The organism is Streptomyces sp. NPDC005576 (assembly GCF_042871745.1).
Taxonomy (GTDB): Bacteria; Actinomycetota; Actinomycetes; order Streptomycetales; family Streptomycetaceae; genus Streptomyces.
Genome location: NZ_JBIAJC010000018.1, coordinates 1 through 51,620, shown reverse-complemented (window position 1 = coordinate 51,620; position 51,620 = coordinate 1). Strand labels below are relative to the sequence as shown.

At 71.5% G+C, this 51,620-nt stretch carries 45 protein-coding genes; 19 read left to right on the top strand and 26 right to left on the bottom strand.

From position 1 onward, the window contains the following. Positions 1–117 precede the first annotated feature (117 nt). From ACFYPN_RS28115 to ACFYPN_RS28070, 10 genes are all read right to left on the bottom strand, one after another. Positions 118–1,155, bottom strand: a complete 1,038-nt coding sequence (locus tag ACFYPN_RS28115; RefSeq protein WP_389302033.1) for a YihY/virulence factor BrkB family protein — start codon at positions 1,153–1,155, stop codon at positions 118–120. A gap of 127 nt (positions 1,156–1,282) precedes the next feature. Beyond that, a complete protein-coding gene (locus tag ACFYPN_RS28110) occupies positions 1,283–1,966 on the bottom strand; it encodes a DUF3618 domain-containing protein (RefSeq protein ID WP_358760537.1) in 684 nt (227 codons plus the stop codon). Next, entirely contained in the window at positions 1,942–2,394 is a 453-nt protein-coding gene (locus tag ACFYPN_RS28105) for a phage holin family protein (RefSeq protein WP_389302030.1), read from the bottom strand. The genes ACFYPN_RS28110 and ACFYPN_RS28105 overlap by 25 nt, the downstream gene beginning before the upstream one ends. An 11-nt stretch (positions 2,395–2,405) precedes the next feature. After that, on the bottom strand, positions 2,406–3,143 hold the full coding sequence (locus ACFYPN_RS28100; RefSeq protein ID WP_389302027.1) for a hypothetical protein: 738 nt from the start codon (positions 3,141–3,143) through the stop codon (positions 2,406–2,408). 447 nt (positions 3,144–3,590) lie between these two features. Next, a complete protein-coding gene (locus ACFYPN_RS28095) occupies positions 3,591–4,619 on the bottom strand; it encodes a LacI family DNA-binding transcriptional regulator (protein WP_389302025.1) in 1,029 nt (342 codons plus the stop codon). A 54-nt stretch (positions 4,620–4,673) separates the two neighbouring features. Beyond that, complete coding sequence (locus ACFYPN_RS28090; protein WP_389302022.1) at positions 4,674–4,994, bottom strand: L-rhamnose mutarotase; 321 nt, start codon at positions 4,992–4,994, stop codon at positions 4,674–4,676. 67 nt (positions 4,995–5,061) lie between these two features. Then, positions 5,062–6,150 carry a rhamnose ABC transporter substrate-binding protein gene (rhaS, locus tag ACFYPN_RS28085; protein WP_389302019.1) on the bottom strand — a complete coding sequence of 363 codons (1,089 nt, stop codon included), beginning with the start codon at positions 6,148–6,150 and terminating at the stop codon, positions 5,062–5,064. Positions 6,151–6,319: 169 nt separating this feature from the next. Beyond that, complete coding sequence (locus ACFYPN_RS28080) at positions 6,320–7,387, bottom strand: ABC transporter permease (RefSeq protein ID WP_389302016.1); 1,068 nt, start codon at positions 7,385–7,387, stop codon at positions 6,320–6,322. After that, complete coding sequence (locus ACFYPN_RS28075) at positions 7,380–8,435, bottom strand: ABC transporter permease (RefSeq protein WP_389302013.1); 1,056 nt, start codon at positions 8,433–8,435, stop codon at positions 7,380–7,382. Before ACFYPN_RS28075 ends, ACFYPN_RS28080 begins: the two co-directional genes overlap by 8 nt. Then, positions 8,432–9,961 (bottom strand): sugar ABC transporter ATP-binding protein, encoded by a 1,530-nt coding sequence (locus tag ACFYPN_RS28070; RefSeq protein ID WP_389302011.1) that lies wholly within the window; start codon positions 9,959–9,961, stop codon positions 8,432–8,434. The genes ACFYPN_RS28075 and ACFYPN_RS28070 overlap by 4 nt, the downstream gene beginning before the upstream one ends. Positions 9,962–10,312: 351 nt before the next feature. Here ACFYPN_RS28070 and rhaI point away from each other — a divergent pair, with 351 nt between their 5' ends. From rhaI to ACFYPN_RS28055, 3 genes are all read left to right on the top strand, one after another. Then, a complete protein-coding gene (gene rhaI, locus ACFYPN_RS28065) occupies positions 10,313–11,479 on the top strand; it encodes an L-rhamnose isomerase (RefSeq protein ID WP_389302009.1) in 1,167 nt (388 codons plus the stop codon). Between the two features lie 85 nt (positions 11,480–11,564). After that, positions 11,565–13,610, top strand: coding sequence for a bifunctional aldolase/short-chain dehydrogenase (locus tag ACFYPN_RS28060; protein WP_389302007.1), 2,046 nt, complete (start codon positions 11,565–11,567; stop codon positions 13,608–13,610). 108 nt (positions 13,611–13,718) lie between these two features. Beyond that, positions 13,719–15,215: a rhamnulokinase family protein gene (locus ACFYPN_RS28055; RefSeq protein WP_389302005.1), complete on the top strand. Its 1,497-nt coding sequence runs from the start codon at positions 13,719–13,721 to the stop codon at positions 15,213–15,215. Between the two features lie 52 nt (positions 15,216–15,267). Here ACFYPN_RS28055 and ACFYPN_RS28050 read toward each other — a convergent pair whose 3' ends face one another. The 7 genes from ACFYPN_RS28050 to ACFYPN_RS28020 all read right to left on the bottom strand — a co-directional run bounded on the left by ACFYPN_RS28050 (position 15,268) and on the right by ACFYPN_RS28020 (position 22,279). Beyond that, complete coding sequence (locus ACFYPN_RS28050; RefSeq protein ID WP_389302002.1) at positions 15,268–15,696, bottom strand: hypothetical protein; 429 nt, start codon at positions 15,694–15,696, stop codon at positions 15,268–15,270. 264 nt (positions 15,697–15,960) lie between these two features. Continuing rightward, positions 15,961–17,628 (bottom strand): fused response regulator/phosphatase, encoded by a 1,668-nt coding sequence (locus ACFYPN_RS28045; RefSeq protein ID WP_358760550.1) that lies wholly within the window; start codon positions 17,626–17,628, stop codon positions 15,961–15,963. Next, a complete protein-coding gene (locus tag ACFYPN_RS28040; protein WP_358760551.1) occupies positions 17,625–19,439 on the bottom strand; it encodes an ATP-binding protein in 1,815 nt (604 codons plus the stop codon). The genes ACFYPN_RS28045 and ACFYPN_RS28040 overlap by 4 nt, the downstream gene beginning before the upstream one ends. Continuing rightward, positions 19,436–20,650, bottom strand: coding sequence for an ATP-binding SpoIIE family protein phosphatase (locus ACFYPN_RS28035; protein ID WP_358760552.1), 1,215 nt, complete (start codon positions 20,648–20,650; stop codon positions 19,436–19,438). Before ACFYPN_RS28035 ends, ACFYPN_RS28040 begins: the two co-directional genes overlap by 4 nt. Then, a complete protein-coding gene (locus tag ACFYPN_RS28030) occupies positions 20,638–21,063 on the bottom strand; it encodes an ATP-binding protein (protein ID WP_358760553.1) in 426 nt (141 codons plus the stop codon). Before ACFYPN_RS28030 ends, ACFYPN_RS28035 begins: the two co-directional genes overlap by 13 nt. Beyond that, positions 21,060–21,437 (bottom strand): STAS domain-containing protein, encoded by a 378-nt coding sequence (locus ACFYPN_RS28025; RefSeq protein WP_358760554.1) that lies wholly within the window; start codon positions 21,435–21,437, stop codon positions 21,060–21,062. The genes ACFYPN_RS28030 and ACFYPN_RS28025 overlap by 4 nt, the downstream gene beginning before the upstream one ends. Next, positions 21,434–22,279, bottom strand: coding sequence for an STAS domain-containing protein (locus ACFYPN_RS28020; protein ID WP_358760604.1), 846 nt, complete (start codon positions 22,277–22,279; stop codon positions 21,434–21,436). Before ACFYPN_RS28020 ends, ACFYPN_RS28025 begins: the two co-directional genes overlap by 4 nt. Before the next feature lie 831 nt (positions 22,280–23,110). Between ACFYPN_RS28020 and ACFYPN_RS28015 the strand changes: the two genes are divergently transcribed. From ACFYPN_RS28015 to ACFYPN_RS28005, 3 genes are all read left to right on the top strand, one after another. Next, positions 23,111–23,308, top strand: a complete 198-nt coding sequence (locus ACFYPN_RS28015; RefSeq protein ID WP_358760555.1) for a DUF4236 domain-containing protein — start codon at positions 23,111–23,113, stop codon at positions 23,306–23,308. A gap of 245 nt (positions 23,309–23,553) precedes the next feature. Next, positions 23,554–24,030: an NUDIX domain-containing protein gene (locus tag ACFYPN_RS28010; protein ID WP_358760556.1), complete on the top strand. Its 477-nt coding sequence runs from the start codon at positions 23,554–23,556 to the stop codon at positions 24,028–24,030. Between the two features lie 455 nt (positions 24,031–24,485). Continuing rightward, positions 24,486–28,331, top strand: coding sequence for a GH92 family glycosyl hydrolase (locus ACFYPN_RS28005; RefSeq protein ID WP_358760557.1), 3,846 nt, complete (start codon positions 24,486–24,488; stop codon positions 28,329–28,331). A 226-nt stretch (positions 28,332–28,557) separates the two neighbouring features. Here the strand turns inward: ACFYPN_RS28005 and ACFYPN_RS28000 are convergent, their stop codons facing one another. After that, positions 28,558–30,084: an FG-GAP-like repeat-containing protein gene (locus tag ACFYPN_RS28000; RefSeq protein WP_358760558.1), complete on the bottom strand. Its 1,527-nt coding sequence runs from the start codon at positions 30,082–30,084 to the stop codon at positions 28,558–28,560. A gap of 253 nt (positions 30,085–30,337) precedes the next feature. Further along, complete coding sequence (locus tag ACFYPN_RS27995; RefSeq protein ID WP_389301996.1) at positions 30,338–30,841, bottom strand: hypothetical protein; 504 nt, start codon at positions 30,839–30,841, stop codon at positions 30,338–30,340. A 716-nt stretch (positions 30,842–31,557) separates the two neighbouring features. Here ACFYPN_RS27995 and ACFYPN_RS27990 point away from each other — a divergent pair. From ACFYPN_RS27990 to ACFYPN_RS27980, 3 genes are all read left to right on the top strand, one after another. Continuing rightward, positions 31,558–33,867, top strand: coding sequence for a beta-L-arabinofuranosidase domain-containing protein (locus ACFYPN_RS27990; protein ID WP_389301993.1), 2,310 nt, complete (start codon positions 31,558–31,560; stop codon positions 33,865–33,867). An 82-nt stretch (positions 33,868–33,949) separates the two neighbouring features. Further along, complete coding sequence (locus tag ACFYPN_RS27985; RefSeq protein WP_389301990.1) at positions 33,950–36,301, top strand: AbfB domain-containing protein; 2,352 nt, start codon at positions 33,950–33,952, stop codon at positions 36,299–36,301. Positions 36,302–36,423: 122 nt separating this feature from the next. Beyond that, the gene (locus ACFYPN_RS27980; protein ID WP_358760561.1) at positions 36,424–36,786 is read left to right on the top strand and encodes an STAS domain-containing protein; all 363 of its coding nucleotides are present in this window, start codon (positions 36,424–36,426) and stop codon (positions 36,784–36,786) included. Between the two features lie 39 nt (positions 36,787–36,825). Here the strand turns inward: ACFYPN_RS27980 and ACFYPN_RS27975 are convergent, their stop codons facing one another. The 4 genes from ACFYPN_RS27975 to ACFYPN_RS27960 are packed head-to-tail and all read right to left on the bottom strand — an operon-like array spanning position 36,826 to position 40,609. Beyond that, positions 36,826–37,335 (bottom strand): MarR family transcriptional regulator, encoded by a 510-nt coding sequence (locus ACFYPN_RS27975; RefSeq protein ID WP_358760562.1) that lies wholly within the window; start codon positions 37,333–37,335, stop codon positions 36,826–36,828. A 54-nt stretch (positions 37,336–37,389) separates the two neighbouring features. After that, the gene (locus ACFYPN_RS27970) at positions 37,390–37,881 is read right to left on the bottom strand and encodes an STAS domain-containing protein (RefSeq protein WP_389301986.1); all 492 of its coding nucleotides are present in this window, start codon (positions 37,879–37,881) and stop codon (positions 37,390–37,392) included. Further along, the gene (locus ACFYPN_RS27965; protein WP_389301983.1) at positions 37,878–38,990 is read right to left on the bottom strand and encodes a B12-binding domain-containing protein; all 1,113 of its coding nucleotides are present in this window, start codon (positions 38,988–38,990) and stop codon (positions 37,878–37,880) included. Before ACFYPN_RS27965 ends, ACFYPN_RS27970 begins: the two co-directional genes overlap by 4 nt. Next, on the bottom strand, positions 38,987–40,609 hold the full coding sequence (locus ACFYPN_RS27960) for a PP2C family protein-serine/threonine phosphatase (protein ID WP_389301980.1): 1,623 nt from the start codon (positions 40,607–40,609) through the stop codon (positions 38,987–38,989). The genes ACFYPN_RS27965 and ACFYPN_RS27960 overlap by 4 nt, the downstream gene beginning before the upstream one ends. Positions 40,610–40,872: 263 nt before the next feature. On the opposite strand from ACFYPN_RS27960, the gene ACFYPN_RS27955 reads away from it, so the two are divergent. From ACFYPN_RS27955 to ACFYPN_RS27945, 3 genes are all read left to right on the top strand, one after another. Next, on the top strand, positions 40,873–41,223 hold the full coding sequence (locus ACFYPN_RS27955; RefSeq protein ID WP_389301978.1) for a PRC-barrel domain containing protein: 351 nt from the start codon (positions 40,873–40,875) through the stop codon (positions 41,221–41,223). A 108-nt stretch (positions 41,224–41,331) separates the two neighbouring features. Then, the gene (locus ACFYPN_RS27950) at positions 41,332–41,694 is read left to right on the top strand and encodes an STAS domain-containing protein (RefSeq protein ID WP_389301976.1); all 363 of its coding nucleotides are present in this window, start codon (positions 41,332–41,334) and stop codon (positions 41,692–41,694) included. A gap of 64 nt (positions 41,695–41,758) precedes the next feature. Beyond that, entirely contained in the window at positions 41,759–42,190 is a 432-nt protein-coding gene (locus ACFYPN_RS27945) for an ATP-binding protein (RefSeq protein ID WP_358760567.1), read from the top strand. 57 nt (positions 42,191–42,247) lie between these two features. Here the strand turns inward: ACFYPN_RS27945 and ACFYPN_RS27940 are convergent, their stop codons facing one another. After that, the gene (locus ACFYPN_RS27940) at positions 42,248–42,889 is read right to left on the bottom strand and encodes a helix-turn-helix domain-containing protein (protein ID WP_358760568.1); all 642 of its coding nucleotides are present in this window, start codon (positions 42,887–42,889) and stop codon (positions 42,248–42,250) included. Between the two features lie 127 nt (positions 42,890–43,016). Between ACFYPN_RS27940 and ACFYPN_RS27935 the strand changes: the two genes are divergently transcribed. Together ACFYPN_RS27935 and ACFYPN_RS27930 are read left to right on the top strand one after the other, a co-directional pair. Beyond that, complete coding sequence (locus ACFYPN_RS27935) at positions 43,017–43,583, top strand: NADPH-dependent FMN reductase (RefSeq protein WP_358760569.1); 567 nt, start codon at positions 43,017–43,019, stop codon at positions 43,581–43,583. A 243-nt stretch (positions 43,584–43,826) separates the two neighbouring features. Next, on the top strand, positions 43,827–44,471 hold the full coding sequence (locus tag ACFYPN_RS27930; RefSeq protein WP_358760570.1) for a dihydrofolate reductase family protein: 645 nt from the start codon (positions 43,827–43,829) through the stop codon (positions 44,469–44,471). 179 nt (positions 44,472–44,650) lie between these two features. Here ACFYPN_RS27930 and ACFYPN_RS27925 read toward each other — a convergent pair whose 3' ends face one another. Both ACFYPN_RS27925 and ACFYPN_RS27920 read right to left on the bottom strand, forming a co-directional pair. Next, entirely contained in the window at positions 44,651–45,097 is a 447-nt protein-coding gene (locus ACFYPN_RS27925) for a nitroreductase family deazaflavin-dependent oxidoreductase (protein ID WP_389301972.1), read from the bottom strand. 135 nt (positions 45,098–45,232) lie between these two features. Next, complete coding sequence (locus tag ACFYPN_RS27920) at positions 45,233–46,282, bottom strand: B12-binding domain-containing protein (RefSeq protein WP_389301969.1); 1,050 nt, start codon at positions 46,280–46,282, stop codon at positions 45,233–45,235. 188 nt (positions 46,283–46,470) lie between these two features. Here ACFYPN_RS27920 and ACFYPN_RS27915 point away from each other — a divergent pair, with 188 nt between their 5' ends. The 5 genes from ACFYPN_RS27915 to ACFYPN_RS27895 all read left to right on the top strand — a co-directional run bounded on the left by ACFYPN_RS27915 (position 46,471) and on the right by ACFYPN_RS27895 (position 51,316). Continuing rightward, on the top strand, positions 46,471–47,106 hold the full coding sequence (locus tag ACFYPN_RS27915) for a sigma-70 family RNA polymerase sigma factor (protein WP_389301967.1): 636 nt from the start codon (positions 46,471–46,473) through the stop codon (positions 47,104–47,106). 151 nt (positions 47,107–47,257) lie between these two features. After that, a complete protein-coding gene (locus tag ACFYPN_RS27910) occupies positions 47,258–47,485 on the top strand; it encodes a hypothetical protein (protein WP_358760574.1) in 228 nt (75 codons plus the stop codon). A 258-nt stretch (positions 47,486–47,743) separates the two neighbouring features. Continuing rightward, a complete protein-coding gene (locus tag ACFYPN_RS27905; protein WP_389301964.1) occupies positions 47,744–48,991 on the top strand; it encodes a lycopene cyclase family protein in 1,248 nt (415 codons plus the stop codon). Positions 48,992–48,998: 7 nt separating this feature from the next. Next, a complete protein-coding gene (locus ACFYPN_RS27900) occupies positions 48,999–49,757 on the top strand; it encodes a methyltransferase (protein WP_389301961.1) in 759 nt (252 codons plus the stop codon). Continuing rightward, positions 49,754–51,316: an FAD-dependent oxidoreductase gene (locus ACFYPN_RS27895; protein WP_389301959.1), complete on the top strand. Its 1,563-nt coding sequence runs from the start codon at positions 49,754–49,756 to the stop codon at positions 51,314–51,316. Before ACFYPN_RS27900 ends, ACFYPN_RS27895 begins: the two co-directional genes overlap by 4 nt. Positions 51,317–51,620: the final 304 nt, after the last annotated feature.

The following is a 51,620-nucleotide window of genomic DNA, read 5'->3' as shown; positions in this document are numbered from 1 at the left end:
CGCGGGTTGGGGGGCCGGGGGGGGGGCGGGGGGGGGGGGGGGGGGGGGGGGCCCCCCCCGGGGGGGGGGGGCGGGCCCCCCCGACCCTCAGGATCTCTCCTCCGGGCCCGCCGACCCTCAGGATCTCTCCTCCGGGCCGCCGCCGCGCCGCTCCTCCTCGTCACCGCGTCTGTCGGCGAGGTGGTCGTCCCGCGCCGCGGCCCGGTGGTCCTCGTCGGTCCATTTCCGGGTGTCGCGCGGTTCCACGTACGGTTCGTTCTCCGCAGGGTGGCCGCTGACGGCAGCCCGTTCGCGGGCCATCTCGGCGTCGAACTCGAGGCCGAGGAGAATCGCCAGGTTGGTGATCCACAGCCACACCAGGAAGATGATGACGCCGGCGAGCGCACCGTACGTCTTGTTGTACGAGCCGAAGTTGGCCACGTAGAAGGCGAAGGCCGCCGACGCGACCAGCCAGATCACCAGGGCCAGCAGACTGCCCAGGGTGATGAACTTGAAGCCGCGGCCCTTGGCGTTCGGCGCGGCCCAGTACAGGACCGCCAGCATGATCGCCACCAGCACGACGAGAAGGGGCCACTTGGCGATGGACCAGACGGTCATCGCCGTGTCACCCACGCCCAACGCCGTGCCGACCTGCCGGGCTATCCCTCCGGAGAGCACCACGATCAGGGCACTGGCACACGCGAGGATCATCAGCAGGAGGGTCAGCCCCACGCGCACCGGAAGAACCTTCCAGACCGGGCGGCCCTCCGGAACGTCGTAGACGACGTTGGACGCGCGGATGAAGGCGGCGATGTAGCCGGAGGCGGCCCACAGGGCTCCGAGCAGTCCGACGATCGCCAGTACCGTGCTGGTTCCTCCGCTGGACTGGAGCTGGGTCACCGCGTTGGTGATCACGTCCCTGGCCGCGCCGGGCGCGAGCTTCTGGATGTTGTCCAGGACCGTCCGGGTGGCGGAGTCCCCGGCTATGCCGAGCAGGGCGACCAGCACCAGCAGGGCGGGGAACAGGGCCAGGATGCCGTAGTAGGTCAGTCCGGCTGCCCGGTCGGTCAATTCGTCCCGCTTGAACTCCTTGACCGTGCGCTTCAGGATGCGTCCCCACGAGCCCTTGCTGACCTTGGTCGGTGAGTCGGGAGGCTTGCCTTCTCGAGTCGTCATGAGCGTCTACCCCACAGGTGCGACGAGCGTGCCGTGGCGGCCCTTCCCGCAGGCCGGTCGGGGCGGTGGTGTACGGGCGGTGTGGCGGGCAGGCCGCCCCGGACCCCCGCCCCGATGCACGGACGGGTCAGCCCTGTCCGCCGTCCGTCCGGTCCCTGGCCCCCTGGACGGTGTTCCGGCCCACCTCGCGCAGGCGGGACGCGGCCTCCTGTCCGGAGTCCTGGGCCTGTTGCTTGGTGGCCCCGGCGGCGTCGCGGGCGGTGCCCTTGACCGACTCCACCGCCTCCGTGGCGGGCCCGCGCATGCCCTCGCCGATCTCCTGGGCCGCTCCCTGCGCGGTCTCCTTGGCGGGCTGGAGCAGTTCGTCGGAGTGCTCGCGGAGCCGGGAACCGAGCCTCTCCTCCGCCTCCGAGGCGGGGAGGAGCGCCGCGGCGAGCATGCCCGCGCCGAACGCGATGACCCCGGCGGCCAGGGGGCTGCCCTGCGTCTGCCTGGTCACTCGGTCCGGGGCCGCGCGTACGGTCTGTCCGACCTGGTCGGCGGTGCGCCGGACGGCGTCGCCGGCGTCCGAGACGCTGCCTTCCGCGCTCTCCGCGAGGCCGCGGGCCTTCTGTCCGGTCTGCTCGCCCGCCGTGCCCGCCACACCCATCACCCGTTCCCTGACGCCGGCCAGCCGGTGCTGTGCGGCATCGGCCTTGCGCCGCGCGATCTTCTTCGGTGTCGCCCGGTCCGCGAGACGGTCGACGTTGCGTGCCAGCCGCGCCCGGGTGTCATCCACTTCGTTCTTCAGTTCGTCCGGTTCCGTGCCCATTGGGCATCCTCCTTGAGCGCTTCCGTGGTCCGTTCCGGCTTGACCTGGACCGTACGCATCCGTTTGCGTCCGTTCACCAGGAGTACGGCGGCCACCACGGCCCATATCGCGGCCACGATGAGAGCGGCCCAGGCGAGGTCGACGAGGTGCGCGAGCCCGAAGATCGCCGCGAGGCTGCCCAGGAGCAGCACCAGATGTCCGGCGTAGCCGGACCCGGCGAGCATGCCCGCCGCCTTGCCCGCTCTCGTCGCTTCCTGCTTGATCTCTGCCTTCGCGAGTTCGATCTCGCTACGGACGAGCCGGGTGAGGTCCTCGCTGATCTCGCCGACGAGTTCGCCGATGGACGGGTCCGCCGAGGGTGCCCGGGTGGCGCCGGTCAAGCCGGCGTCGTGCGGGGCGTCGGTGTTCCCGGGAGAGGAGATGGCCACGATCAACCCCCTTACGGCTGTTGCGGGTCAGGGTCGGGGTACGGGTCCGTGCCCGGGAGAGGCCCCGGGGGCGCCACCGGTCCGCCGTAGGACGGCGTGAGCCCCGGTTGCCCGTAGGAGTCCGGGGACTCCGGCGCGTCGTACGGTGAGGCGGCCGGGGCCGCCTCGGGCTCTCCCGTACGGCGCTCGTCGCCGCCCCGGGACGAACCCGTCGGCGCCCCGTGGGCGTGCGCCGTGGCGCTCGCGGACTTGACGCCCTTGCCGAGCCGGGCGGTCGCGAAGCCCGCCAGCGCGGCGCCCGCCAGAAACATGCCGGGACGGCGCCGGGCGAAGTCCTGAAGGTCATTCAGGAGTCCTTGCGGTCCCCGGTCCTCCAGTCTGGCCGCCACTCCCCGGCCATGATCCGCGACCTGCCGCACCGCATGGGTGGCCGGCGAGCCCTCCTTGCCGTCCTTTCCCATGTCACCCAGATCGTCGGCCAGTTGGCGGACCGCGTGCGCCAGACGCTCCGTCTGGGACTGTGCCTGGTCCCGTAGTTGGTCACGCAGCTCGCCCGCCACGTCCCGGGCCCGTGCGGACGCCTCGCCCGCCACGTCACCCGCGCGTTCTTTCGCGGTGCCCGCGACATCGGCCGCCTTCTCGCTCACCAGCCCTATGCCTTCACCGGCTCCCTCCTGCGCGGCCTGCTTCACGGCCGCCGCCTTGCCGTCGTCTTCCGGACCGTTCGCGCCGTCGAAGTGACTCAACATTCCTCCTCGGTCGTCCTGTGCGGGGGCGGGTCGTCCTGCGGATCCGGGCCGGCGCCGTCGTCCTCGGAAACCGGTGCGCCGCCTCGCCCGGCACGAGGGCTCCGGGCGCCGGCCGCGCTCACGAGTCGGCGCCGCACTGCGGACAAGGCCGCACCGCCTGACGCCGAACACGGTCCGCCGGCCACCCCGTGGTGTACAGGCACTCGTCCGTTGGTCCGACAGGCACCACTTCCATCATGACAACCGATGAGAAATGTGCCACATGACCGGATTCCTCCTCGCGGCCGTCCGACACCACCGCCGCCGTCCCGGAGCTCTGGATCGTTTCAGGCCGCCGGTCCCTCACGCCGGGCCGGGGCGGCACGGGTGATCAGCGGTTGACCGGCCGGTGATCGGCGAGGCACCGGCGGAGGCCGGCGGAAGACCGGCGGGGGCCCGGCCGATGGATCAGCGCGGAATGAGAGTCGACTGGCGCACGACCAGCTCCGGCTGGAGGACCACGTCTTCGTGCCGGTGGGCGAACGCCTCCTCGGCCGACTCCCGGAGCAGCAGCTCGGTGGCTCGCGCTCCGATGGTGAGTGCGGGCTGACGCACCGAGGTGAGGGGGACGGTCGCCGCGGCGGCGAACTCGATGTCGTCGTACCCGACGATGGCCATGTCTTCGGGGACCCGGACCCCGGCCGCGTACAGGGCCTGCAGCACCCCGAGCGCCAGCAGGTCGTTGGCGCAGAAGACGCCGGTGGGGCGCTGGGCCAGGCCGAGCAACCGGGCTCCGGCGTCCCGCCCCGCGGCGACGTCGAGGCGCGCGGCGGGGACCTCGCGCAGGGCCTCGGGAGGGAGGCCGGCAGCGGCGAGCGCGGTGAGGGCGCCGGCACGCCGGTCCCGCACCTGGTTCAGGTGGTCCGGCCCGCTGACGTAGGCGAGGGACCGGTGTCCGGCGGCCGTCAGGTGACGGATCGCCAGAGCGCCGCCCGCGACGTCGTCGACGGAGACGGAGCAGCCGTCGTCGTCCCCCGCCACGCGGTCGACGAGGACGAAGGGGATGCCGTGGCGGCGGAATGCGCGGAGGTTGCTTCCGTCGGAGTCGGCCGGGGTCACCAGCACTCCGCGGACGCGCTGCTCGGCGAAGAGGCCGAGGTACTCCGCCTCGTCCTGCGGGTTCTGGTCACTGTTGCAGACCATGACCCCCAGGCCGGCGTCCCTGGCCGCGCGTTCGGCGCCCCGGGCGATGTCGACGAAGAACGGGTTGCCCATGTCGAGCACGAGCAGCGCCATGATGCGGCTGCGCCCCGCCCGGAGTTGACGGGCGTGTTCACTGCGTACGTAGCCCAGGGCCGCGATGACCCGTTTCACGTGCCGCCGGGTCTCCTCCGACACCCGTTCCGGTTGGTTGATCACGTTGGAGACGGTGCCCACCGAGACGCCCGCCTCGCGAGCCACGTCCTTGATGCTCACCGCCCGTGCGGCTGCCGCCACCGGTCCCACCCGATCTCTCGTGACGCGGTCTCCCCCGCGGACACCACCCGGTCCTCAGACGAGGTGGAAGATCTCCCGGAGCGGTCGCATGGCCGCGTCGGGGGCCTGCCCGTCGAGCGCCTCGAAGAAGTCCGCCATCTCCGCCTGCCAGTGGGCGTTCACCTCGGTGGCGTCCATGGCGGCGCGGGCCTTCTCGAAGTCGGGCGTCTCCAGGTAACCGACCAGCAGCCCGTCCTCCCGCAGGAAGAGCGAGTAGTTGTGCCAGCCCGCGTCAGTGAGGGCTGTCCGCATCTCGGCCCAGACGGGCTGGTGCCGTTCGCGGTACTCCTCGATCCGCTCGGCCCGGACCTTCAGCAGGAAGCAGACACGCTGCACGGTGACGCCTTTCTTCGAACGGGAGTGGGGCCGCGCCGGCACGCGCGGCCCCACGGTTGCGGCAGGATCAGAACTGGAACTGGTCGATGTTGTCCCGGGTGAAGACGGTGGGCTTGCCGAGTGAGACGACCCCGTCCTTTCCGATCGTGAACGCCCCGAGGTCGCCGGCCGTGTAGGTCTCACCCTCCGCGCCGGTGATCCGGCCGGACTGCAGGGCGACGGCCGTGTGGGCGGCGAGCGCGCCGAGCTTGGCCGGGTCCCACAGCTCGAAGCCCTCGACGGTGCCGTTCTTCACGTACGCGCGCATGTCGTTGGGCGTACCGAGGCCGGTCAGCTTGACCTTGCCCTTGTACTTGGAGCCGGACAGGTACTGGGCGGCGGCCTTGATGCCGACGGTGGTGGGCGAGACGATGCCCTTGAGGTCCGGGTGTTCCTGGAGGAGGCCCTGGGTCTGCTGGAAGGACTTCTGGGCGTCGTCGTCGCCGTAGGCGGTCTTGACGAGCTTGATGTCCTTGTACTCCGGCTTCTTCAGCTCGTCCTTCATGAAGTCGATCCAAGTGTTCTGGTTCGTGGCCGTCTGGGCCGCCGAGAGGATAGCGATCTCGCCCTTGCCGCCGATCTGCTTCGACAGCAGCTGGATCTGGGTGCGGCCGAGGTCCTCGGCACTGGCCTGCGAGACGAAGACCTGGCGGCAGTCGGTCTGGGTGTCGGAGTCGTACGTGACGACGCTGACGCCGTTCTTCATCGCCTGCTTGAGGGAGGTGCAGAGGGCGCCCGGGTCCTGGGCGGACACGGCGATGGCGTCGACCTGCTGCTGGGTGAGGGTGTTGACGTAGCTCACCTGGCCGGAGGTGTCGGTGCCGCTGCTGGTGCCGACCTCCTTGTACGTGGAGCCGAGCTCGTCCAGGGCCTTCTTGCCGCCGTTGTCGGAGGTGGTGAAGTAGGGGTTGTTGACCTGCTTGGGCAGGAAGGCGACCGTGAGGCCCTTCTTGGTGGCGCTGTTCGGGTCGGCCTTGCCGGTGGCGGCGGCCGGGCCGGCCTCCTTGTTCGCGGAGTCCTTGGTGGTGCCCGAGCAGGCGGTGGCGCCGAGGGCGAGGACGGCGGCGGTGGCGAGCGCGGCAGTCAGCCGGACGCTGCTGGCGGTGTTGCCGTACATGGCGATTTCCTTTCGCTGCCGCGAACGGCAGGGGCTGCCGGGCGGATGCCCGAGAGGTGACGAAGTACGAGGTGCGACGAGGAGCGGGAAGGGGGTGGGCAGGGTCGAGCGCGCCCGCGGTGGTGTGGGCGTGAGGAGGCGCTCGGGTGGTGAGGCGGGTAGCGGCGGGTCAGGAGGCGCCGGGCGAGGGGACGACGGCCGGCGCGGTGGCTGTTCGCCTGCGGGCCCGTGCCTGGACGACCTGGCGGCCGACCCTGGGGGCGAGCACGGAGATCACCAGCAGGACACCGGTGACGACGATCTGGGACTGGGCGGACACGTTGACCAGGCTCATGACGTTCTGCAGGGTGCCGAGCAGCAGTACACCGGCGACGGCGCCGCCGAGGGTGCCCCTGCCGCCGTCGAAGTCGATGCCGCCGAGCAGTACGGCGGCGATGACCGAGAGTTCGAGTCCGGTGGCGTTGTCGTAACGGGCGCTGGCGTAGTGCAGCGTCCAGAAGACGCCGGTGAGCGCGGAGATCACGCCGGTGGTGACGAACATCGAGAGCTTGAGCCGCTTGACGCGGACACCGGCGAACCGGGCCGCGTCCTCGCTCGCTCCGGTGGCGAAGAGCGAGCGGCCGACCGGGGTGGCGTGCAGGACGAGTACGGCCACCACGAGGAGGGCGGCGAAGGGGACGGCGGCGTACGGGATGAAAGTGCCGCCGATCCGGCCCGCGCCGAAGTCGAGGTACTGGGTGGGGAAGTCGGTGACCGAGTCGGAACCGAGGATGATCTGCGCGATGCCCCGGTAGGCGGCCATGGTGCCGATGGTGACGGCGAGCGAGGGCAGTCCGAGCCGGGTGACGAGCACTCCGTTGACCAGGCCGCAGACCACGCCGAGCAGCAGGCAGACCGGGATGATCGTCTCGATCGCCATGCCGTTGTTCCAGAGCGCCCCCATCACCGCACCCGACAGGCCGGCGGTGGAGCCGACGGAGAGGTCGACCTCGCCGGAGACCACCAGCAGCGTCATGGGCAGCGCGATCAGCGCGATCGGCAGGGTGTTGCCGATGAGGAAGGACAGGTTCAGCGCGTTGCCGAAGTTGTCGACGAAGGAGAAGGAGCAGATCAGCAGGGTGATCAGCAGGGCGCCGACCGCGGTGTCCCAGCGGATCGCTCCGCCGAGGCGGGCGAGGAGCGGAGGCCGGCGGGCCACCGGGGGCCGGGCGGTCGCGTTCTTGGTGGTGTCAGGCATGGCGGGCGCTCCTCATCTGTGCGGCCTTCTTGCGCAGCCCTGCGGCCACCCGCAGGGCCAGGATCCGGTCTGCGGCGATCGCGAGCAGCAGCAGGAAGCCGTTGATCGCGGTGACCCAGACGGAGCTGACGCCGATGGCCGGCAGCACGCTGTTGATCGAGGTGAGCAGGAGGGCGCCGAGGGCGGCTCCGTAGACCGTGCCGGAGCCTCCGGTGAAGGCGACGCCGCCGACGACGACGGCGCTGACGACGGTGAGTTCGTATCCGTTGCCGGTGGCGGAGTCGACGTTGCCGAACCGGGCGAGGTAGAGGGCGCCGGCGAGTCCGGCGAGCACGCCGCAGAGGACGTAGGCGGTCATGATCCGGGCGCGGACCGGGATGCCGGCGAGCCGGGCGGCCTCGGGGCTGGAGCCGAGCGCGTAGAGGTCGCGGCCGCTGTGGTAGCTGCGCAGGTAGTAGGCGACGGCGGCCAGCACGACGATGGCGAGCAGGGCGAGGTAGGGCAGCACCCGGATCCCGTCGTGGCCGAAGGCGACGAAGCCGTCGGGGAGCGCGTCGGCGGTGATCTGGCGGGAGCCGACCCAGATGGAGTCGATGCCGCGGACGATGTAGAGGGTGCCCAGGGTGACGACGAGTGCGGGCACCTTGCCGAGGCTGACCAGGGCCCCGTTGAGGACGCCGAAGAGGATGCCGAGGGCGATCGCGATCAGGACGGCGACCAGGGGGCTTCCGCCGTCCTGGAGGTAGACGCCGGCGCCGAAGGCGGAGATGCCGAGGACCGAACCGACGGAGAGGTCGACGTTGCGGGTGATGACCACGACCGCCTGGCCGACCGCGACGAGCACCAGGATGGTCGCGTTGAGCATCAGGTCCTTGATGCCCTGCTCGGAGAGGAACTCGGTGTTGGACAGCTGGGTGACGCCCAGCATCACGACGAGGACGAGGGCGACGGCCAGTTCCCGCGCCTTGAACACTTTGTCGACAAGTCGCCGCGAGGCGACGGACTGGGGTGCGGGCTCGTGCCGCACCGGCTCTGCAGCCATGGTCATGCCGCGTTCCTTCCTCGGGCGGCACGGCCGGTCGCCGCCGCCATCACGGTCTCCTCGGTCGCCTCGGACCGGGGGATCTCGGCGGTCAGCCGTCCTTCGTGCATCACCAGCACCCGGTCGGCCATGCCGAGGATCTCCGGGAGGTCGGAGGAGATCATCAGCACCGCCACCCCCTCGGCTGCCAGCGAGGACAGCAGCCGGTGGACTTCGGCCTTGGTGCCGACGTCGATGCCACGGGTGGGTTCGTCCACGATCAGCACCTGCGGGCGGGTCGCCAGCCACTTGGCGAGGACGACCTTCTGCTGGTTGCCGCCGGAGAGGGTTCCGACGACGTCGGCGAGGCGGGCGTACTTGACCTGGAGCTTGACCGCCCAGTCGACTGCCCGGTCGCGCTCGGCGCCGCGGTCCATCACTCCGGCGCGGGTGGTCTCGGCGAAGCCGGTGAGGCCGATGTTGCGTTCGATGGACATGTCCATCACCAGGCCCTGGGCCCGGCGGTCCTCCGGCACCAGGGCGAGGCCGGCGGCCATCGCGACGCTCGGGGCCCCGGGCTTCAGCCGCTTGCCGAGCACCTCGACCTCACCACCGTCGAACCGGTCGACACCGAACACGGCGCGGGCCACTTCGCTCCGGCCGGCACCGACCAGCCCGGCCAGGCCGACGATCTCGCCGCGGCGGACGTCGAAGGAGACATCCGTGAAGACACCCTCACGGGTCAGCCGGCGCACGCTGAGGGCGACTTCGCCGATCTCCGTGACCTGCTTCGGGTAGAGCTCGTCCAGGTCGCGGCCGACCATGCGGCGCACCAGATCGTCCTCGCTCAGGCCGTCGATCGGCTCGCTGGAGATCCAGGTGCCGTCGCGAAGGGTCGTGACGCGCTGGCAGAGCGCGAAGATCTCCTCCAGGCGGTGCGAGATGAACAGCACGGCCGCGCCCTGCGCGCGGAGCGCCCCCACGACGCCGAACAACCGGGCCACCTCGCTGCCGGTGAGTGCTGCGGTGGGCTCGTCCATGATCAGGACGCGGGCGTCGAAGGACAACGCCTTTGCTATCTCCACCAGTTGCTGGTCAGCGATGGAGAGGCCGCGGGCCGGCTGGTCGGGGTCGAGGTCGACACCGAGGCGCTCGAAGAGTTCGGCCGCGGCCCGCTTGACTGCGCGGTGGTCCACCCGGCCCAGCGAGCGGCGGGGCTGACGGCCCACGAAGATGTTCTCCGCGACGGACAGGTCCGGGAAGAGAGTCGGCTCCTGGTAGATCACCGCGACTCCCGCGTCCCGGGCGTCCGCCGGGCCGTGGAACTCGACGGGCCGGCCGTCCAGGAGGACCGTGCCCGCGTCGGGACGGTGCACGCCGGCCAGGGCCTTGATCAGGGTCGACTTCCCGGCGCCGTTCTCGCCGGCCAGGGCGTGCGCTTCGCCGGCGTGCAGCCGCAGCGACACGCCACGCAGGGCTCGGACGGCACCGAAGGACTTGCTCACCCCCTCCAGTGCGAGCACCGGAGTCGTCTCCGGTTCGGGGTGCGTCATGGATTTCTCCCGTGCTTGTGTCGAGCGCAGAGCCCGACATGAAATGTTTCAGTGGAGTTGCCGGGAAGCTAGCCCCGCCTTGTCGGACCCGTCAAGGGGTGTTCCGCAGCGAACTCCCCGAAACCTCTGGCGCACCCGACAGCACCACCCTGCCTCGGCCCTGAACTGCGCATGTGGGGCTGGAGGGGTGGCGGGGGCCGCAGCGAAGACACGATGCGGTAACACGCCGGCCACCTCGCCGGAACTCTTGACGGCATTCTCGGGGACGACTAACTTCTCCCACGCAATGAATCGATTCATTGAATCTTCCGGCGGCTGCTGCCAGGGCCGCCCGCACATCCCGAGGTGGACATGCCCGACATCGCCGCAGTGAAGGCCGTACTTGCCGGCCAGCGGATCGAGACCCCGTCCTGGGGCTACGGCAACTCAGGTACGCGGTTCAAGGTCTTCGCGCAGGCCGGGGTGCCCCGGACCCCGTACGAGAAGCTCGACGACGCGGCGAAGGTCCACGAGTTCACCGGGATCGCCCCCGTGGTGTCGCTGCACATCCCCTGGGACCGGGTGGACGACTTCGCCGCGCTGGCCGCGTACGCGAAGGACCGCGACCTGGAACTGGGAGCGATCAACTCCAACACGTTCCAGGACGACGACTACAAGCTCGGCAGTGTCTGTCACCCGGACGCGAAGATCCGCACCAAGGCCCTGGCCCATCTGCTGGAGTGCGTCGACATCATGGACGCGACCGGCTCGCGGGACCTGAAGCTCTGGTTCGCGGACGGCACCAACTACCCCGGCCAGGACGACATCGCGGCCCGCCAGGACCGGCTGGCCGAGGCGCTGGCCGCGGTGTACGAACGCCTCGGCGACGACCAGCGACTGTTGCTGGAGTACAAGTTCTTCGAACCCGCCTTCTACACGACGGACGTACCGGACTGGGGCACCGCGTACGCGCACTGCCTCAAGCTGGGGCCGAAGGCCCAGGTCGTCGTGGACACCGGGCACCACGCGCCGGGCACGAACATCGAGTTCATCGTCGCGACGCTGCTGCGCGAGGGGAAGCTCGGCGCCTTCGACTTCAACTCCCGCTTCTACGCGGACGACGATCTGATGGTCGGCTCGGCGGACCCCTTCCAACTCTTCCGGATCATGCACGAGGTGGTCAAGAACGGCGGACTGGACCCCGAGACCAACGTCAACTTCATGCTCGACCAGTGCCACAACATCGAGGCGAAGATCCCCGCCGTCATCCGCTCGGTGACGAACGTCCAGGAGGCCACGGCCAAGGCCCTGCTCGTCGACATGGACGCGCTGACCGCCGCCCAGCGCGACGGAGACGTACTCGGTTCCAACGAGGTACTGATGGACGCCTACAACACCGACGTCCGTCCCCTCCTGCGCGAACTCCGCGAGGAGCAGGGCCTCGCGCCCGACCCGGTCTCCGCCTACCGGAAGTCCGGCTGGCAGGAGAAGATCGCGGCCGGCCGCGTCGGCGGCGACCAGGCCGGCTGGGGCGCCTGACCGCACGTCGCTCGCACGGGCCGACAGCCCCGGCCCTCCCCCCCTCGCGCTGTCCCGCACTCCCAGATCCCGAAGGACTCCTGCCATGGCCTCCGCCACGCACACCACGGCCGCCGCGCTGATCGCGCGCTCCCGCCGGCTCGGCTCCGACCCGCGCAACACCAACTACGCGGGCGGCAACACCTCCGCGAAGGGCACCGGGACCGACCCGGCGACCGGCGGCGACGTCGAACTCCTCTGGGTCAAGGGGTCCGGCGGCGACCTCGGCACCCTCACCGCATCCGGTCTGGCCGCGCTCCGCCTCGACCGGCTGCTCGCCCTCCGGGACGTCTACCCGGGGGTGGAGCGCGAGGACGAGATGGTCGCGGCCTTCGACTACTGCCTGCACGGCAGGGGCGGCGCGGCTCCCTCCATCGACACCGCGATGCACGGCCTCGTCGACGCCGCGCACGTGGACCATCTGCACCCGGACTCAGGCATCGCGCTCGCCTGCGCCGCGGACGGCGAGAAGCTGACCGCCGACTGCTTCGGCGACAAGGTCGTCTGGGTGCCCTGGCGCCGTCCCGGCTTCCAGCTCGGCCTGGACATCGCCGCGGTCAAGGAAGCCAACCCGCAGGCCGTCGGCTGTGTGCTGGGCGGCCACGGCATCACCGCCTGGGGCGACACGTCCGAGGAGTGCGAAGCCAACTCGCTCTTCATCATCCGCACCGCCGAGGAGTACCTCACGAGGAAGGGCAAGGCCGAGCCCTTCGGCCCGCTGCTCCCGGGGTACGAACCGCTGGCCGAGGCCGAGCGCCGGGAGCGCGCCGCGGCCCTGGCGCCCGTGATCCGCGGCCTGGCGTCCCAGGACCGCCCGCAGGTCGGCCACTTCGACGACACCGAGGCCGTACTGGACTTCGTGTCCCGGGCCGAGCACCCGCGGCTCGCCGCCCTCGGCACGTCCTGCCCCGACCACTTCCTCCGTACCAAGGTGCGCCCGCTGGTCCTGGACCTGCCGGCCGGCGCGCCGCTGGACGAGGCGGTCGCGCGGCTGAAGGAGCTGCACCAGGAGTACCGGGCGGAGTACCGCGCCTACTACGACCGGCACGCCACCGCCGACTCCCCCGCCCTGCGCGGGGCGGACCCGGCGATCGTGCTCGTGCCGGGCGTGGGCATGTTCTCCTTCGGGAAGGACAAGCAGACCGCCCGGGTGGCCGGGGAGTTCTACCTCAACGCCATCAACGTGATGCGTGGCGCCGAGGCAGTCTCCGTCTACGCCCCCATCGAGGAGTCGGAGAAGTTCCGCATCGAGTACTGGGCGCTGGAGGAGGCCAAGCTCCAGCGGATGCCGGAGCCGAAGCCGCTCGCCACCCGGGTCGCGCTCGTCACGGGCGCGGGAAGCGGCATCGGCAAGGCCATCGCGCACCGTCTCGTCGCCGAGGGCGCCTGCGTCGTCGTCGCCGACCTGAACGCGGAGACCGCCGTCGCCGTCGCCGAGGAACTGGGCGGCCCCGACAAGGCGGTCGCCGTCACGGTGAACGTCACCTCCGAGGAGGAGATCACCGAGGCGTTCAAGACGGCGGCCCTCGCCTTCGGCGGGGTGGACCTGGTCGTCAACAACGCGGGCATTTCCATCTCCAAGCCGCTCCTGGACACCACGGCCAAGGACTGGGACCTCCAGCACGACATCATGGCCCGCGGCTCCTTCCTCGTCTCGCGCGAGGCCGCCCGCGTCATGATCGCGCAGGGGCTCGGCGGCGACATCGTCTACATCGCCTCCAAGAACGCCGTCTTCGCCGGACCGAACAACATCGCCTACTCCGCCACCAAGGCCGACCAGGCCCACCAGGTCCGGCTGCTCGCGGCCGAACTCGGCGAACACGGCGTCCGTGTCAACGGCGTCAACCCCGACGGGGTCGTCCGGGGCTCCGGCATCTTCGCCGCGGGCTGGGGCGCCCAGCGCGCCGCCACGTACGGCATCGAGGAGGAGAAGCTGGGCGAGTTCTACGCCCAGCGCACCATCCTCAAGCGCGAGGTGCTCCCCGAGCACGTCGCGGGCGCGGTCTTCGCGCTCACCGGCGGCGACCTCACCCACACCACCGGCCTGCACATCCCGGTCGACGCGGGAGTGGCAGCGGCCTTCCTGCGCTGATCCGTGGTCAGGGGGGCCCGGCGGACCGGGCCGGGCACCCCCGACCACCGCCGGCTTCCTTCCCCTGACCCGTTCCCCGATCGGCCGTTCGCCGCGGAGGTAATTCCCGTGACCACCACTCCACCCTCCTCGGCCTTCCGCTCCGTGTTCGCCGCGGTCGATCTCGGCGCCACCAGCGGCCGCGTGATCCTCGGCCGGGTCGGCCCGGACAACCTCGATCTCACCGAGGTGCACCGATTCCCCAACACCCCCGTGACGCTGCCCGACGGGCTGCGCTGGGATGTACTCGCCCTCTTCCAGGGGGTACTCGACGGGCTGCGCGAGGCGGCCAGGGCCGGCGGCGTCAGCTCCGTCGGCGTGGACACCTGGGCCGTGGACTACGGGCTCCTCGACGCGGACGGCGCGCTCCTCGGTGCACCCCACCACTACCGGGACACCCGGACCGACGGCGTCGCCGAACGGGTGTGGGACACGGTCTCCCCCGAGGCCCTGTACCGGATCACCGGCCTGCAGCACCTGCCGTTCAACACCGTCTTCCAGCTCGCCTCCGCCGCCGGCAGCGCCCAGTCGGCGGCAGCACGCACCCTGCTCCTCGTCCCCGACCTGCTCGTCCACTGGCTGACCGGTACCGTCGGGGCGGAGGAGACCAACGCCTCCACCACGGGACTCTTCGACGCCCGCACCGGCGGCTGGTCCAAGGAGATCCTCGAACCGCTCGGGATCGACCCCGCCCTGCTGCCGCCGCTGCGGGCCCCGGGCGACCCGGCCGGCACGCTGTTGCCGCACGTCGCCGCGTACACCGGTCTGGACCCCCGTACCCCGGTGACCACGGTCGCGTCGCACGACACCGCTTCCGCCGTCGTCGCCGTCCCGGCCACCGAGCCGGATTTCGCCTACATCTCCTGCGGCACCTGGTCCCTGGCGGGCCTCGAACTGGACGCCCCGGTCCTGACGGAGGCGTCCAGGGCCGCCAACTTCACCAACGAGCGCGGCATCGACGGCACCATCCGCTACCTGCGGAACATCATGGGCATGTGGCTGTTCGAGGAGTGCCGGCGCACCTGGGACCAGCACGGACTGCCGACCCGCATCCCGACGCTGCTCGCCGACGCCGCCCGCGCCACCCCGTTCTTCGCGCTCATCGACCCGGACGCCCCGGAGTTCATGGCTCCCGGCGACATGCCCGGCCGCATCGAGGAGTACTGCCGCCGCACCGGCCAGCCGGTCCCCGGCGACCAGGGCGCACTGGTCCGCTGCGTCCTGGAGAGTCTCGCCCTGGCCCACCGGCGCACCCTGCGACAGGCGGCCGGACTCGCCGGCCGTGACATCTCCCGCGTCCACCTCGTCGGCGGAGGCTCGCGCAACGACCTGCTCTGCCAACTCACCGCCGATGCAACGGGGTTGCCCGTCGTCGCCGGACCCACCGAGGCCACGGCGCTCGGCAACATCCTCGTCCAGGCCAGGGCCGCCGGCCTCGTGGGAGACCTGGCGGCGATGCGCCGTCTCGTCGCCGCCACCCAGCACCTTCGGCACTACCGCCCCCGTGGCGACGCGGCCGCCTGGGACGCGGCCGCCGCCCGGCTGGACGGCTACCTGGTCGGGTGAGGGCCGTCCGCCGGCCGGGAGTGGAACGGTGGAGCGTAGAGAGGGCCGTGCCCTACGGAAGGGGCAGACCCTTCGGGTCGGTGAGGCCGGCCGGCTCGGCTCGGACCGCGGCGGTCCAGGCCGTGGGGTCACAGCCCTCTCCGTTGGGATGCTGTTCCTCCAGGGTCACCACGGTCGCGTCCGTGACGATCTCCTTGCCGTCGATGGAATCGACGCTGAGCCGGAGCCTGACGTGGTCGGGGCCGTCCGTGTCGGGGAGCGGTATGTCCAGCCCGGCCACGGGGTCGCCCGGGTCGCCGGATTTCCTTTCCTCGCAGACCTCGTTCGCGCAGAAGCGCAGGGTCGCCGCGTCCACCGCACCGAAGTCCGAGGGGCGCCAGACCAGCGAGACCTGGGAGTCCATGCCGATGAGGGTGCAGGCTCCCTCGCCGGTCCCGGAGCAGCCGGTCAGAACCGATGCCCCCAGCAGAGCGGGCAGCACGAGTCGTCCTGGGGACCGGTCCGGCCGACGAAAAGGCCGATGAACAGCTCTCAAGGATCCCCCCGGAAACGAACCGTCTGTGGAGAGAGCGTAACCCCGTTGGCACCCGCGCTCGTTCGACCGCGCTCAGGGCCTGTATGGGGTTGGCTCGCGGCGTGGCGGGCTGGGCACGCGCGCTCCGGCGCCTTGCGGCCGTACGCACCCAGCCCCGCTCCTTCTTCCGCCCACCAACCCCATACGGGCCCCGGAACAGGCCGGGTCCGCTCAGCGGATCCGGGCCGCCAGAAGCGCGATGTCGTCGGTCTTCCCCTTGCCGAAGGTCTCCAGCAGGGTGTCGCAGAGCTCTTCCAGCTCCGGTGAGGCACTGGCGAGGGTGCGGTCCAGGGCGGCCATGCTGTCGTCCAGGTCCTCGCCCGGTACCTCGATCAGACCGTCCGTCAGCAGCAGGAGCGTGGAACCGGCTTCGACCGCATGCGGTACGGCGGGCGCGTGCGGAAGGCTGAGGCCCAGCAGCGGGCCGTGCTCGGTGAGGTAGCGGGTGGATCCGTCGGGTTGCCGCAACAGCGGCGGAATGTGACCCGCGTTGGCGACGTGCACCCGCCGGCCGCCCGGTTCCACCAGCACCAGGCAGACGGTCACGGTGATGGACGGTCGCAGCCTGACCAGCAGGGCGTCCAGCCGGCTGAGCAGGGTCTGCGGGTCGTGTCCCTCGATGGCGTACGCGCGCAGCGCGTGGCGTACCTCTCCCATGATCATGGCGGCCTTCAGGGAGTGCCCGGCGACATCGCCGATGGCCAGCAGCAGCCCGGCCGGGGTCTCGATGGCCTCGTAGAAGTCGCCACCGATCTCCGCATGGTCGGCGGCGGGTTCGTAGCGTACGGCCATGTCGACGCCGGGAACGGCGGGCAGGCGGTCCGGCAGGAACGTGCGTTGCAGGGCCAGCACGAGCGCGTGTTCCTCGCTGTGGCTGCGCAGGGCCTCCAGGGCCAGCGCGCAGGCCTGGGCCAGCTGGGACAGCAGCTCACGGTCGTCGGTGCCCACGAGGGTCGCGGCGTCGACCGCGAGCGCGACCGGTGGCCGGCCGCGCTTGGTGCGGGCGAGGACCAGCGCGACCCGCTCCGGGAAGACATCGGCGCGGCTGTCTCCGTCCCGGCAGGTCAGTGCCTTCCAGTCGGCGCCGTCGAGGACGGCGATCTCCGTCCCGGTACCGTCGCCGAGGGCCTTGCCGGACAGGAGGTCGAGCAGCCGGGGGTCGCCGTGGGCGAGGGTGACGGGCGGTTCCTCGGCCCGGCGGGTGTGGGCGGCCCGCTCCGACTCCCGCGCACGGGCGGTCGCGAGGAAGACGGTCCGGCCGTCGGGGCTGAGGGCGACCGCCACGGTGGGCGAGTACATCAGCGTCGCGGCACCGGCCGCCGCCGCGTCGGTGAACGCCTCCCCGTCACGGGCCGCGTAGACGGCGAGGGTGCTGCTGTTCAACGCGGCGACCCGGGTCGCGAGCCGCTCGGCCCGCCGGCGAGCCCGGGCGTACCTGAGGGCGGCGGTGACCGTCGCGAGTAGTTCGTCGGGGGCGATGGGTTCGGTGAGGTACGCGTCGGCGCCCCGGTGGAGTCCCTGGGTGCGGTCGCTCACCTCGATCGCCGTGGCGGAGACGTGGATGACGGGCAGGTGGGCGGTGCGCGGGTCCGCCTTGATCTGCTCGCACACCTCGAAGCCGCTCATGTCGGGCAGCTTCACGTCGACGATGGCGAGTTCCGGGAGCAGGGCGTCGGGGGACTTCGCGAGGAGTGCGAGTCCTTCGGTGCCGTCGGCGGCCTCCACGACGGTGTGCCCGGCCCGGCGCAGCCAACTGCCCACGATGTAGCGGTTGGTGTCGTTGTCGTCGAGCACCATGACCGTGGCGACGGCGCCGTCCGCGTGGGACTGGGGACTCATGCGGTGCCGCTTTCTCCGGCTGCGCGGAGGGCTTCCTCCGGGGCGGGGGCCGGCCCGGGGACGACGTCCCCGAAGGCCGCGGCCAGCCGCGCGAAGGTCAGCGCGGACTTGTCGAGGACCGCCCGCGCGTGGCTCAGCCGCCCGTGGTCGAGGGTGTCGTCGACCGCCGAGGTGATGACGACCACCGGGGTGCCGGCGAGCCGGGGGTCACCAGCGAGCTCGGTCAGCACGTCGTAGCCGTCCATGTCGGGCATGTGCAGATCGAGGAGGACCGCGTCGGGTTGGTTCCGGCGGACCGCTTCGACGGCCCGGCCGCCTTCTCCCACCTCGACGACGCGATCGGCCAGCCGGGCGAGTACGGGACGGACGGTGGAGCGGAAGACCTCGTCGTCGTCGATGGTGACGAGGAGCGCGATCTGCGCGGGCAGGTGCTCCCCGTCGCTGTCCGGGCCCTCTCCCGGCCGGGTGGCGGGCAGGGTCACGACGACCTCGGTGCCCCGGCCCGGGGCGCTGGTCAGGACGAGGGTTCCGCCGAGCAGTTCGGTGAGGCGACGCGCGTAGGGGAGGCCGAGGCCGGTCCCGGAACGCCCGCGCTGGTGCGAGCCGCGCACCTGGTAGAACTCCTCGAAGACCTGGTGCTGTTCTTCCGCCGGGATGCCGATGCCGGTGTCCGACACCGTGAAGACCACGTACGTGCCGCCCTCGCCGTGTTCGGCCGCCACGTCGAGCCGGACGGTTCCGTCCTCGGTGAACTTCAGGGCGTTGGAGAGCAGGTTGCGCAGGATGCGCGTGACCATCACCTCGTCACTGACGAGGGTGAGGGCCGGGTCGGGATCGGCCACCGAGAGCGTGACGCCTCCCCGCGTCTCGTACCCCCGCAGGGTGCCGCGCAGTTGGCCGAGGGTGGCCCGCAGGTCGACGGCCTCCCAGTGCGGCTCCAGACGTCCGGACTCGGCCTTGGCGACGTCGAGGAGTTCGTCGACGAGGGCGAGCAGGGTGGCGCCGGACGCCGAGATCATCGAGACGCGACGGCGCTGTTCCTCGTCGAGACGGTCCCCGTCGATGTCGAGGAGCAGGCGAGCCAGGCCCACCACGGAGTTCACCGGGGTGCGCAGTTCGTGGCTGACGTTCGCCCAGAACCGGGTCTTCGCCTCGCTCGCCTCGTGCAGCTGGCTCGACTTCTCCTCGAGCTCGCCGTAGAGGGCGACCACCCCGCGGTTGGTCTCCTCCAGCTCTTCCGACAGTTCGGAGTAGAGCGCCACCACTCCCCGGTTGGTCTCCTCCAGTTCCTCGTTGAGGCGGCGCAGTTCCTCGCGCTGGGCCCGGGACTCCTCCAGCGCGGCGATCAGGTCGCTGGTCTGCGCGCGGGCGTCCTCCACCCCGGTCGATCCCCGGTGCGCGGCGAGGATGTCCTGGGCCCGCCGGAGGCGGTCGGGGGTGGTGGCGTCGAGCGAGAGCTGCTGCTCGATCGTCACGGACCCGGCAGCCGGGTCGAACAGGGTCGGTACAAGCCGGGAGGCCGCTCCGACCGACTCCTTCCCCGGTCCGGGGCCGTCCCGCCAGAAGACGACGACGCGCAGCAGGGGTGAGACCCCCGGCACCGTGCCGAAGGTGACCCGGAGCCCGGACGATCCCAGGAGGTCCCGGCCCAGTTCGCTGAGGGCGGTCGCCAGGCGTATCTGGTCCTGCCGTTCGACTCCGAGGGCCTCGGCGGCGGCCTTTCCGCTGCGTCTGAGCATGAAGATGTCCTGCTCGGTGGCGAGGGCGACGGTCGCCAGGAGGACGGCTCCGTCGGCCGTCGGGATCGTCACCAGGCCCCCTTCGCCACCACGACCCCGGCGTCGTCGCGGCGCACGCCGGCTTCGCGCAGCAGTTGCGCCGCGGCGACCAGGGGGGAGTGCGCCAGCAGCCCGGGCAGGGCGGCGGGCTGCCAGCGCTCGGTGAGTCCGTCGGAGTGCATGACCACGCCGCTGCCCCGCGGGAGTTCCTGCCGGATCGTCCGCAGGGTCGGAAGGTGGTGGCCGACGATCCCGGGTGCGGACGGCAGGGAGCGCCGGCCGGCCGTCGCGGGATCGACGACGAAGGTGCTGACGTTTCCCACCCCGCAGAACGACACGGCGCGCGCGCCGGGTTCGATGCGTACGACGGCCACGGCGCCCCCGCGTCCGCCGCGCAGCGCCGTGTGGAGCTCGCTGATGACCCCTTCGGGGGACTGGGCCCTGCCGTCCCGGAACGCCTGGACGGCGGCGTCCGCCGCCCGGCCTGCCAGCGGTCCGTGGCCGAGACCGTCGCAGAACATGACCAGCAGCGCGGAGGCGTCCACGTCACCGTCCCCGACCCGGTCCTCGGGGCGCTCCGCCGCTCTTGCGGTCGGGGCGGCGTCGGTGCGCTGCCTGCCGAAGCCGGTCAGCGCGGACCATCCCAGCGGGTCGGGTTCCTGCCGCCCGGGGGAACGGCGTGCGGTGTACGGCTCCGGAGCGCGGGGGACGACGGGCCGGGCGGCCCAGATGTCCCCGCACACCTCTTCGCCGGTGATCGGCCGGGTGAGCCCCGCGACCAGCGGTTCTCCCGCGGCGGCGGCGCGCCCGGCCGCCTCCTTGGTCCAGAAGCGGGCGGCCAGCACGGTCCCCCGCCCCGGTACGGAGTGGATGTCGACCGAGTCGGCGAGCCGGGTGATCGCCCCCAGGCCGATGCCGAGCGTGCCGGCCGAGGAGACGCCGTCCGTGAGCGAGTGGGTCACGTCGGCCATGCCGGGGCCCGCGTCGATGGTGACGCATTCGACACCCGCGTCGGCCGGGGTGCGGACCGCGCGCAGCAACAGGCTTCCGTCGACGGCGTGCCGGGCCAGGTTGGTACCCGCCTCGCTCACCGCCAGTGCGACCTCGGCGCAGCGCTGTTCGTCGAAGCCGAGGCGCCGCGCCAGCGCGGACGCGGCTCCCCGGGCGGCGGCGGGGAGGGACTGGCTGTCGCGGAACCAGGCGATGTCCTGCGCGTCCAGCATTTGGGGGGTCAGCGGGCCCATTTGGTCACCGCGATCTGGGTGCCGCGGCCGACTTCGGTGTCCAGGGTGAAGTCGTCCACCAGTCGGCGCGCTCCGCTGAGTCCGAGGCCGAGGCCGCCCCCGGACGTCCATCCGTCGGTCAGCGCCAGGTCCAGGTCGGGGATGCCAGGACCGTTGTCCTCGAAGACGGCGGTCACTCCGAGACGGCGGTCCCGGCGGACCAGACCGGTGCGCATGACACCGCCGCCGCCGTAGACGAGGGTGTTGCGGGCGAGTTCACTCGCCGCGGTGACGAGCTTCGTCTGGTCGACCAGGGAGAGCTTGCACCGTTGCGCGAGAGTGCGCACCAGTTGGCGGGCCCGGACCACGTCGTCGTTCGAAGCGATCGCGACCGTCTCGTGGTCGCCTTCGGCGACGGGCGGCAGCCCGCTCACGGCCGTGCCGGACGGCGGCTGTCCGGCCGGGCCAGGATCTCGAGCCCTTTTTCGAGGGACAGGGCGGTGCGTACGCCCCCGAGCGACAGACCCAGCTCGACCAGGGTGATGGCGACGGCGGGCCGCATGCCCACCACGACGGTCTCGGCGTCGAGCATCCGCGAGATGGCCGCCGTGGTGGCCAGCATCCGGCCCACGAAGGAGTCGACGATCTCCACCGCGGTGATGTCGATGACGACCCCGCGCGCTCCTGTGGCGACGATCCGGGCGGCGAGGTCGTCCTGCAGATCGAGGACGGTCTGGTCCTCCAGATCCACCTGGATGGACACCAGGAGGACCTCGCCGATCTTCAGGACCGGTACGCGCTCGCTCACGCCCGGCCGCCCGTCGACGCCAGGTCGGAGCCTGCGCGGCGCAGCGCGTGCTTGAGCGCGTCCGCGAGGGTCGCCTTCGTGACGATGTCGCCGAACTGGATGCCGAGCGCCACGATGGTCTGGGCGATCTGCGGACGGATGCCGGAGATGGTGCACTCGGCGCCCATGAGCCGGGCCGCCACCACGGTCTTGAGCAGGTGCTGGGCCACCTCTGTGTCCACCGCCGGGACACCGGTGATGTCGATGATGGCCTGCTCGGAGCCGGTGTCCACGAGCGTCTGCAGCAGCTTCTCCATCACGACCTGGGTGCGGGCCGAGTCGAGTGTGCCCACGAGGGGCACGGCGACCACGCCGTCCCACAGCTTCACGACCGGGGTGGAGAGCTCCATCAGCTGCTCGGACTGGGCGCTGATGATCTCCTCGCGCGCCTTGGCGAAGACCTCGATCGTGTACAGGCCGAAGGCATCCAGGAGCTTGCTGAACGCGAGGTACGCGTGGATGTCGGCGGACGGTGTGTCCACGGTCGGGGAGAGCAGTTCCTTGCAGGCGAAAACGCTGGTCGCCGTCTCCGTCGGGGTGAAACCCTGGCGCGCGCGGTTGCGTGACAGCTCGCCCAGGAGCGCACGTACCTCGGCGAAATCGTCGGCGTTCGCGTCCAGGCCGGCTCCGCGCAGCCCTTCCACCAGCGCCGTGTACAGCTCGCGCAGTTCACGGTCGAGTTCCGCCAGAGAAACGCGCCCCCGCAGCGTGCGCGAGACCCCTTCCACCCAGGCGGCCTCCAGCGTCTCCCGCTGCTCGGTGAGAAGTGCTACGACTCTCGCCGATATGTCTTGTTCCGCCACCACGGCGATCCCTCCAGTTGCTACCCGTGCGTACGGGTAGTTCTTCGCAGCGTAAGCCATCGTTTCGCCGCTTCGAGCGCTCGGCGACCGACGACGAACACCACAGGGTTCGCCCCGCGCGGGCGCGGCGGGGAGGGCCGGTAGCCCTCCTCCACCTCGGCCCGCGCACCGTCGAATCATGCCAGGGGCACGTGCCGGGGACACGGGATCGCACCTCTCGCAGATCGCCGTGCCGCCAGGCCGATCTTCTTCCGCGGCGAGGGCAGATCGCCCCGCCGCAGAGCTCGCCTGCCCCGCATTGCCACCCCTAATCCCCCGCAATCGGCCGACTTTCTTCACATAGTGGCGGGAACGGCCGATTCAAGGCCGTCGGCTCCACCCTCTCCGCCCGCCGCCCCGCCCCGCGCATCCCCGTGCGCCGCTCACGGTCATCCCCCCACCCCCGTACCCGAACGGCTGCGCGCCCGGGTCGCCCTCGCTTGCCTCCTGGACGCCCCGTGCGACGACAGGGCACCCGGGCCCGCCTGCAATGGAATCCGGACAGGCCGTACGGGAGAGTGCCGGAGGCGCGACTTCGTGACGCCGACGGGGTGCGAGGAGTCGCCGCCGGACCCGACCGCCACCAGCCTGACCTCAGATCCACGCCGCGTCGTCTTCCGCCGCCCGGCCCGGGTCCCACTTCGGTCCCCCGCTCCCGACCTCACCGGAGCCGGTAGCGCGACCCGAAGTCAATCCACAACGTGCGCCGTACAGGTGACGGAGCGTCAAATTTTGACCAGGCATACATCCAACGGATCGGGTCATCCGGACTCCTGACAGAAGGAGGCACCGATGCCGCTCACTTTTCGGAAGAGTTTCCAGATCCTGCCCGGCGTGCGACTCAACATCAATCGCCACTCCTGGTCCGTCACCACTGGTGGCAAGAACGGCCCGAAGCGCACCAGGAGCAGCACCGGACGCCGCACCACCTCGATGAACCTGCCCGGCCCCTTCGGCTGGCGCAAGACCCGGCAGACGCGCAGGGGTTGACCGGCGCGAAGGGCTGCGGCCGCCCTCCGGGGACTCATACGGGTCGGAGAGGTTCACGGCCAACATGCCTGTTCACGCACGGAAACGGGGATCCGCCATGCCGGGTCCCCGTTTTCGCACCTGCACATACGGATTTCTTCCTCCGCCCACGCCGGGTCGAGGTGCGGGTGAGACGTGCGGGTGAGACGTCTGCCGAGGCGGCTCAGGTCTTGATCGACATGTCGAGCCCCGGATAGCGTCGAGGTGTGGAAAGTACGCACCGGCGTGCCGCCCGGGTCATCTGCCTGGACGCTGCCCATCGCCTACTACTTCTGCGCTGGCGTGATCCGGTCGACCGGACGTGGCTCTGGGAGCCGCCCGGTGGCGGCATCGAGCCGGACGAGACTCCGCTGAGAGCGGCACGACGAGAGCTGGCCGAAGAAACCGGACTCGACCCTGCCGCGGTCCTCGACCGGTCGGTGCCCGTCGACCGCGACGTGCGGTGGAAGGGCAAACGGCACGTCGGGGTCGAACTCTTCTTCCTCGCGCTGTTCACCGAGGAACGACCACCGCTCGTGCGGACCGGTCTGCTCCCCGACGAGCAGACCGACCTGGATACGCACGCCTGGATCGCGTGGTCGGACCTGGGTTCGCTGGCCGACCCGGTCGAACCGCCGCAACTACTCGCCGTACTGCGCGCCTTGGCGCCCGACGGACCGTGGTGCGGTCGTGATCGCGCATGAGGTGCGGTCACCGTCTCCGCCTTGCAGCCGTGCACAGCCTGCCGCCCGACACGACGGATTTCGCACTTCGCTGACGCAACGAAGCGCAACGCAGGCGGCAATGTGCGTACATGGACGGCGCGACCCATCGCGGCCCCCACCGTTCGACTGCGGAGGGGACGCGGTTGAGCCGGCCCCGGACCACGTCCGACGCCGCTGCGCGAGGGGTCCGCGCGGCCTCACGACCGGCAGCCGGATCAGGCCGCATCACACTGCATCACGTCGGACCGCGGCGGTCGACGCGCTGCGGCGGTACGCACTCCGGATAGCCCTCCCAGTTGTCCCGAATGCCACCGATTCGCCACGCGACTCTCCTGTAACACCCTTGACACAGAACCCTCGCTGCCTCCCTACTGGTCTCCGCATCCCAGTTTGACAACGTTGTCCAAACATCGTCCGGGGAGGAACGGCTCGGTATGCAGCCACCACTTGATCTTCGTTTCCACGCGGGTCCGCGTCGGAGACACAGCGTCGCCGCCCTCGCCGCGGCGCTCGTACTGGTCGGAGCGAGCCCCTCACTCGCCGCCGTACCGCAGAACGGCTCCGGGCGGCCGTCGGCCGCCCAGGCGTTCAGCTCGTCCTTCGAGGCCGGCCAGAAGCAGCCCGACTGGCGCAGCACCGTGGAGACCGGCCCGGACGGCGAGGACCTCTCGCAGGGTGTCGACGGCGGGTTCGCCGGCGGCATCCCGGGCAACGTCACCGACCGGGTGACGGACCTCCGCGCCAGCGACGAGAACACCGGCGGCGGCGAGGTCAAGGAGAACCTGGTCGACGTCTCCTCCGCCACCAAGTGGCTGGGCTTCAAGCCCACCGGCTGGGTCGAGTTCGACCTCAACGAGTCCACGAAGGTGACGACGTACGCGCTGACGTCCGCCAACGACCACGACGAGCGCGACCCCGAGGACTGGGTCCTCAAGGGATCGGCCGACGGCCAGACGTGGACGACGCTGGACACCCGTACCGGTCAGACCTTCGACGAGCGCTTCCAGACCCGCTCGTTCGACATCGCCGAGCCGGCCGCGTACCAGCACTTCCGCCTGGAGTTCACCAAGAACCACGGCGCATCGGACGCGATCCAGCTCGCCGACGTCCAGTTCTCGGACGGCGACACCTCCGCCCCGGTGCCCGACGAGATGCGCACCGTTGTCGACAAGGGTCCGTCCGGGTCGCCGACGGCGAAGTCCGGTGCGGGCTTCACCGGCACCAAGGCGCTGCGTTACGCGGGTACCCACCAGGACAAGGGCCGCGCGTACTCGTACAACAAGGTCTTCGACGTCAACACGCCGGTGACCCGTACGACCCAACTGTCGTACCTGGTCTACCCGCAGATGACGAAGACGGACCTGGCCTACCCGGCCACGCACGTCGCGGTGGACCTCGCGTTCACCGACGGCACCTACCTGAGCAAGCTCGGCGCCACCGACACCAACGGTGGCGCGCTCACCCCGCAGGGCCAGGCGGACGCCAAGCGGCTCTACGTCAACCAGTGGAACAAGGTCGCCTCGGACATCGGTACGGTCGCCGCGGGCAAGACCGTCGACCGGATTCTGGTGGCGTACGACTCCTCGGCCGGCCCCTCGCAGTTCCAGGGCTGGCTGGACGACATAGCGATCGCCCCGAAGGCTCCCGCGAAGCCCAAGGCGCACCTGTCGGACTACGCGCTGACGACCCGCGGCACGAACTCCAGCGGCGGCTTCTCGCGCGGCAACAACATTCCGGCGACCGCTGTTCCGGAGGGCTTCAACTTCTGGACCCCGGTCACCAACGCCGGTTCCACGGACTGGCTGTACGACTACGCGCGCGGCAACAACGCGGACAACCTGCCCACCCTCCAGGCGTTCAGCGCCAGCCACGAGCCGAGCCCGTGGATGGGCGACCGGCAGACGTTCCAGCTGATGCCGTCCGTCGCCTCCGGCACCCCGGACGCGTCGCGGTCCGCCCGTGCGCTGCCGTTCCGTCACGAGAACGAGACGGCGACGCCGCAGTACTACGGCGTGAAGTTCGAGAACGGCCTCAAGGCCGAGATGACGCCGACCGACCACGCGGCGCGCATGCGGTTCACCTACCCCGGTGCGGACACGAGCGTCGTGTTCGACAACGTCAACAACCTGGGCGGGCTCACGCTGGACCCGGCCACCAGCTCCTTCACCGGCTACTCCGACGTGAAGAGCGGCGGGTCCACGGGCGCCACCCGGCTGTTCGTGTACGGCGTCTTCGACTCCAAGGTCACCGCGAGCGGCAAGCTCACCGGTGGCGGCGGGGACAAGGTGACCGGGTACTTCCGGTTCGACGCGGGCAAGGACAAGCAGGTCGGGCTCCGTCTCGCCACCTCGCTGATCGGCGTCGACCAGGCGAAGAGCAACCTCGCCCAGGAGATCCCGGCGTCCACCTCCTTCGAGCAGGTGGAGAGGAGGGCCCGGCGCGCCTGGGACGACATCCTGGGCAAGGTGGAGGTCGAGGGTGCCACCGAGGACCAGCTGACCACGCTGTACTCCAGCATGTACCGGCTGTACCTGTACCCGAACTCCGGCTTCGAGCAGGTCAAGGGCGTGAGCACCTACGCCAGCCCGTTCGTCGCCAAGACCGGTACGGACACCGCGACCGACACCGGCGCCAAGCTCGTCGAGGGCAAGGTGTACGTCAACAACGGCTTCTGGGACACCTACCGCACCACGTGGCCCGCGTACTCCTTCCTGACGCCGAAGAAGGCCGGCGAGATGGTCGACGGGTTCGTGCAGCAGTACAAGGACGGCGGCTGGATCTCCCGCTGGTCGTCCCCCGGGTACTCGGACCTGATGACCGGCACCAGCTCGGACGTGGCGTTCGCGGACGCCTACGTCAAGGGCGTGGACTTCGACGCCGAAGCCGCGTACGAGGCGGCCCTCAAGAACGCCACCGTCGTCCCGCCGTCCTCGGGCGTCGGACGCAAGGGGATGGAGACCTCGGTCTTCACCGGCTACGCCAACACCTCGACGCACGAGGGACTTTCCTGGTCGCTGGAGGGCTACCTCAACGACTACGGCATCGGTCAGATGGGCAAGGCACTCTACGCGAAGACGAAGAACAAGCGCTACAAGGAGGAGTCCGACTACTTCCTCAACCGCGCGCAGAACTTCGTGAAGCTCTTCGACGGGGAGGCCGGCTTCTTCCAGGGCAAGAACGCCGACGGCAGCTGGCGCGTCCCGTCCGCGAGTTACGACCCGCGCGTCTGGGGTTACGACTACACGGAGACCGACGGCTGGGGCTACGCCTTCACCGCGGTGCAGGACACCCGGGGCCTCGCCAACCTGTACGGCGGCCGGGACGGCCTCGCCAAGAAGCTCGACACGTACTTCTCCACCCCGGAGACCGCCGGCCAGGAGTTCACCGGCTCGTACGGCGGTGTCATCCACGAGATGACCGAGGCGCGCGACGTCCGCATGGGCCAGTACGGCCACAGCAACCAGGTCGCGCACCACGTCACCTACATGTACGACGCCGCGGGTCAGCCGTCCAAGACGCAGGAGAAGGTCCGCGAGGTCCTGGGCCGTCTCTACGGGGGCAGCGAGATCGGCCAGGGTTACCACGGCGACGAGGACAACGGCGAGCAGTCGGCCTGGTTCCTCTTCTCCTCCCTCGGCTTCTACCCGCTGGTCATGGGCAGTGGTGAGTACGCGGTCGGTTCGCCGCTCTTCACCAAGGCCACCGTGCACCTGGAGAACGGCCGCACCCTCACGGTGAAGGCCCCGAAGAACAGCACGAAGAACATCTACGTCCAGGGCCTGAAGGTCAACGGCAAGAAGTGGACCTCCACGACTCTGCCGAACGACCTGCTCGCCAGGGGTGGCGTCCTCGACTTCGACATGGGGTCCAAGCCCTCCTCGTGGGGCACCGGCAAGAACGCCGCGCCGGTCTCCCTCACCAAGGACGACAAGGTGCCCACGCCGGAGCAGGACGTGCTGAAGGGTGACGGCGCGCTCTTCGACGACACCTCCGCCACGTCGGCCGAGGCCGCCACGGTCGAGCTGCCGGTCGCCAGGGCGACGAAGGCCGCGCAGTACACGCTGACGTCGGCGAAGAGCGGCGCGGCCCCGAAGGGCTGGGTGCTCCAGGGCTCCTCGGACGGCAAGACCTGGAAGGACCTCGACAAGCGGTCCGGCCAGACCTTCGCCCACACGCAGCAGACCCGGGTGTTCTCGGTGTCCCGACCGGGCGACTACCGGAGTTACCGACTGGTGCTCGACTCCACGGCGACCCTCGCCGAGATCGAGTTGCTCTCCTGAGCCGAGCGGGTCCGGGGGCGGCGGCCCCCTGACCCGCGTACTCGTCCCGCACCGGCGGCCGGCAACCCCTCCAAGGGTGCCGGCCGCCGGTCGCGCGTCCTGCTCCGGCCTTACCGGCGCGGATCGGGGGCGCCGGACGGACCGCGTCCGGCCGCCCGGCTCCGGAAGGAGCCCGGCCCCTGGCCGGCCCGGTCACTCCCGTCCCGGTGCGACGGGCCGGCCCCGCTCAGCTGATCGCCTCGATGGTGTTCCAGGCACCGGTGCCGACCTGCGTGCTCGCGCCGTCGACCGGGCCGTGGATGGAGGTCGCGCCCTTGTAGAACACGAGGTTGCCCTCGTCCGTGGTGGCCCACATGTCGGCGACGCCGTCGAGGTTGGCGTCGGAGGCGCCCGCGATCAGCGGCCGGTAGGCGACGGTGTACGCGTGCCCGTACTCGGTCCGGTCGCTGAACGATCCGTTGGCCTGGCCGAGATAGTGGTACAGGATGCCGTCGCGGGTGTCCCGGGCCAGCAGGTCGACCCGGCCGTCCTTGTCGGCGTCGCCGGGCGCCGTCAGCGTCAGCACGCCCCAGCCCCCGTTGCCGATGAGAACGGGCGCGGCGACCGAGGGAACGGTGCCACTGACGCCCGCGTACAGATACAGCTTGTCGTTGTACGAGATGACGAGGTCGGGCTGTCCGTCCCGGGTGTCGTCACCGACTCCCACGACCTGGGCGGTGGTGGGCAGGCCGCCTGCGATCTTGACCGGAGCGGCGAGCGTGCCGTCGCCGAGGTTCGCGTAGACGCGAAGATCGCCGCCGACGCGGGCGACGACGTCCTCCATACCGTCCCCGGTCCAGTCCCCGCGGTGCGTCACGGAGGCACCCGACCAGCCGGTGGTACCGATGGAGACGGGTGCTCCGAGGGCGCCGGTTCCCGTGCCGGGGTACAGACGCAGCTTGCCGAGGTTGTCGATCGCGACGAGGTCGGGCTTCTTGTCGCCGGTCATGTCGCCCGGGGCGGCGGACGATGTGCTCGTGATCCAGGTACGTACGTCGTCCACGCGGGTCGCGACGGCGCCGGTGCGGGTCTCCGTGGACGGCATGCCGAGGCATCCGCCCTGCCACGACCTGCTGGTGACGGCGACCAGTTCCTGGACTCCCCCGGCGCTGCGCAGGACGGGACCGCCCGCGTCACCCTTGCACACGGACGCACCGCCCACGGCCGTCAGAGCCACGTTCGCCGAACTGTCGCCGGACGCGGCGAACGAGGCCGTGTGGAGGGTGTCGGGAACCCAGGCCGTCGCCGTGCGGCCGAACCCGGCCGCCTGGACGCTCTCGCCCGCCGTCACGGGGGTGGAGGCCAGGGCGACGGGCTTCACGCCCGCCACGCCGGTGGTCAGCTTCACCATGACCAGGTCCCGGTCGGGGTGGGGAACGAGTTGGCTCACCGTCCGGGTGGTCCCGACCGTGGTCCCGGTCAGGTCCGTGCGGCCGACCGTGACGGTGGTGGGGGTCCGGGGCTTTCCGGCCGGGACACCGCCGGTCGAGTCCGCGAAACAGCTCGCGGCCGAGAGGACCCACTGGGGAGCGACGAGCACACCGGTGCAGGCGCGCTCGGCGTCGCCGATGACGATCTTGGTCGTATAGCTGTACGAGGCAGTGGCCTCGGCCCCCTGCAGGGCCTGTGCGGGCGAGCCGACGAGGCCGCCGGCCAGCGCGGCGGCGAGGGCGGCACCGACCGGCCGGAGGCGGCGTGTGGACGGATGTGACATGGGGTTCTCTCCAGGGTGGGAGCCACGGAATGCGGGCTGCTCGAAGTGACGGAGGAGTGGCGGCGGGGCGACGGATGAGAGACGCGCCGACGCCGCGATGAAGCGACGAATTCCTTCCGGTCCACAGAACCCGCCCCGTGCGGCAGCGAGGCGCTTTACCGATGGACCCGTCGGATGCGCGAACGGGGAAGGCCCCGGTCAGGTCCACTCGACGGACCGGTTTCCTCCAGTGTGTTTCTTTACGGGTGACGCGTCAGCCGGTCTCCCGGATTTCGACGAGCACCGGGCGCGCACCGCCGACGCTTCCTTCACCGGCGGGCTCGAATCCGTCCTTGTCGACGGCAGGGGTCTGGGTTGTCCCGTTCGCGGTGAGATCCGCGCCGAAGAAAAGGCCTGCGGCTTCCAGGGCAAAGACGCGGGAAAGTTCGAGCGCGAGAAATCCAGTTTTGCCCATTACCCGGAAACAATGGGCGTCATCCCGGTGAACACTGGAGTCCCCGACGGTCGGGACGGTGATCCGACCGGCCGACGCACCGCACGCGGGCGGCACGGCACGACCGGCGCCCCGTCCCAGCTCGACGCCTTGTACCGCCTCGATGTCCGCCGCGCCCGACGGGGCGTGGTCCGCGGCGGCACAGGGGGGCACCTCGGCCAGGAGCTCCGCAGATCCCGCAGCTGACGCGAGGGAGATTCCGACGATCGTGGCGAGCGCGCCGAGCGCTCCTGAGGAAACAGGCACGCGGGAACGGGAGAACATGGATCGTCCTTCCAGCGGACAAGGCCCCGCGATAAAGGCCGAGGGCGCACGTGAATACACATGATGGCAACGGCATTCAACGTGTCCGATGACGGTAAGTCAATATGACGAAGGAACTCAGGCGCTCACGGATATGCCGACTTGTCGCCCGCGGAACAGCGACCGGGACACGCGACCGAGCGACACAGTGGATACGCAGTCGTGGTGCAGCCGTGGCGCGCGACTGTGAAAGCAACTGGGGGCACGGAAGTCGAATGCCCCATTCCGCTCCCGCCGGGCGGAGACCGGAGCCACCGAAAGTAACTCATCAGGGAAAAGCCCGATCAATCGGCGCACCGCATTCCCCTGCCCTTGACGCCGGATCCGGCGGGATGTTCCGGCGCGGAATCGGCAGTCCCACGGATCGGAAGTTGTCGGATGTGCGGCCGGCGTCCGGCGTGTCCGCACCCCCCGGCCGCCGCCGCGCACCCCACCCCTGCGGGCCGGCTCCCGCACCCACGCCCCCGCCCTCACCCCCGCCTCCGCACCAACCGCTGCGCGATCTCTGGACACCGGCTTGACGGCGTGCTGTCATACCGCCGACATCAATTTTCCAACGTTGCATAGAAGTTGTCGCACCACCGCACCGGAACGCGACAGCCTCCTTCGCCATGCGCCGGAACCGTAGTGCCAGGGCGCGGAAAGAGGCGGTCGCAGAGCAGAAGTGGAGCTTCCCCATGCCCCTGAACCGTCGGCATTTCGTGACCAGTGCCCTGGTCACTGCGGTCTCGACCGCCGCCATGGGCCGCTGGGCCACCACCGCGACCGCTGCGGGTCACGTGGCACCGGTGGCACGCGGCGGCCACTACGCCCCGAATGCCGCCCCGCTGCACCCGACCGCGTTCCTGAAGCTGCCGCCCGGCCGGGTCACGGCACGCGGCTGGCTCGCCGGCCAGCTCGAGCTCCAGTTGAACGGCCTCTGCGGGCGGTACGAGGAGTTCTCGCACTTCCTCGACTTCGACACCTCCGGCTGGGTGCACACCGAACGGGGCGGCTGGGAGGAAGTCCCGTACTGGCTGCGGGGGTACACCGATCTGGCGATCGTCACCGGCGACGCGAAGGCGCTCGCCGCAACCCGGCGCTGGATCGACGCGATCCTCACGACGCAGGCGTCGGACGGGTTCTTCGGCCCCACCGCCCTGCGCACCTCACTCAACGGGGGCCCGGACTTCTGGCCCTTCCTCCCCCTGATCCAGGCGTTGCGCTCCTGGCAGGAGTACAGCGGCGACACCCGGGTGATCCCGTTCCTCAGCCGGTTCTTCCGCTACATGAACGCCCAGGGTCCGGGTGCCTTCAACACGAGCTGGATCGCGTTGCGCTGGGGCGACGGTCTGGACAGCGTCTTCTGGCTGTTCAACCGGACCGGCGACACCTTCCTGCTCGACCTCGCCGACAAGATCCACCAGAACGGGGCCGACTGGGGCGACAACCTGGTCAACCCGCACAACGTCAACATCGCGCAGGGCTTCCGCGAGCCCGCGCAGTACGCGCTGCGCAGCGGTTCGGCGCAGGACACCAAGGACACGTACGGGACGTACGCCAAGGCGATGAACCCGTACGGGCAGTTCGCCGGCGGCGGTATCGCCGGCGACGAGAACGCCCGCCCCGGACACGGTGACCCACGCCAGGGGTTCGAGACCTGCGGCATCGTCGAGTTCATGGCGAGCCACCAGTTGCTCACCCGGATCACGGGCGACCCGCTGTGGGCGGACCGGTGCGAGGACCTGGCGTTCAACTCGCTGCCCGCCGCGCTCGATCCGTCCGGCAGGGCGATCCACTACATCACCAGCGCCAACAGCGTCGATCTGGACAACGAGCCCAAACGGGACCGGCAGTTCCAGAACCCCTTCGCGATGCAGGCGTACCTCCCGGGCGTGGACCAGTACCGCTGCTGCCCGCACAACTACGGCATGGGCTGGCCGTACTTCCTCGAGGAGCTCTGGCTCGCCACCCCCGACGGCGGGCTGGCGGCGGCGATGTACGCGGCCAGCGAGGTGACGGCGGCGGTCGCGGACGGCACCCAGGTGACGATCACCGAGGAGACGGACTACCCCTTCACCGACACGGTCACCCTCACGCTCAAGACCCCGAAGACGGTGAAGTTCCCGCTGGTGCTGCGGGTCCCGGCCTGGTGCGCCGAGCCGGAGATCCGGGTCAACGGGCAGCGCGTCGCGGCCCCGGCGGGGCCCGCCTTCACCCGCCTCGACCGCACCTGGAAGAACGGCGACAGGGTCACCCTGCGCCTCCCGCAGCACACCACCGTGCGCACGTGGGCGGAGAACCACGCTTCGGTGAGCATCGACCGCGGCCCCCTGACGTACTCGCTCCGGATCGGCGAGGAGTACGAGCGCATCGGCGGGACCGACCTGTTCCCGGAGTACGCGGTGCACGCGACCACTCCGTGGAACTACGGCCTCGTGCTGGACGGCGCGCTCCCCCGGGCCACCGCGGCTCCGCAGCCGCGCTCGGCCCGGCCGGCGGCCGGCGACAACCCCTTCACCCTGGAGGGCACCCCGCTCACGCTGACCGCCCGCGCCCGCCGCATCCCCGAGTGGAGCGCGGACGACGAGCACGTGGTGGCGCCGCTCCAGCAGAGCCCGGCGCGCAGCACCGAGCCGGTCGAGGAGGTCACCCTCGTCCCGATGGGGGCGGCCCGGCTGCGGATCACGTCCTTCCCGACGGCCGCACCGGACGGGGCGCCCTGGCTGGCGGACCGCTGGTACCGGATCGCCAACCGGCACTCGGGCAAGGTGCTCGGCGTCGACCTCATGTCCACCGCGAACAGCGCCCATGTGGTGCAGTTCGGCGACACCGGCACCGACGACCACCTGTGGCGGCTGGTCGCCAACGGCGACGGCTGGTACCGCATCCGCAACCGGCACTCCGGCAAGGTGCTCGGCGTCGACCTGATGTCCCTCGCCGACAGCGCCCACGTCGTCCAGTTCGACGACAACGGCACCGACGACCACCTCTGGCAGCTGCTCTGACGAGCAGCACCGCCGGATCTCCCCCGCACCACCCCGCACGCCGGTCCGACGCGCGGGGTCCCCACGTGAAGGAGGTCTCAGGATGAAGTCCGCACCTGCACCGCGCCGCAGAACCTGGTGGCGACGGCTCACGGCAGGCACCGGCCTGCTGGCGCTGATGGCCGGCGCGCTCGTCGGGGCCGGTACGGCTCCGGCCGCCGCGGCGACCACCGCCTGGTCGCCGAAGACGGCGCCCATGACGACGCCGTGGACCAACCAGGTCTCCGTCGACCAGCCGTTGCCCGAGTACCCCCGCCCGCAGCTCACCCGTCCGGACTGGGCGAACCTCAACGGGATCTGGGACTTCGCGGTGACCGGCAAGGACGCCGGTCAGCCCGCGTCCTTCACCGAGCAGATCCGGGTGCCCTTCGTGGCGGAGTCCGCGCTCTCCGGCATCCAGCGCAAGATCACCCAGAACGACAAGCTCTGGTACAAGCGGACGTTCACCGTTCCGTCGAACTGGAGCGGCCGGCGGGTGCAGCTCAACTTCGGCGCGTCCGACTGGCAGACCACGGTCTGGGTCAACGGCACCCAGGTGGGCGCGCACAAGGGCGGGTACGACGCGTTCTCGTACGACATCACCCCGCAGCTGAACGGCGGCACGAACACCGTGGTGGTGTCGGTCTACGACCCGACGCAGACCGGCGGCCAGGCCGTCGGCAAGCAGCGGATCAACGACGTGGCGCCGCACTCGGGCGGCGGGATCTTCTACACCGCCGCCTCCGGCATCTGGCAGACCGTCTGGCTGGAGCCGGTGGCCGCCGCGCACGTCACCCGGCTGGACATGACCCCGAACCTGGGTGACAGCACCCTGCGGGTCAAGGTGCAGGCGGCGGGCGCCACCGGCCGCAGCGCCCGGGTGACCGTCTCCACCGGCGGTACGACGGTGGGCACGGCGACGGGCACCGTGGGTGCGGAGATCTCGGTACCGGTGCCCAACGCGCACCTGTGGACCCCCGAGGACCCGTTCCTGTACGACGTGAGGGCGGAGCTGCTCGACGGTACGGCGGTCACCGACACGGTGGGTGGCTACACCGGAATGCGGTCGATCGGGCTCGCCAAGGTGGACAACATCCTGCGCCCGGTCCTCAACGGAAAGTTCGTCTTCCAGACCGGCACGCTGGACCAGGGCTACTGGCCGGACGGCATCTACACCGCGCCGACCGACGCGGCCCTCAAGTCCGACCTGCAGGCGCACAAGGACCTCGGGTTCAACATGGTCCGCAAACACATCAAGGTCGAGCCGCAGCGCTGGTTCTACTGGGCGGACAAGCTGGGGCTCCTCGTCTGGCAGGACATGCCCGCGATGGACACCGGCAAGTCGCCGGACAGCGCGGCGCGGACCCAGTGGGAGGCGGAGTACCACGCGATCATCGACCAGCACCGCAGTTCGCCGTCGCTGGTGCTCTGGGTGAACGAGAACGAGGGCTGGGGACAGTACGACCAGGCCAGGATCGCCAACGAGGTCAAGGCGTACGATCCGTCCCGGCTGGTCGACAACATGAGCGGGGTCAACTGCTGCGGCGCCGTGGACGGCGGCAACGGCGACGTCGTCGACAACCACAACTACGTCGGCCCCGGCAACACCGCGCCCTCCTCGACGCGGGCCGCCGTGCTCGGCGAGTTCGGCGGGCTGGGCTACAAGGTGGCGGGCCACGAGTGGTACCCGGGCGGTGGCTTCAGCTACGAGGACCAGGCGAGCCTCTCGGCCCTCAACAACCGCTTCGTGGGGCTGATCGACAGTATCCGGGTCGGTCAGCTGCCTGCCGGGCTGTCGGCCTCGGTGTACACGGAGATCACCGACGTGGAGAACGAGGCCAACGGCCTCCTCACCTACGACCGTCAGGTGGTGAAGGTGGACGCCGCGCGTGTGAAGGCCGCCAACCAGGCGCTCATCGCGGCCTCGAAGGCGGGGACGACGGCGGTGACGCTGCCCACCGGGCAGTACAAGTCGCTGCGGGTCACCACCCCCGGTTACACCACGAAGTACCTGCGCCACTCCGAGGGGCTCGCGTACACGGCGGTCGTCGACGCCGGCAGCACCGCGCTGCTGAAGAGCGACGCCACGTGGAAGATCGTCGCCGGGCTGGCGAACGGCAACTGCTACTCCTTCGAGTCGCGCAACTACCCCGGCGAGTACCTGCGGCACCAGAACTTCCGGGTTCGCCGGGACGCGAGCGACGGCTCGGCGCTCTTCAAGGCGGACGCCACCTGGTGCGCGAGCGCGGGGACCGGCGGGGTGCGTCTGTCGAGCGTCAACCTGCCCGGCAGCTTCATGCGCCACATCAACTCCGAGGTGTGGCTGGCCACTCCGGGTGGTGGTAACACGTGGGACAACCCGGCCTCCTTCACCGAGGACACCACGTGGTCGGTGGACACGCCCTGGGCGCCGTGAGCTGACAGCAGCGGCCCCCGGTCGTCGGTCGGCCGGTCCGTCGGAGTGCTTCCGGCGGGCCGGCCACCGGCGTATCGGGGGGCGTCGTCCGGGCGGCCCTCCCCTGCTGCGAAAATGGGGCCATGACCTGGGACGACGAAAGTGCCACCGTGCGGGTGACGAGACAGCCGGACGTGTTCGTGATCGGCGTCACCGGCGCGGTCGACCAGGCGGAGCGGGACCTGCTCTCCGCCGCATGGCAGGAGGCGGAGGAGGCCGGCCTGCCCGCCACGGTGGTCGATCTCTCCGGTGTCACCTTCGGGGACAGCGGACTGCTCAACGAACTGCTGCTGGCGGAACACGAACACCGGCTCCGGGGCCGGGCGTTCATCCTGGCGGGGCCGCTGCGCCCGCAGGTGCGGCGGCTGTTCGCCGTGACCGGGACGTTGGACCACTTCGTCCTCGTGGGCACCGCCGGGGGCACTCCCGAACACCAGAACGGCTGACGGTCCGTCACCAGCCGTTCCTGCGCGCCGGTTCGCCGTTCAGACCACAGGGCTGGGAACGACAGGGGCGACGAGGACCGGCGGGGCCACCAGGACACCGCCGAGAGCGGTCCGCAGGCCTGTGAGTCCCTGCGCCAGCTCCGCGCGCTGGCCGGCGGGCATGCTGTCGATCGCCCCGGTGAGGACCTCTCCACGCTTCCTGCGCACCTCGGCGAGGTGCGCGTGTCCTTCGGCGGTCAGGCGCAGCGTCACCTCGCGCCCGCTGTCCGGGCTGCGCTGCCGCTCCACGAACCCCACGGACTGGAGCCGGTCGCACAGCCGGCTGAGCGAGGGCGCCGACACGTTCAGTGCGGCTCCGAGCGCCCGCATCCTGATGCCGTCCTCGCGGTCGACGGCGTACATCAGTCGCAGCTGCGCCAGGGACGCCGGCGCCGCCCACCCCCGGTCGCGGGTCCGCTCCCAGAGCACGTCGAGCAGCTCCACGACGTCACCCGCCGCGGTAGCCACTTCCTCGGACACCAGGGGCGTGATCTCGATGTCGAGCGGCATGGCGCTTCCCCTCTGTTCCCGGTGTCCGGGGGCGGGCTGGACGCACGGCGTGCGTCAGGCGGTGCCGTCCGGGCCGGTGGAACGGGCCGAGCGGTTCTGTACGCCATCGATGGCCGAGGGATCCTCGTGCGCGGGCTCCGAGCCGGTCCGCGCGGGGTGTCCCGGGGTCCGCTCCGCATCCATGGGGGTCGTGGTGAGGTAATCCAGCGTACCGGTGACCTCCAGCATCCGTTGGAGCGCGGCTCCGCGCCCCTCCAGTCTCAGGCCGACGCCCGCCGCGTCCGTCCGTCTGCGGATCATGATCAGCGCGGCGAGACCCGAGGAGTCGACGGTACCCAGCGGGGCACAGTCGAGACGGAGTTCGCTTACGCCCGGGTGCCCGGGCGTACCGCGCGCGCCCGGGTGCCCGGCCAGCTGCTCCGCGACGGTGCCGAGCAGCGCGTCGGCGTTGGTGTGGTCGAGATCTCCGCGCATCTCCACCCGGACCACGCCTGGGGCGTCGTACCGCGTGCTGAGCCGGAATTCGTCGGAGGGTGAGGTCGTCATGCGTGCTTCCCGAAGGGGTCGTGCGGACGGGGAGGAGTGCGGGACAGGCCGGCCGCGAGGCGGAGGTGGCGGGTGGCACGGGGGAAGTCCCTGAGCTCTTCGCCCAGTACCTCCAGTGCCGGCAGGAGGGAGAGCGCGGGGACGCCGCGGGCGGTCAGGATGCCCCCGGTCCAGTCGAGGAAGCCGGTGAAGAGCTCCGCGTCGTCCGTGTAGAGAGCGGCGGCGAGGAAGTCGACGATGTGCGCCACGTCCTCGGCCGTCCGGTCGCGCTGGGCCTCGGAGTAGTCGCGTGCCGGGGGGAATCGCTCGTCGAGCCCCGCGAGGACCGCCTTCACCAGCTGCGTCCTGCTCCGCACCACCAGGGTGTACTCCTGGTCGCCGAGGTGGGGCAGATCGTCGATGGGCTGGTGGACGCGTGGGGTGCGGGAGCCGGCACCGGCCGCCAGGAGAGCGGCGGCGGCGCGGGCGTCCGGGGCCCAGGCGTCCGCGCCGAGCAGGCGCGCGTACCGCCCGTCCGCGCCGAACGCCGCACCGCCGACGAGGACCGGGGTACCGGTCGCCTGGCAGGCGGTGATCGCGGCGTGGGCGGCGGGCAGCCGGGTGGCGAGGGAGGCGGACAGGGCCACGGCCCCGGCGCCGGTCCGGTGCAGGTGGGCGATCAGGTGTGCGGTGGGGACCTGGGCGCCGAGGTAGTCGACCCGTCGGCCGCGCAGGGTCAGCACCTCGGCGAGGATGCGGGCCGGCAGGGCGTGCCACTCGCCGTCGACGCAGGCGACGGTGACCCTGCCGGACGGCCCGGAGGGCCCGGCCGTACGGACGGCGAGGGCCGCGGGGCTGCCGGAGACGGCGCCTACGACCCGCTCGTTGATCGCGGTGGCCGCGTGCTCCTGGGCGACGGTGATGCGGTTGGCGGCCCACTCCACGCCGACGCGGCCCTGCACGGGCGCGATGACGTCCAGCAGCACGCTCTCGGCGTCCGCTCCGTCGTGGAGGGCGTCCAGTACGAGTCCGGTGGCCGTGTGCTCGTCCCCTTCCAGGACGGCGTCCCACAGTCCGTCCCGGAGTCGTGACAGTGGGTGGTCCGGCGCCCGCAGGATCTGGCCGCTCATGCGGTGAACCTGCCCCGGGTGTGACCGTCCACCGCGCTGAGGTGGTGGGTGCGCGGGGCCGCGATGACCACGACGGCCATGTCGTCGTGGCGTCCGGCGCCCACCCACTGCGACGCGAGCATCTGGATGTGCTCGACGATGGCTTTGGCGGGCATCCCGCCGCAGCGGGACAGCGCTTCCCTCAGCCGGTTCTCGCCGAAGAGAGTGTCCCCGAGGGGTCCGCCCCGCGCCTCGGTGATTCCGTCGGTGAAGAGCACGCAGCTCTCCCCCGGTGCGAGAACCGCTTCCACCGTCTCGGCCCTGGCCTCCGGGAGCGCGCCCACCAGGGTGCCCCGGGTGGCGGCCTCCTGGACCTCGCCGTCCGCGCGGACGATCAGCGGAGAGGCGTGCCCGGCGCTGGTCAGCCGCAGCCGGACCGAGGCGGACTCCCGGACCGCCGAGGCGAGCACGAGGGTGGCGAACCGGGCGTGATGGGAGTTGAGGAGCGCGCCGTTGAGGAGGTCGATCATCCGCTGGTGGTCGTCGGCCATCGGCAGCAGCGCGTGCAGGGTGTTGCGGATCTTCCCGGTCAGTACGGCGGCGTTCAGGCCCTTGCCGCACACGTCTCCGAGCACCGCGAGGGAGGGGCCGCCCTCGACCGCCGCGGGGTGCACGTCGTAGAAGTCGCCGCCCACCCTTTCGGTGTCGTGCGAGGCGCGGTATCCGCCGGCGAACTCCACTCCGGAGACCTGGTGGAGGGCCGGGGGCAGGAGTTCGCGCATCAGCGTCTCGGTGATCGATGCCTGTTCCGCGTACAGGCGCGCGGCGGACATCGCCGCGCCCGCCCGGGTGGCGAACAGCCGGGCGAAGGTCTCCTCGTTCCGGCTGAACGCGTGGTTCTCGCCCCGGCGGAGCAGGATGAGCGCACCTGCCGGGATGCCGTGGCCGGGCAGCGGGGTGACCACGATGGAGCCCACGTCGCCCATGTCCTGCGGCACCACCCAGGACGGGGCGAGCGCCGGGTCCATCCACCGCGACGGCACCGGCGGGAACCCCTGGAGCGCCTCGGCGAGGCCGGGTACCGCTTCGGGGTCGACGCGTTCCCAGGTGAGCGTCGGGGTGCCGTCCCCGGCGCACCGGGCGATCAACGTGCCACCGGAGGACGGCGCGACCACCAGAGCGGCGTCCGCAAGGTGCGCGGCGGCCAGCTGTGCGGTCACTTCGACGCACTTGTCGAGGTTGAGCGAGGACAGCAACCGGTTGGACGCCTCGGTCAGGAAGGCGGTGCGCTCGCGTTCCCCGCGCAGCGCCTCGGTGGCGCGCCGCCGGTCGGTGTCGTCCACCAGCCACCACACCACACCGCCGTCCTCCTGACCGGCCGGGTGCGCCTCGAAGCTCCGGTCGCCGACGGGGCCGGCAGCCGGGGCAGGGTCCTCCCCCGCCCGCCGGACGAGGTGCGCGTCCGCCAGCCAGGAGGGGACGGCGTCCGTCAGCGGTGTCCCGGGACGGGCCTCGGGGAAGAGGGCGGCCGCGGCGTCGTTGGCCAGCTCGACGGCACCCCTCGCTCCCACCACCAGGGCGGGACAGGGAGCGGTGGTCCAGGCCGGTTCGGCCGAAACGCTCGCTCGGGCGGCAGGCACCCGGTGTGCGGAAGTCACCAAACGAAGAAGGCCCGCTGCGCGAACCCCTCACCTCATCAACTCGACGACAGAATCATTGCCCCCCGGCAACACTCCTCCACCGGAGGGGCTCCTGGCAACCCGTCACGGCCTCCGGCGCCCCGGCGCGGTGATGTGACGGGTGCCTCCTCGCGCGCGGGGCTCTTTCCTGTGTGAGTTTCGGCACGCGGGGAAGGCGGTCATGGAGACCCACGCGTCACCGCGTGCAGAGGAAAGGCGAGAACATGAGAGATGTCTGGTGCGGCCCCCTGGCTCTGGCCGCGCTGGCCGGGGCGGATCCGACCGAGTTCTCGGTGGAGGCTTCCGACGACACCCTCGGAACGGTGGACCGGCGTTCCCTCGTCCCGGAATTCGACCATCTCGTCGTCGACACCGGTCTGTGGAAATTCGGTCGCAGTACCGCCATTCCCATGGGTATGGTCGCGGGGGTGGATGCCGAACGCCGGGTGATCACCCTGCTCTGCACGAAGGAGCAGGTGAAGGGGGCTCCCCGGTTCGACCGCGACCAGGACACCAACGATCCGGCCTATTTGACGCGCCTCGGCGCTTATTACGCCGGGATCCTGACGCCGTGAGGCCGGGCACACCCGTCCGGTGCCCGCGTGGAGACGACCGCCGCGGGTCCGGCACGGCATTCTGTGTCCGCCATTCATACGCCTCCGGGGTGAAACGCCATCAGTGAAATGACCGAACGGAAGAGACCGGCCAGGGGAACGGCGTTCCTGGTCCGTGCGGAAGGATTCACCCTTGTCCGAGTACGGGGCGAGGCCGACGAGAATTCCGGAGCGCCCGAGTTGGCGGAGGCCCTCGGGAATGCGCTGCACGAGGGGAAAGAACGTACTGTGGTGGACCTGTCGGAGACGGAATTCGCGGACTCCGCAGTGCTGCACACCCTGCTCGACGCGCGTGAACGCCATGAGGACGCCGGCGTGGAACTGGTACTCGCGGGCCCTTTCAGCACCCCCGTACGCCGCTTGTTCGACGTCACCGGTACGGCGGCCGCCTTCGCCATGACCGCGAGCGTGGAAGAGGCGGCCGCATGCTGAAGCCGGCACGACACGCACGGCCCGTCGCTCCGACGGTGTCGTGTCACAGGGGGCGGAGGAGTACGTGAGCAGGGAACATCCGGTGGGCCGCGAAGACTGCGGACCCGTCGGCACGGGGGTACTCCTGCCCGGCGACGCCGCCGCCGCGCGCGCCATCGTGCGCGAGTTGCTGGACGAGCAGTTCTGCACGCTGGGGGGCATGGACCGGGACGACGTGGTCATCTCCGACGCGATGCTGGTCACTTCGGAGCTCGTCACGAACGCCATCCGCCATGGGGGCGGACTCACCGGCTTCAGCGCGCGGCTCAGCGGTGAGGGGCTGGTGCTGGAAGTCGCGGACGCGAGCCCGGACGAGCCGCGGACCGTGGCGCCGACGGCCGACACCGTGCGGGTCGGCGGCTACGGGTGGCCGCTGGTGCGGCGGCTCTCGACGTGGGTCACCATCACCAGGCAGGCGCGCGGCAAGAAGATCAGCGCGCTCATCACCCTGTTCTGAAGCCGGGGCACGGGCCGTGCGCCCTCACGGGCGGGGCGCACCGGCCACCTCCGGCGGTCAGCAGCGGTGCGTGAGCCGGGCCACGAGATCCTTCCAGCCGTCCTCGACGCGCTCGGCCGGAAAACATCGGCCGTTGCGGTGGAAGTTGAGGAACGAGGGGTCCAGGTAGGCGAGCAGCACCTGGGTCAGCAGTTCCACGTCGCCGGTCGCACCGGCCCGCCGGAGCAGGTCGGCGATGTGGGTGGCCCGCACCGTGCGGGCGGGCGCACTATAGCGGCGGGTCGGGCAGTTGTCCGCCTCCACGTACAGATCGACGTACTTCATCATGTGGCGGATCGTGTGGACGCCGAAGGCGTGCAGCCGCTCCAGTGGGGGCGCGCCGGGGCCCAGTGGGGGCGGTCCGCAGATGACCGCGTTCTGGAATTCCTTCTCCGCGTGGTCGATGAGCGCGTTCATGAGGCCGACCCGGTCGCCGAAGCGGCGGAAGACGGTTCCCTTGCCCACCTGGGCCGCTGCGGCGACGGCTTCCATGGTGACGTGGTCGGCCCCCACCTCGCGGACCAGCCGTGATGCGGCTTCCAGCAGGCGGATGCGGTTGCGGGCGGCGTCGGCGCGTTCCTGGGGCTCATGACCGGCCAGGGGCAGCAGCGTGACAGGGCGGGCGGAGGGTGCCTCTTCGGATCCGGTCTGCGCGGTCATCGCACAAGCGTAACTCCACCCGGACTAAGTGGACCCCGGTCCGCTTCGCGTGCTATACCCATGACCGGACCACGGTCCGCTTTACTCCCTCCGCCCAGCCCGGCGCCTTTTTTCACAGGAGACCCCCATGTCCACTCGCATCGTCGCCCTCGTCGGAAGCCTCCGCTCCGGTTCCCACAACCGTCAGCTGGCCGAGGCCGCTGTGAAGCTCGCCCCCGAGGGCGTGGAGATCGTGATCCAGGACGAGATCGCCGACCTGCCCTTCTACAACGAGGACCTCGACGTCGAGGGCAGCGTTCCGGCCGTCGCCGCGAAGCTCCGTGAGGTCGCCAACAGCGCGGACGCCTTCCTCCTCTTCTCCCCCGAGTACAACGGCACCATCCCGGCCGTCCTCAAGAACGCGATCGACTGGTACTCCCGCCCGTTCGGCGCCGGCTCCTTCACCGGCAAGCCGGTCGCCGTCGTCGGCACCGCCTACGGCCAGTTCGGTGGCGTGTGGGCCCAGGACGACGCCCGCAAGGCCGTCGGCATCGCCGGTGGTTCCGTGCTGGAAGAGGTCAAGCTCTCCGTACCCGGCTCCGTCGTGCGCTTCGCCGAGACGCACCCGGCCGACGACGAAGAGGTCGCGCAGCAGCTGACCGCCGTCCTCGCCGAGCTGGCGAAGGCGGCCACCGCCGAGCCGCAGACCGTCTGAGCCCACCCGGGCGTGTTGCGAAGCAGCGCGCCAGTACGGCCGTGAGGCGCCGTCCCGCTCCGGCGGGGCGGCGCCTCACGGCGTCCGGGACTCCGGCGACGCGGACGCGGCGGCACCCGGACGGGGGTTCGTCCCCCCTGCCCGCCTCCGGTGATTGCACTCCGCCTTCACCCGGTCCAGACTCCCCCACGGCTGGTGATCGCATCTCGCCATCACATCGCTTCGAGCACAGGAGTCCGTGCAATGTCCCGCGTGAGGGTCCACAACTTCTCCGTCTCCATCGACGGATTCGCCACCGGCGAGGGGCAGAGTCTCGACGCCCCGTTCGGCCACGCCGACGCGCGGCTCCACGAGTGGTTCTTCCCGACCAACACCTTCCAGCAGATGCAGGGCAAACCGGACGGGAGTCGTGGGGTCGATGACGCCGTCGCGGGCACCTGGGATGCCGGCATCGGAGCGGAGATCATGGGCCGCAACAAGTTCGGTCCCCAGCGCGGGCCGTGGGAGAACGACGACTGGACCGGCTGGTGGGGGCCCAACCCCCCTTTCCACACCCCGGTGTTCGTCCTGACCCACCACCCCCGCCCCTCGGTGGAGATGCAGGGCGGCACCACGTTCCACTTCATCGACGCCACCCCGCAGGAAGCACTCCGTCAGGCGCGTGACGCCGCGGGCGACCTGGACGTGAGGATCGGCGGCGGGCCGACCACGGTCCGCGAGTTCCTCGCCGAGGACCTCGTCGATCATCTCCACATCGCCGTCGTCCCGATCGTCCTGGGCCGCGGCGAGCGCCTGTGGGAGGGGCTCGAAGGCGTCGAGAAGCGCTTCCGGGTCGAGTCGGTGACCACCCCCGGCGGCGTCACCCACATGACCTTCACCCGGCCGTGACGAAGCCCTCGCAGTAGACAGTAGCCAGCCGGCGGACAGGGCGCGGCACGGCGCGGTGCCGGGCGACACCTGCACCGTGCACCTGCGGACTCCCGCCAAGCCCGGCACCGGGACCGCGCCCACCCGCCGTCCGTTCCTCGGGCGGGTGGTACGCGCCTTCTGCTCGGCAGCCGCGTGGGTCAGTGGGGGGCCGGTGCGGGCTCCAGGACGAAGACGGGGATCACCCGGTCCGTCTTCTTCTGGTAGTCCGCGTAGTCCGGAAACGCCTCGACCGCGCGCTCCCACCACACCGCCTTCTCGTCCCCGGTCACCTCGCGGGCGATCATGTCCTGCCGGACCGGGCCGTCCTGGAGCTCGACGCGGGGGTCGGCGACGACGTTGTAGTACCAGACCGGGTGCTTCGGAGCCCCGCCCAGGGAGGCGACCACCGCGTAGGTGCCGTCGTGCTCGACGCGCATCAGCGCGGACTTGCGGATCTTCCCGCTGCGGGCGCCCAGGGTGGTGAGCACGACGACGGGCATGTCGCGCAACGTGGTGCCCTGCGTCCCACCGGAACTCTCGTACAACTCGACCTGGTCACGCACCCACTGGGTGGGGCTGGGCTCGTACTCGCCCTTGAGCGGCATGGTGTGTCCCGTCGTCGTTCGGCCGGCCGTGCCGAACCTTCGCCGTGCACGGCCGTCTCCATCATGCAGCGCCGATGCCCGGGCCACCGCCCGGGGGTCGGTGTCCGGCGCGGCGCGGCGCCGACCGGTCGTGGTTCAGCGTGAGGCGAGCGCGGACAGCAGGGCGAGCGCCTCGGCCAGGCCGGTGGGACGCAGCACGCCCTCCGGCTGGTTCCCCACCCAGCCGGGTCCGGCGAGCACGACGGCCGGAGCCGTACGGGCGCCGCGCACCCCCCATTCGATGGAGGCGATCCGCTGGGCGAGGGGCCGACTGGCCGTCGAACGTCCCTGCGACCAGAGGACGATGCCGGCCGGACCGGTGCGCCGGGCGGCCTCCTCCAGAGCGTCTATCGGCAGAGCCGCCCCGAACATGCGCACCGGCAGGCCGCGTTGCGTCAGACCGGCGGTGAGCGCCTCCAGCGGCAGCGTGTGGTTCTCGTCCGGCGCGCAGGCGAGCAGGGAGACGGCGGCACCGCGGGCGGGCGGCGGGCCGACGGCGACGCGCCGGAGCGCGGTGGAGACGTGCCAGGACAGAAGGTGCTCCACCTCCACGTACCGCTCGCCGGAACTCTCCCACCGCCGCCCCACGGCGTTCAGGGTCGGCATGATGACCTCGTCCCAGGCGGCCACGAGCCCGTGCCGGTCGAGCGCGCGGGCGAGCAGGTCCTCCACCGCGCGGGCGTCCAGACGGACCGCCGCCCGCGCGAGTCCCCGGGCTTCGGTGCGCCCGCGGCCGACCGGGAGGGCGCCCGGAGCGGTGGACGGGCGGGCCGGGGCGGGCCGCGTCCCGGCAGCGAGGAGTGGGGCCGCACCACCCGCACCCGGCGCGGCGGCGAGCGCGGCACGGGCGGCCTCGGCCGGTGGGAGCCCGGCGCTGGTGAAGTCGCACATGCGCATGAGGAGTTCGATGTCGCCGGAGGTCCAGCGGCGGTGCCTGCCGCCTTCCCGCTCGGCCGGCCCGATGCCGTAACGGCGCTCCCAGGAGCGGAGGGTGGTGGGGGCCACGCCCAGCAGCCGTGCGACGGCCCCGGTGGTCAGGCCCCCGTCGTACCCCGCCGGGCGGGGGGTGTTGGGGGTGTGGGTGGCCGGTACGTCCGTACTCCCGGGGCTCGACGTCCCCGCCGGCCCTCGACTCGATGCGTCCATCCCCCCACGATACGACGCAGAAACGATGCATGTTGCCGCGCCGGAGAGGAGCGGGGTTGTCTGGCGCCGATGGAACACCTCGGCTCCGGCGAGCCGTTGGCGTTCCTGGCCGGGCGGCGGCGGAGCCCTCACGGACCCCCTGCCGCCCGGACTCCGGGTTTCCCGGGTTTTCGAGGAGGAGGACACCCATGACCGCAGTCGACGTACCGGTGGGGGATCGCGCACCGGAGGTCCTGGTCCGCCCGCCCGCGCAGGAGCGTAGCGAGGACGAGGACCGCGCCGCAGCAGAACTGGCGGACGGACTCCTCACGGGCGACCCGGAGTCCTTCGCCCGGATCTTCCACCGGTGGGGAACGTTGGTGCACACGCTCGCGGCGCGCTCCCTCGGCGATGCCAGGGAGGCGGAGGACGTCACCCAGCAGGTGTTCCTGGCCGCGTGGCGAGGGCGTGCCGGCTACCGCCCCGAGCGGGGGCCGCTGCCCGGATGGCTGGTCGGCATCACCCGGCGCAAGATCGCCGACGCCCTGGCCGCCCGCACCCGGCGCGGCGAGCTGGCTGCGGCGTCCGCCGCGCGGGAGCAGGTGCGCGGCACCGAGGTGGCCGGGCCGGAGGCCGTGCTCGACCGGGTGCTGGTCGTCCACGAGCTGGGCAAACTCCCGGCGGTGCAGCGTCACATCCTCTGCATGGCCTTCTTCGACGACCTCACCCAGGTGCAGATCGCGGAACGGACCGGTCTGCCCCTCGGGACCGTCAAGAGCCACGCCCGCCGGGCAATGGTGCGGATGCGCCGCTCGCTCACCGCCGCCGCTTCGCAGCTGCCCTGACGCGACGTCACCGCCCCGGGTCGCGGGTGCACCACCCCCGGGTGCGTCCGGCGCCGGGCATCGGCATCGGCATCGGCATCGGTGAGCATCCCGTCGCCGGGTGCGTCCGGCCGGTGGCTCCGGAGGGAAGCAGGTCCTGAGGGAGGTGCACATGGCGCACCATGTCCACGAGGACGACCTGACGGAGCTGGCTCTCGGCCACCGGTCCGCGCGTGACGGCCCCGCGGTGGAGCACCTTCGCCGGTGCGCGGAGTGCCGCGCCGAGTTCGAGGCGCTCGGTGCCGTGGTGGCCGCCGCCCGTGCGGTGACGGCGGCCGACCTGCCCCTCCCGCCGCCGCAAGGGGTGTGGGAGGCCATCACCGCCCAGATCGGCGGCTGACGGGGCGTGCGCGGCCAGGTGGCGTCTTCGGAGTTCCCGGCCGGGAGGATCTTCCGTGCGTCCGACGCGCGACACTCGTGCGCCGGATGCGTCCGGCCGGCCCCCCGCTGCGGAAGTATCGACGGCAGCACCGGTACGACCACGGGTGACGGCCCGCACCGCCGTGACCGGCGCCCCGTGCCCCCTCCCGTGCGCCACACCCTCGCGGATGGGAACCGCCCACCCGTCCACCCGTTTCGCAGGAGAGAGCGTTCCCCCTTGACGTACGCCGACGTGGTCATCGTGGGTGCCGGAGCAGCCGGCCTGTCGCTGGCGTACCGGCTGTGCGCACCGGACGCGCGGGTTCCGCTCTCCGTCGTCCTGGTCGACGCCCCGCCCGGTCCGCTCCGCCCGCCACCGCGCACCTGGTGTTTCTGGGAGCCGCCCGGCGGCGAGTTCGACGCGGTGCTGTCCGCTTCGTGGCAGCGGCTCCGGGTGCGGGCCGCCGACGGTTCGGCCACGGTGGCGGTGCCGTCGCCGCTCCGGTACAAGATGCTCCGGTCCGACGCGTTCACGGCGCTGGTGGGGAGCCGGCTCGACGCGGCAGCGGGTTTCGCCCGCACCGAACTGACCGTGCGGGCGGTGCGCGACGCGGCCGGGGGCGGCGGTGAGGTGGTCGGCGAGGACGCCCGGGGCCGCCGTACCGTCGTACGGGGGCGGTACGTCTTCGACTCGCGGCCGCCCGGCCGGCTGCCGGCCGCACGGACCACGCTCCTCCAGCACTTCACCGGCTGGTTCGTACACACCGAGCGGCCCGTGTTCGACCCGGACACCGCCACGCTCATGGACTTCCGGACCCCGCAGCCGCGCCACGGTCTCTCCTTCGCCTACGTGCTCCCGCTGGACGCGCGCACGGCACTGGTGGAGTACACGGAGTTCTCCCGCACCCCGCTGGAACCCGCCGCCTATGCCGAGGCGTTGGACCACCATCTCGGCGAGGTGCTCGGCGCGTCGCCCTACCGGGTGTCCGCCACCGAGCACGGCGTCATCCCGATGACCGACGGGCGTTTCCCGCCGCGCGCCGGACGGTCGGTCTTCCGCGTCGGTACGGCGGGCGGCGCGACCCGGCCCTCCACCGGCTACACCTTCAGCGGAGTCCAGCGTCAGAGCCGGTCACTGGCGACGGCGCTGCGCGCGGGGAAGCCACCGCGGACGCCGCCCCCCTACCGTGCCCGGTCACTCGCCATGGACGCGGTCATGCTCCGGGCCCTGGACGCCGGGCGGGTGGACGGCGCGGCCTTCTTCACCGGGCTCTTCCGCTCGGTGCCCCCCGCGCGGCTCCTCCGCTTCCTGGACGGATCGGCCCCGCTGCGCGAGGAGTTGCTCGTCGGACTCCGCACCCCGGTCGCCCCGATGCTCCGGACCCTCGCCGAACTGCCCTTCCGTTCCCGCCGGTTCATGCCGACGGACCCCGCCCCTGCCGTCCCCCACCCGCCCGGCCCGCCCGGCCTCTCCGACGAGGAATGACCACCCCATGACCCTGCTGCACGACGCCGAGTTGTCCTCCGCGTTCGACCACGCCTCCCTCGCCTACGACCGTCTCGTGGCGGCCAACCCCGGCTACCACGCCCATCTGCGGCGCTCCGCCCGCCGCCTCGGACTGCCCCACGGCGGGGCGGGCCTCCGGTTGCTCGACCTGGGGTGCGGCACGGGGGCCTCCACCGCCGCGCTGCTGGCCGCCGCCCCGTACGCGGAGATCGTGGCCGTCGACGCGTCCGCGGGCATGCTCGCGCAGGCCGCCGCGAAGGAGTGGCCCGCCCACGTCCGGTTCGTGCACTCCCCGGTGGAGGCGCTGGCGAGCGGCCCGAGGACGGCCCGGGGAGGCGGATCGGTCGACGGCCGTTTCGACGCGGTGTTCGCCGCCTACCTCTTCCGCAACGTCGTCGACCCGGACGCCACACTGGCTGTCACACGCGAACTGCTGCTGCCCGGCGGGCGCTTGGCGGTGCACGAGTACGCCCTGTCACAGGGCAGGGCGCACCGGGTGCTGTGGAACTCGGTCTGCCGCTCGGTGGTGCTGCCGCTGGGCCGGGCCGCCGGGGACGGGGAGCTCTACCGTCATCTCTGGCGCAGCGTGCTCGCCTTCGACACCGCTCCCGCCTTCGCCGACCGGATCGGCCGTGCCGGTTTCGAGGGGGTGCGGGTACTGCCGCTGCCCGGCTGGCAGACCGGTATCACCCACACCTTCGTCGCCCGGGCACCGCGCCGTCCGGCGGACGGGGGCGCGGCGTGAGGCGGCGGGGAAGCGGCGTCCCGGACGGCCGGCGGCACGGCCGCGACCGGCGGGCCGAGGTGCTCCGGGCCCCGGAGGGCCGGGCGCGGTTCGACGGCGGGGCCCCTGCGGTGGCGGTGGTCGGCGGCGGCATCGCCGGGCTCGCGGCGGCCACCCTGCTGGCCGAGCGCGGTGTGCGGGTCACGCTCCACGAACGGGAGTCGGCACTCGGCGGGCGCCTCGCGGGGTGGTCGACGGAGCTGGCGGACGGCTCCTCGGTCACCATGAGCCGGGGCTTCCACGCCTTCTTCCGCCAGTACTACAACCTGCGCGGGCTGCTCCGCCGGGTCGATCCCGGGCTGGAGTCGCTCACCGCCGTGCCGGACTATCCGCTGCGGCACAGCGACGGGATGTACGACAGCTTCGCGCGGGTACCGCGTACCCCTCCGCTCAGCGCGATGGGATTCGTGGCCCTCAGCCCGTCGTTCGGGGCGCGTGATCTGCTGCGGATGAACCCGCGCGCGGCGCTGCCGCTGCTCGATGTGCGCGTCCCCGAGGTGTACGAGCGGCTGGACACGGTCAGTGCCCGCGACTTCCTGGCGCGGGTGCGCTTCCCGGAGGCCGCGCACCACTTGGCCTTCGAGGTGTTCTCGCGGAGCTTCTTCGCCGACCCCGGCGACCTCTCCGCCGCGGAACTCGTCCTCATGTTCCACATCTACTTCCTCGGCTCCAGCGAGGGGCTGCTCTTCGACGTACCGGCGGAGCCGTACCCGCAGGCGCTCTGGGATCCGCTCCACGGGTACCTGGAGAAGCACGGGGTGCGGGTACGGACCGGCTCGACGGTGGAGAGCGTGACACCCGCCCCGGACGGCGGCCTCCACGTCACGGCGGACGGCCGCACCCGCCACCGGGACGCGGTGGTGCTGGCGCTCGACTCCGGCGGACTGCGGCACCTGGTGGCGGCCTCCCCCGGGCTCGGCGACAAGCGGTGGCGCGGCAGGGTGGCGCGGCTGCGCACCGCACCGCCGTTCCTGGTGTCGCGGCTCTGGCTGGAGCGGCCCGTGGCGGCGGACCGCCCGGGCTTCCTCGGCACCAGCGGGTACGGCCCGCTGGACAACGTGAGTGTCCTGGAGCGCTGGGAGGGCGAGGCCCTGCGCTGGTCCCGCCGCACCGGCGGCTCGGTGGTGGAGCTGCACGCGTACGCGGTGGCGCCGGACGCCGACCGGGAGGAAGTACAGGCCGAAGCGGTACGCCAGTTGCACCGGGTCTACCCGGAGACCGCGGGGGTCCGGGTGGTGGACTCCCGGCACGAGTGGCGGGCGGACTGCCCGCACTTCCCGGTGGGCGGCTACCGCGACCGTCCGGCCGTACGCACGCCCGAGCCGGCCGTGATGGTCGCGGGCGACCTGGTCCGTACCGAACTGCCGGTCGCCCTGATGGAACGGGCCGCCACCAGCGGATTCATGGCCGCGAATGCCCTGTTGGCCGACTGGGGGGTGCGGGGCCAGACCCTGTGGACGGTGCCGCGCACCGGCCGGTCCGCCCTGCTGCGGCGGCTGGCCCGGCTGGGCACGTCGTAGGAGCGCGAGCCGGTCCGAGCCGCTCCGGAACCTGCCCTGCGCCGGGGGTGGCCGGTGGCAGGGGCCGCCTCCGGCGGGGCGCGTGAGGGGCGCACGAGAGACATGCGAGGGCGCCCCCGCCGAGCGGCCTGTCGGCGGCACGGTTCCTGAATATCCTCAAGTGGTACGCCAGTTCGGTGGACTTCTCGGGGGAGTCGCCCGGCCGGTTACGGGGGGGTGCCTCTATGTCGTTCGTCAAGCCTGCTTTGTCGGTTTCGGGGGTTTTGGTCCTGTTCATGCGGCGAGGGTGACGGTCGGAATTCGT

Excerpts from the sequence above, each read along its gene's own strand:
- ACFYPN_RS28115 (WP_389302033.1), bottom strand. The coding sequence starts at position 1,155 with ATGACGACTCGAGAAGGCAAGCCTCCCGACTCACCGACCAAGGTCAGC.
- ACFYPN_RS28110 (WP_358760537.1), bottom strand. The coding sequence starts at position 1,966 with ATGGGCACGGAACCGGACGAACTGAAGAACGAAGTGGATGACACCCGG.
- ACFYPN_RS28100 (WP_389302027.1), bottom strand. The coding sequence starts at position 3,143 with ATGTTGAGTCACTTCGACGGCGCGAACGGTCCGGAAGACGACGGCAAG.
- rhaS (WP_389302019.1), bottom strand. The coding sequence starts at position 6,150 with ATGTACGGCAACACCGCCAGCAGCGTCCGGCTGACTGCCGCGCTCGCC.
- ACFYPN_RS28080 (WP_389302016.1), bottom strand. The coding sequence starts at position 7,387 with ATGCCTGACACCACCAAGAACGCGACCGCCCGGCCCCCGGTGGCCCGC.
- ACFYPN_RS28075 (WP_389302013.1), bottom strand. The coding sequence starts at position 8,435 with ATGACCATGGCTGCAGAGCCGGTGCGGCACGAGCCCGCACCCCAGTCC.
- ACFYPN_RS28070 (WP_389302011.1), bottom strand. The coding sequence starts at position 9,961 with ATGACGCACCCCGAACCGGAGACGACTCCGGTGCTCGCACTGGAGGGG.
- rhaI (WP_389302009.1), top strand. The coding sequence starts at position 10,313 with ATGCCCGACATCGCCGCAGTGAAGGCCGTACTTGCCGGCCAGCGGATC.
- ACFYPN_RS28060 (WP_389302007.1), top strand. The coding sequence starts at position 11,565 with ATGGCCTCCGCCACGCACACCACGGCCGCCGCGCTGATCGCGCGCTCC.
- ACFYPN_RS28045 (WP_358760550.1), bottom strand. The coding sequence starts at position 17,628 with ATGAGTCCCCAGTCCCACGCGGACGGCGCCGTCGCCACGGTCATGGTG.
- ACFYPN_RS28035 (WP_358760552.1), bottom strand. The coding sequence starts at position 20,650 with ATGGGCCCGCTGACCCCCCAAATGCTGGACGCGCAGGACATCGCCTGG.
- ACFYPN_RS28015 (WP_358760555.1), top strand. The coding sequence starts at position 23,111 with ATGCCGCTCACTTTTCGGAAGAGTTTCCAGATCCTGCCCGGCGTGCGA.
- ACFYPN_RS28005 (WP_358760557.1), top strand. The coding sequence starts at position 24,486 with ATGCAGCCACCACTTGATCTTCGTTTCCACGCGGGTCCGCGTCGGAGA.
- ACFYPN_RS28000 (WP_358760558.1), bottom strand. The coding sequence starts at position 30,084 with ATGTCACATCCGTCCACACGCCGCCTCCGGCCGGTCGGTGCCGCCCTC.
- ACFYPN_RS27995 (WP_389301996.1), bottom strand. The coding sequence starts at position 30,841 with ATGTTCTCCCGTTCCCGCGTGCCTGTTTCCTCAGGAGCGCTCGGCGCG.
- ACFYPN_RS27990 (WP_389301993.1), top strand. The coding sequence starts at position 31,558 with ATGCCCCTGAACCGTCGGCATTTCGTGACCAGTGCCCTGGTCACTGCG.
- ACFYPN_RS27985 (WP_389301990.1), top strand. The coding sequence starts at position 33,950 with ATGAAGTCCGCACCTGCACCGCGCCGCAGAACCTGGTGGCGACGGCTC.
- ACFYPN_RS27980 (WP_358760561.1), top strand. The coding sequence starts at position 36,424 with ATGACCTGGGACGACGAAAGTGCCACCGTGCGGGTGACGAGACAGCCG.
- ACFYPN_RS27975 (WP_358760562.1), bottom strand. The coding sequence starts at position 37,335 with ATGCCGCTCGACATCGAGATCACGCCCCTGGTGTCCGAGGAAGTGGCT.
- ACFYPN_RS27970 (WP_389301986.1), bottom strand. The coding sequence starts at position 37,881 with ATGACGACCTCACCCTCCGACGAATTCCGGCTCAGCACGCGGTACGAC.
- ACFYPN_RS27965 (WP_389301983.1), bottom strand. The coding sequence starts at position 38,990 with ATGAGCGGCCAGATCCTGCGGGCGCCGGACCACCCACTGTCACGACTC.
- ACFYPN_RS27955 (WP_389301978.1), top strand. The coding sequence starts at position 40,873 with ATGAGAGATGTCTGGTGCGGCCCCCTGGCTCTGGCCGCGCTGGCCGGG.
- ACFYPN_RS27950 (WP_389301976.1), top strand. The coding sequence starts at position 41,332 with ATGACCGAACGGAAGAGACCGGCCAGGGGAACGGCGTTCCTGGTCCGT.
- ACFYPN_RS27940 (WP_358760568.1), bottom strand. The coding sequence starts at position 42,889 with ATGACCGCGCAGACCGGATCCGAAGAGGCACCCTCCGCCCGCCCTGTC.
- ACFYPN_RS27935 (WP_358760569.1), top strand. The coding sequence starts at position 43,017 with ATGTCCACTCGCATCGTCGCCCTCGTCGGAAGCCTCCGCTCCGGTTCC.
- ACFYPN_RS27930 (WP_358760570.1), top strand. The coding sequence starts at position 43,827 with ATGTCCCGCGTGAGGGTCCACAACTTCTCCGTCTCCATCGACGGATTC.
- ACFYPN_RS27925 (WP_389301972.1), bottom strand. The coding sequence starts at position 45,097 with ATGCCGCTCAAGGGCGAGTACGAGCCCAGCCCCACCCAGTGGGTGCGT.
- ACFYPN_RS27920 (WP_389301969.1), bottom strand. The coding sequence starts at position 46,282 with ATGGACGCATCGAGTCGAGGGCCGGCGGGGACGTCGAGCCCCGGGAGT.
- ACFYPN_RS27915 (WP_389301967.1), top strand. The coding sequence starts at position 46,471 with ATGACCGCAGTCGACGTACCGGTGGGGGATCGCGCACCGGAGGTCCTG.
- ACFYPN_RS27910 (WP_358760574.1), top strand. The coding sequence starts at position 47,258 with ATGGCGCACCATGTCCACGAGGACGACCTGACGGAGCTGGCTCTCGGC.
- ACFYPN_RS27900 (WP_389301961.1), top strand. The coding sequence starts at position 48,999 with ATGACCCTGCTGCACGACGCCGAGTTGTCCTCCGCGTTCGACCACGCC.